Below are 57,671 nucleotides of genomic sequence, written 5' to 3' on the forward strand. Positions count from 1 at the left end.
GTTGGAACGCCGTATGCGGTGAAAGTCGCACGTACGGTGTGAACAGGGGGAAAAGGAGGCGATAACTTCAAACCCTTACCTATCTGTATTAATAAGCGAAACTTTCTAACTTTTCATCCGTATATAATGTCAGGAGGAGATTAATATTCATACAATAATAAATAGAATATCAATTGCAGTGATTGTACTAGTTGTAGTTTTGTTTTTGGTAGATAAATCTATTTTAGGAGTTAATTTTATAGGAGTTATTCCTTTAATTTGTTTATTCTTAGTTACTTCCTACATTGGTAAATTAGAGAAAAAAGCTGAAATTGATAAAAAAGTAAAAATAATAAGTTGGATTTGTTTTTTTTCAACTGCAATTATAGGATTAGTGCTAATTCTTTCGTTTCCTGATTTTTTTAATACATATGGTCTCTAGATCAACAGGAAAGCTTTTAGCTTATTCAATAAAGTGGTGCGATTCTTCAAGAACGAAGGATCGCTTTTTTGATTATTGAACTAAGTAGCAGTTTAGTTAAATAAGAACCAAGGTAAATAAACCCATAAATTAAAAAAACTTTTAGCATAATTTCTATTTTTTTGTTAAAGAATATCATTTGTACTTATTCCATGAAAAGGAGAATAGTATGAATTTATTATCGAAGGGAAGTAAAATAATTATGGGAATTTTAAGTGGAAATCCTCAAGATGAACCTTTGCATTATGGAGAAGTATTTGGTTTATGGAGCGCTTTATCAGTCACGAAAGCTGCACTAGATGGATATCAAGTCTTTATAAACCATACAGGTGATCAAGAATTAAAAGCGTTTTTAAAACAAGTAATTGAATCATCCATCAAACCTTCTATCAAAAATATAGAAGTAGTATTACTACAAAACGATATCGCAGTTCCACCTACACCAGCAGAACGACCTGAAGCTGATCTCGAACAGATTCCAGTTGGAGCAAGATTACAAGATGCTCAAATAGCTTATATGGTAGCTGCCGATATTGCAGCTGGGGTTGTAGCATGCGGACAAGGTGCCAGTCAATCAATTCGTGAAGATGTTGGATTATTATTTGGTCAAATGGGTGCAAAAAAAACAATAGATGGAGCAGCATTATTGCAAATCATGAAAGATAAAGGTTGGCTAGTTCCACCACCACTACATCATGAAACAAAACAACAATAAATAAAAACAAATGCTATAAAAACTAGAATCAAACAATTTTATTAATAGCCAAGTAAACTTTAATTAGTTTGAAAAATAAAAGGGTAGAAAAACAGATACAATATCTGCTTCTACCCTTTTTTGTTCATTTTCTTATGGAACTAACGGGTGCTTTAATTCAATAAGGAACAGGTATTTTTAATGAAGAAAACTCGCCAACTGTGAACTGCACCAAAATTGTTAGACACAAAACTAACAATGGAGGTGCAGTTTTTTATATGGCTAAATTTACATTTGAGGACAAGTTATGGGCAGTAATAGAGTATGAAAAAGGAACCCTGTCACATCGTGATATTGCTAATAAGCTAGGCACTGTTCATAAAACAATTCAAAAGTGGATAAATCTTTATAGGGAACATGGAGAGGATTCCTTAAGAAAAAGTTATACAAAATACTCTGCTGCGTTTAAAATGGAGGTACTCAAATATATGGACGACAATTGGGCATCTCTTAATGATACAGCGGCGAAATTTAAAATTCCCGATCCCTCAACCATCAGTGCTTGGAGGAGAGCTGTTGACACAGAAGGAGCGGAAGCCCTCTTACCAAAAAAGAAGGGGCGACCTCCCATGACAAAAGAAAGAAAGAAGAACGATTTGACCAACGAAACAAATGAATCCCTTATCCAAGAAGTCGAACGTTTACGAATGGAGATCGCATATCTAAAAAAGTTGAATGCCTTAGTTCAGGAACAGAAAAAATTACAACAAAAATCAAAGCGCAAGTAATTTTTGAACTAAGGAATGACTATAAAGTCGCTGAGCTGATCAAGATTGCGGGGATTAAAAGAAGTACGTATTATTATTGGACAAAACACATGGACCGCCCTGATAAATACGCTGAGGTTAAAGAGGCAATACAAGAGATCTATCACCAACATAAAGGTCGTTATGGACATCGTAACATTAAAAAAGAGCTTGATAAGAAAGGCTTGATTCTTGACCCCAAGACTGTCCTTAAGCTAATGAACCAGATGGGGATCAAGTGCCAAGTTCGAATGAAGAAATATAAGTCCTATCGTGGAAATATAGGGAAAGTTGCCCCTAACGTGCTAAATCGGGACTTTCAAGCTGATAAGCCTAACCAGAAGTGGGTAACGGATGTAACAGAATTCAACCTTTTTGGACAGAAACTCTACTTATCACCTATTCTTGATTTATTCAATAGTGAGATTATCTCCTATACAGTTAAGTTCCGACCCTCTTTTGATTTAGTGGGCGACATGCTTGAACAAGCTTTAGAGGTATTAAAACCAGAGGATAAGTTAATCCTCCACACCGATCAAGGATGGCATTACCAGATGGCAAAGTACCAAAAAACTCTGGAAGACAGGAATATTACACAAATCATGTCCCGGAAGGGAAACTGTCTCGATAATGCAGTTATTGAAAACTTCTTTGGCATTCTAAAGACAGAACTCCTCTACCTTCAGGATTTTGAAAATATAGAGCACTTTATACAGGAGTTACATGATTATATTTACTATTACAACAATATCCGCATGAAGAGTAAGTTAAAGGACCTGAGCCCAATAGAATACCGGTCTCAGATCCAACAGGTTGCTTAATATAGATATGTCTAACTTTTTTGGTTCACTTCAACTGTGGCGAGTTTCGCTTTTTTTTATAGCCATTATCAGAGTCAAAACTAATGTCATTTTGGCACGATTTTTCGATAAAGCACCTCAAAACGGAACCCTTTAATAATGAAATCCATGCGTTTTAATTTTACTTGTTTTATTTAACTAAACTGCATTGCTTTAAAAAGTGAAATTTTTCGCAATGCTTGTCTTATTCAATGGTTTATTTCTTAGAATTAAATCTTTTGCCTATTTTATCAAATTCTACACTATCAATCATTGGTGGTTCATCATCTTCCTCTTTAAATTTCCAACTGATAAGTCCAGTAATCAATGCGAATATGAGTGAACCTTGCCAAGTAATCGAAATATTATCCATAAAGTTATCGAGTAAATCAATTAACGCAAAAGTGAAACCTGTATTTAAAATAAACGATAACCAGCCCTTACTTGTTTGAAAAATACCGACAGATTTTAAAGCCTTTGGTATCGCATTTGTAATGAGAGAGAGAGGTATTTCAAGGAATATGTACATAACAAAGAAAAGTACTAAAGCACCAATTGAATTATATTGTAATCCGAGTAATCTCAAAAAGATGATTTCAAAAAAAGTAAAAGCAAGTAAAATTATTAGTACAATAGACATACAAATTACTATTGTTTTAATTTTATTTATATTTATCGCACCTCCTTACTTAACCTACACTCGTTAGTTTAAGAAAAATCCTTCACGCACCCTATATTTATATTAACATAAAAATACAATTACCCTTTAACATGCAAAATAACATAACGACAAAAGCTATTGCCATTATGTTATTTTGGATGAGATTTACCGTGTATTTGGTATGTTATAATCCACTAATCATTGATTTGATAGGAAAATAAAAACAGACCAAACTAATATGAGATTTGGTCTGCAAATTGGTATGTTATTTCGTATGTTTCTCCACCAAAACTGAACTACTTACTATGATGGCCAGGTACTATGCAGCAAACTTATACCAAAAGTTTAACTTTGCTAGCTTCTAAAACATTTTGCAGTGAAGACTTTTCATCTTCGCTTAAAGGAATTAATGGTAAGCGAACGCCTCCAACTTGAACGCCTTGCAAATTCAATGCAGCCTTTACCGGTGAAGGGTTTGGTGCAGCAAATAATGCTTTCATGATGGGGAGAAGATTGCGATGTAAAACCGCTGCTTCTTGCACACGTCCATTTTTAAATAGCGTAACCATTTCCTGCATTTCATTGCCAATGATATGAGAGGCCACTGAGACAACTCCAGCACCACCTATGGCTAAAACAGGTATCGTTAATCCATCATCACCGCTATATAAAGTGAAATCAGCAGGTGTTTGGCTAATGATTTCAGCCATGTCATCTAAATTACCGCTAGCTTCTTTTACAGCTACGATATTTCTAATTTCTGATAGGCGGACTAAGGTCTCCACTGACAAGTTTACTACACTGCGTCCAGGGATATTATAAAGCATTACTGGAAGAGAAGTGGCTTCGGCAATTGCTTTAAAGTGTTGATACATACCTTCTTGAGATGGCTTATTATAGTATGGAGTTACAAGCATAATCCCATCAACGCCCGCTTCTTCAGCCTGTTTCGTTAAGCTAATAGAAGCTCTCGTGTTATTTGAGCCAGTACCAGCAATGACTGGGACTCTGCCAGCTGCAACATCGACAACGAATTTAAATAAAGAAACTTTTTCGTCTGTTGTTAATGTAGGAGACTCGCCGGTGGTTCCTGCTACTACTAATCCATCAGTACCATTTGCAATTAAGTAATTTACTAGTGTTCTAGTTGCTTTGTAATCAATTTCTCCGTGCTGATCAAATGGTGTTACCATCGCTGTTAATACTTGGCCAAAATTCAATATACTCACCCTTTGGATAATTTTTGTTTGAAAAATTAGAGGTGGATCAGGCCAACAAAAGTTAACGCAAAAAAGCAGCAACGAGGGTTCGCTACTGCAGTAGAAACATAATAATAAACCGTTCCATTGCGTAAGATAGCCCTCCATATAGATACCTATATGACAGTTCTGTATTTCTTCAATAGCAGAACCAGCTTCAAGATAAATGAGATTCTATCAGCTTCGGCAAATTCCCCTTTCCACAATCATCCTAGGACCTCATCATCCTCAAACTGTGTACTAATGGTCTTTGCGCCTCTATCCTCACTTCATAAGGTAATGAAGTAAGAAAATATTTAATTATAAATAAATATAACAGAAAATTCATTCTAATACAAGTACAAAAGACGGTGAAAAGATGGTGAAAAGATGGTGAAAAGATGGTGCCTGTCACCGCCCGTGGACACTGTCCACCTCAGGCGGACAGTCCGAATTTTTTATTTTATCTTTTTGATGAAGACTACTTTTAGGTAGTTGGATTCTGGGTAATGTTTGTTGGTTCTGAAGTCTTCAGGGAGTGAATATTCTTCGATTATTTTATAGCGCTTGTTTGATTCCTTAAAGGCTGTATCAATGAATCCTTTAAATTTATCCATACCAAAGGAGCTGGCATTGGTTGATGCTAAGATGATTCCATTATCCTCTGTTATCGAAATAGCTTCCTTTAACAGGTTTTTATAATCTTTCTCGGCACTAAAGACAAACTTCTTTGATCTTGCGAAGCTTGGAGGATCAAGAATCACCACATCAAACAATAGCCCTTTTTTTACCGCATATTTAAAGTAGTTGAATACATCTTCAACAATGATATCTTGAGCATTGTCATCGATTTCATTCACACGAAATTGCTCGATCGTTTTACTTTTGCTTCGATTTGCCAGGTCAACACTGGTCGTTTTCACCGCGCCTCCTAAGGCAGCAAATACTGAAAACACACCAGTATAGGAAAAAGTATTTAATACCCGTTTCCCCTTAGAATATACATCACGTAAAGTTTTTCTTACATCCCTTTGATCTAGGAATACACCGACCATGGCACTTTCATTTAAATAAACGGCGATATTGACACCATTTTCTTTCACAAGAATGGGAAACTCTCCTCTATCGCCTGCGACGAAGTCATCCTCTTCAATGTATTTACCACTTTCATCAAAGCGCTTTTTCTGATAAATCCCTTTATACTCCACCAGTTCCTTCAATGAATCTATGATAAATTCCCGAAAATGATATATGCCTTTACTGTACCAGGTAATCAAGTAATAACCATCAAAGTAATCAATCGTTAAACCACCGATTCCATCACCTTCACCGTTAAACACTCGAAATGCCGTTGTTTCAGAACTCTTATAAAAAAATTCTCTCTGACTGAAGGCATCCTTTAAGGTCTTTTCAAAAAAATGATGATTGAACTGCTCCTTTTCTTTTCGGCTAAGCACCCAGCCGAGTCCTTTATTTTGCTTCCCATAATAGCCTTTGGCAAGAAAGTTATTTTGTTCATCAACAAGCTTTATGGTCATTCCTTCTTCATCTAGAACATTTGAATTAATAATGGTGTCCTTTGTAATGAGCGGGTAGCCGTTCTTAAATTTATTAACGAATTTTGATTTCACCTTTAAACTGATCTCAGTTTTCATCTTTTCATCCTATCAACTATGAAATGTATTTAGATCCTCACTAACATTGTAAACAAACTTCTTTCAAATCAATCAATCACTTTAAATCTGCAAATTGGGATAATCTCAGATTGAAATAAAGTAATCATAACACCCTAAGGCGGTGCCTGTCACCAAGGTGACACCTAAAAGGTGTTCGCCGTCCGTGGACGCTTTCCACCACAGGCGGACAGTGTCGGCTGTACCACGATTACTTTACATCATTGGTACCGGCTGTTAAGGATGTGTCTGCAGGTCTTTCTCCATTCTGCAATTCTGCAAGGGTTAAACCGAAGTTCATTTGCAGGTGAGGGTAGTCTTTAAATTGGCTCCAATCGCCGCCCCATTCAAACCCTAAAGCTTTTGCCAGTTCAACCACTTCGTTCCAATCACCTTTTCCATTTTGATTCCCATCGTATTGCATATCCCAAATGACCTCTTCGGTGGGAGTCTTTATAGCAAAATCAACAGCCAATCCAAAGTTGTGATAAGATTCTCCGCCTTTCGCATGCGTGACAATATTCCCTTCTGCAGTACGACCTTTTTCATATAGTCGATCCTGATCTTCAGAACTACGGAAATCATCCGTTATCATGATGACAATTCCTTTGGCAGCAGACTGTTGGACTAGTTGGTCCGACCGTTCTCTCACAATCGGATGGAGTTCGGTTGGCAAGGAAACATTTTGTTTCCTATTCGATCCCGTAAAAGGGTTAGTCTCCATATGATTGATGAAAATGAACAAAACAATAAGAAGCAGAAAAAATGGAATGAGTGCTCTAAATTTAATTTTCAACATAAAAATCCTTTCCTATCAATAATCTCCCTATGTACTAAGACGACAAAGATAGAATCATTGTTTCATCCTTATTTTGGTCATTTATTATTATGTCAGAAATGTGACGTTCAAGCCTATCCAATGTATCAAAATTTTGTCATACATGACAAATATAACTTGTGACAACGTATCCATTTTTATAAATTTAACGTGGTTACTAAATTACTATATTAAAATATCACCTATATATATATTTGAAGAATTTCAATGAAGGAAGAGGATAAAAGTGAACAAGCCAAAAATTGCATGGATTACTGACACAACTGCTTCTCTCAGTAAGGAATTTATTGAGCAGCATCAAATACATGTAATTCCACTGCATGTAGTAATCAATGATACATTCTACAAAGAAACAATCGATATTACCGCAGAAGATTTCTATGAACGAATGAAAAATGAAGAAGGAAAATTCCAGTCATCCCAACCGAATGTTGGTGAAATCGTCGAGCTTTATGAAAGGTTAAAAGCAGACTATGACTTTGGTATTGCCATTCACGCTTCCAGTACATTAACCGGAACCTATCAAACCTCTGTCATGGCTGCAGAAATGGCTGGATTTAAATTGTTGGCAATTGATTCACAAACAGGTTCGTATCCATTATCTTTTTTAGTGAAAAGAGGCATAGAACTAATAGAACAGGGAGTAGATATTGATGAGGTTGTTTCGCAATTAAACAACTTACGTGAGCACACCCGTTTATTTTTGGTTCCATCAAACTTAGACCAGCTTCATAAAAGCGGCAGGGTGTCAGGAGGCCAAAAAATACTTGCATCGCTATTTAATATCAAGCCAATTCTATCCATTGAGGATGGAGGGGCGGCAAAGATTAAAGATAAAGTTAGAACGGAAAAGAAGGCATTTGCTTGGCTGGTGGATAATCTAAAGGCTGACCTTGATACTAAAAAGGTTCAGAAGGTGGCCATTGTCCATGCGAACGATCGAGCAAAGGCAAACGTTCTTCAACAATTAATAAACGACACTTTTCCTGCTATAGAGACAGAATTATTAATGCTCATAACAGTAGCTGGTGTACATACAGGTGTCGGCACGCTTGGCCTTTCATGGGTTAATGAATAGATACAAAAAAAAGAGACACCAAATCCAATGGGATTGGGTGTCTCTTGTTGTTATGGAGTTAGTATATAAAAATTTCGTTGTTTTAGGCTAAATTAGATTGCTGGTTATTCATCTTCTGTATAAGCTTCGGTTGTCGTATCCCTACAATCCCAACACTCACAGCGATTTCTCTCCATGATCGACAATTCCGTTCCACAAGAAATACAGACATCCATAACGGCAGATTCCCCTTTCTGTGTGAATTTTTTGGTCTATGATATATATATATTCATGAAGCGTAAATATTAGTGCAACTAAAACTCGACAAAAAGTGTGATTCATAAAAAAAGACCCAGTTTTGCTTAACGGGTTCCATTATCTATCGCAAACATTAAAAATGTAAATTAAAATGAGTTACAATTCTCCTATAGCAAAGATGAATTAGCTGCGAACCAAAAATTTCTTTTCCGATTTGGAATTATTCACTGTGTTGCAGATTCGGGCGTGTTTGGAATGTTAGTGGAGCTTCCGGAGGATGTTAACCCTAATAATGATGAGTGGCTTACGGTAAGTGGAAAACTCGAAACCATCTACTATCAGCCCTTTAAGAAAACCATCCCGTATCTCAAAGTGACTTCATGGGAGACGATTAGTCCACCAGAGGATCCTTATGTGTATCGTCAATATTAATAGCCTTAGTTCAAAGAACTAAGGCTATTTTCTAAAGAATTTTCACACTTATCGGATAGAGATAAGGTTCCTTTGGTTCATTGATTTTTTTCCAGGTGGTAATTTTTATGATAGGAAGCTCTGTGCCATTAAAGTTCGTGGTATCCAAAACACCTTTCACTTCAATCCAAGTATTTTCTTTAAGTGATGAGGCTTCCGGTAGCTCTGATATGAATCCAATAATGCTGGCATCTGCAACGCAATGGGTAATCAAAAATCTTGATAGCACAAGTTGGTCTTGTTCAAGACCTTCTTCTTTATAAACAAATCCTTTTAACTCGATTTCTCGCCCTTTAAATTTCTCGATGTCCGTTTGAATTTCGTCATAGTAAGTAGAAAAAATATCATCATTCATCTTAATAGTCGAGCTTTGTAAAAGATGTTGTATTAATTGATTATATTCATCTTTTGTATAAACTAATTCTTCGATACGTGAAAGGTCAACAAGATCTCCATTAATAACAGGGTCTTCCTGTTGACTGTTGTTAGGTGCAGGCTTTTCTTCTTTTTCCTTCTCTGACTTCTGATTGGTTAATACAGCCAAACCACCTTTTTTATCAGCGATAGAGGCGTCGAGCACCTTCGCAGGGAGCAGGAACCCCGTGACTAACGGAAAAACAATAATAACATAAGCGATTAATTTTTTTGTATTAAAAGGAGAGACTCCATGATCGTGACTACAATTATGGTCGTGAGAATCGTGATGACAGTGGTGATGCTGGCTGTTTTCCTTAGCAGTCCATATCCTTGTCGTTTGAATAATAAACAATATTAGAAATAATACAGAAGCGGACTGGCTTAAACTCTCATATTTTGGATTAATAAATTTTGTCATTTCGCCAGTAAAATGAAGCTTGAGAAGCATGACTGAAAAAGCTAGTAAAATAAAAGCTCTAACTGCCTGCAGAAAATGGAATCGCACGACTTTCCCCCCTTAAATAAAGCTTTGCACAAGCATGATCGTAATAAAGATAATCGAAATGATTAAAGCTAACACACCGATAACAAATTTCACTCGAAATACGCTCAGCATCATAAGGGTATTTTTTAAATCCATCATCGGACCAAAGATTAAGAATCCTAGTATGGCGGAAGTTGGAAAAATATTGCTGAAGGAAGCACCAATAAACGCATCTGCTTCAGAACAAAGAGATAAGACATAAGCTAAGCCCATCATGACAGATAGAGACGATACCGTTCCGCTTCCTGCTTCTAAGAGTGCTTTTGCAGGCAAATAGGTTTGAACAAATGAAGCTAAAAAGGCTCCCATAACGAGGTACTTACCCATATCAAAAAACTCATCAATGGAATGGGTTAGCATCGACCAAAATCTTGTTGAAAGAGATTCTTTTTTAGGGAGTGCGTGTGAGGATCTTGTATGGATAGAAGTTTTTAATTGATTTCCTCTAAAAATAATGCTAACAACCAATGCAACCATCAAAGCGACAAAAAAACCTAACCCCATTCTTAATCCCGCAATCTTAAAATTGTTCCCAAATGCCATAAAAGTAGAGGCAATCACAATCGGATTAATTAGCGGACCAGTCAACATAAATCCAATGGCAGCATGAATTGGTACGCCTTTGCCAACGAGACGACGGACAATTGGAACAATACCACATTCACACGCTGGAAATAAGGCTCCGATGACACAGCTCATGATAATAGCTAAAACTTTATTTTTTGGAATCCAGCGTTGAATATGTTCTTCAGTTACAAAAATTTGGATCACACCCGCGATGAGGACTCCTATTAAAACAAATGGCAGTGCCTCTATTAAAATACTTAAAAATATCGTGTTTAGATTTAATAAAGACGGAGGTATATCATAGGAGATTTTAAAGCTAGTACTTAAAGAAAGCAGTGATAGTGCTAAAACAATGATAATAATACCTGTAAAATCTATGATATGGTTGCGAACAATGCGATACATAAAAACCTCCTGATTCTATTAAAGTATTTTGGTACATTTAATAGAGTATGAATAAAAATTAAATATATACCTATCGCTCCATCTATGTAAGGGAATCCCTGCCGTAATAAATGGCAGGGATAGTCGCATGTTGTTGTTAGTCATTTAAAACTGTTTTGATCGTTTCTAAATTCTTTCGCATAATGCTAAAGTAATCATCTTTTTGTTTAATATTTTCTTCTGTCACAGCCTCTAAATTATGGAGAGTAAGAGACTTTGCTCCTATTTCTTCTTGGATGATTTTTGCTATTTTTGGTGAAACATTCTGCTCGAAAATCACATAATGAACGTTATGTTCTGTAGACTCTTCAATGATTGCTTGCAGTTCTTTCTGAGTTGGTTCTTGTGTGGGTGATAAACCTGTTATTGCAATCGTTTCAATGCCATATCGCTTTTCCCAATATCCATAAGCAGCATGAGAGACTAATAAATTTCTCGTCTTTGAACTCTCAATGGTTGTTTTAAATTCCTGATCCAGTTTTTCCAGCTCGTTTTTTAGCTGTTTAAAATTGGTTTCAAACTCTGTTGCGTGTTCTGGCATTAACTCACTCAAAGAGTTTTTGATGTTATTGGCAAGGTCAATGGATAGTACAGGATCTAACCATACATGGGGATCTAAATCACCATGGTCATGTCCTTTTTCCTCATGGGCTTCAGATTCTGCGTGTTCCTCTTCTTCAGAATGTTCATTATCATCCTCATGATGTTCATCAGAATGACTAGATTCTATGAGATCAATTCCATCTGCGGCTTTTAAAATTTGTACTTCCTCTTTTTTCAATGCTTCCGTTGCTTTTTCTGCAAATCCTTCAATCCCTGCACCTGTATAGATAAATAAATCTGAGTTCGCTATGGTGATCATTTCTTTTGTTGAAGGCTCGTAGGTATGGGCATCTACATTTGGAGGGTAGATGCTCTTTACTTCAACAAATTCCCCGCCAATTTTTTTGGTAAAATCCTCGAGCGGATAAATGGTGGTATAGACTGTTAGAGAGCTTTTTTCATTATTTTCTCCGGTTTTTACAACTTCTTTGGATCCACAACCTGTTAACAAAAGGCTTAAAGTTAGAACAGAGGTAGACATAAGTGTAGAAAATTTCATAGAATTACTCCTTTTATATATATAAATTTTTATAGAATGTGATAAAACGAAATCGTTACGTTTTACATTCTAAAATAAATCTATGCGTTTGTAAATGAATTTAGGAATCATTTCGATTTATTTTTTTAATCAAGAAGTTATAGTTCTACCGCTTGACATTAAAATAAAATTAGGATAAAGTGCAAATCGTAATCATTTTGATTTGAAAAAGAAAAATTAAGGAGGAAAGAAATATGCGTGTAAAAATTACTTTGCAATGTACAGAAACTGGCGACAGAAATTATATTACAACAAAGAACAAGCGGAATGATCCGGAAAGACTCGAACTAAAGAAATATTCTCCTCGGTTGAAACGCTATACGATACACAGAGAAACAAAGTAAGTAAATAGCATATTTATAAATGTCCTTTACTACCCGAGTAATTTCAAGTTAATTAAGATATGTGTAAAGTATAAATCGTAATGGTTATTATTTGTGGATAACGGAAGGGAGAATGAACATGAAAGACAAAAGAATTCCGGTAACTGTTTTAAGCGGCTATTTAGGAGCAGGGAAGACCACTTTACTAAACCATATTCTTCAGAACCGAGATGGATTAAGAGTTGCAGTTATTGTAAATGACATGAGTGAAATTAATGTGGATGCAGAATTGGTAAAACAGGGAGGGGGGTTAAACAGAACGGAAGAAAAGCTTGTGGAACTAACAAATGGATGTATTTGCTGTACATTAAGAGAAGACCTTTTAAAAGAAGTGGAACGACTTGTCGAAATTGGAAATATAGATTACATTGTGATTGAATCAACAGGTATAAGTGAACCAGTACCCGTTGCACAAACTTTTTCTTACATAGATGAAGAGTTGGGGATTGATCTTACAGAACATTGTAAACTCGATACGATGGTTACAGTCGTTGATGCAAACGGGTTTTGGCATGACTTTGCCTCAGGTGATCTCCTTCTGGAAAGAAATCAGGCTGTAGGTGAAGAGGATCAAAGAAGTGTTGCAGACTTATTAATTGACCAAATTGAGTTTTGTGATGTCTTGATCCTTAATAAATGCGATTTGCTTGAAGAAGAACAATTAATTCAGCTGGAGGTTTTTTTAAGAAAGTTACAGCCTACAGCGAAATTTCATCGTTCAATTAAGGGGAAGGTTCGCCCACCAGATATTTTAAATACAGGTTTGTTTAATTTTGAAGCCGCAAGCGAATCTGCCGGTTGGCTTAAAGAACTGGAAGCGCCTGAGCATACTCCGGAAACTGAAGAGTATGGAATCAGCTCCTTCGTTTATAGAAGTTCGGTCCCATTTCATTCTGAAAGATTCAATCGCTGGGTGGAAGAAATGCCAGAAGAAATTGTGAGGGCAAAAGGAATCGTATGGTGCGCAACCAGGAATGACTTAGCTTTATTATTTTCGCAAGCAGGTCCATCGGTGCAATTAGACCCGGTATCTTATTGGATCGCATCCTTGTCCACAGAGCAACAAGCCCAATATTTCGAAGAAGACCCGACATTAAAAGAAGATTGGGATGAAAAGTTTGGAGATCGGAAAAATGAAATCGTTGTGATCGGAATCCACATGGATAAAGAAGTTGTGAAAACTTCTTTAGATCGCTGTTTATTGACAGAAGAAGAGATGATACAGAATTGGAACAAAATGGGTGATCCCTTCGTATGGAATATTACTACAGCAGTTAAATAAAATGAACGAGCCTACAATATATGAATGTAGGCTCATTCATTATATTTTGGAGCCCCCCCTTCCAATTTTATTATGGATAAATATATGCCTACATCTAGCTTTTGTATTTTAATCTAAACATTTTTAGGGAGGGATTAAATTGAATAAAGTAAAATTGAGAAAAACTGGACAATTGTACATTCCTAAAACTCTTACTAAAATATTAAATATTGAAGTAGGTGACATTATCAATATATTTATAGATGGTAAAAAAATTGTATTAACAAGTAAAGCAGGATTTGAAAAAGAAAATAAGTGTACTTATAATCAAAAAGGAACAATCCATATACCGGCAGAAATTAGAAGATTAAGTAATATCGACACAGATGCAGTTTTTACTATTATTATCGATGAAAAGGAAAAACGGGTATGCCTTATTCCTGATTTAACAGGTTGAATTATTCAGATTTTATATTGTGTCCAAGAATAGAAATCGAAAGAATAAAAGGTAATACTCGCAGACATATTGTTTATGCAAGTGCGTTAAATTATGGTTCACATCATGGTGACATTCCCTATGATAGAATTCATTTCACATTAACTGATACTCCAGAAAAGAGTGTTGAAATCAATAAAATTACAGTAGAAAAAGGAATTTCTGAAAAAGAAAGCCTTATACAATGTAGAAAAAGAAACTAAAAATCCTTATTTCACTAACGGGTGCAATACCTAAAGATGGGGGTCGCTGCGGCGCTCTCTTTTTTTGTACGAACGAAGCAGGATAGTGGAAGAAGGAAAAGCGTAGTCTGACATTGAATTACTTGGTTATTTAACATATACCAATCAACTCACATTCACGATTTGCTTCATTCAGTCCTTTTATGGATTTATATAATCCTCGATTTAAACTACGAGTATTAGTGTAAGTATAAATAATAATAGGAGAAATCACATCTTTTATAGGATGTGTAAAGGATATGTAAAAAATGAAAATAATTTGTTAAATTTGTCGAAAACCCCCCTCAAGGTTTGGAGTAAGTACGTAGCTTTTAGCTAGAAGTACATAAACAGGTGAATTTTTTTAATCCCCTGCCCACTTTAGGAGGACTGAACGATGGATAACGTAATAGCTATTAGTAAACTCGTAATTGAAAAACTTCTATCACTTAATATTTCTTCACTGTTATTAGGTGTATTGATTGGAGTTTATGTTACTTACAAATTAACGATTGATAGAAATCGTATAATGGAAGCTAACGATGCATATAAAACTGTCTATGGCTCTCTTTTTATAAAACTATCCACAATCAAAATAAATATAGAAATAAAGAAAAAGGAATTTGGGGAAAGAAATTTCAGAAAATTAAACAAACAAAACAAGAAAAATAGGAACATTACTTTAATAGCAAAGCAAATTTTAGATGTATCAGATGATATTCATAAAATGGTTAATATACATGATCAAGACAAACTTAGTATGATTGTAATTTCAAGATATTTTGCTGTAGAGAAAATTAAAGAACAGATTAGGATTTTAGAAATAAGCATGTTGGAATTAGGTGAAGAGGAACAATATAGAGAGAACAGAATAGCGCGGTTAAACTATGAATTAGCTTGTGCTAAAATCTCATTTGCTCAAGGAATTTTAGCAGACATACAGAAAATTTTAAAGGTGGCAAGGATTAACGATCGGGAAATGAAAAAAAATATTAAGTTTCTTTTAAAGACGTGCAGAGCTGCAAAGAAAAAAGAGGTGTCAAAAAGGTATGGTATTGAAAAGTCCAAGAATGTAAAAATATATGATGCAAAGAAAAAAACTGCTGGCTAAAAAGTATCGGAAAATCTTTAAATGTGAAAAATAGTAAAGGTATTATTTTTCTATTTTCCTCCATTAATTTCCCCAGTTTACACGGAAACGTTGATTAAAGGCATTCTTTAACTTAAATTGATTCTAATTTAACCCTATTTTTTGGCCTCATCATTTTTCCAAAGGCTATCCACTAAATATAAGGTTGTTTGTGAAGGATTACACTTAAACTCCCATGAAAATAAAAACTGAAAAAGGGCATGAAAAAATAGACCCAGAAAAACCAGTTTTTAAAAAAAGGCTGAGCCTCTTGAAGGATCGTATATAAGATGGCTGGTAAATCGTCTTGTGAAACCTTTCTACTTAAAATGAAATCAGTTAAAGCTGGCGCAACAACCAGAAAAAGGATTAATCTCCCATGAGTGCTACCCCTAAAGGGTGCGACAGTCGGTGGTACACCGTGGTCGTTGGAGTCAGACTAACGGATGGGCTTAAAAGCACCATAGTTCAAAGACCTTCTTCGCCAGCATTAAAACAGTATAGACGGTCTTAGCCATTTTCATTCTCTGTGGTGCAGCGCTGATTTTGCGCTGCATGGATGGCTAACGGGTGCGTTAGTTTAGTAAGAGATACCGTCTAAAGACGGTATTTTTAATGTCTCTTGTTTTTCTGCGATCATCGAGCTGATCTTCTCTTTGTATTTCTCATTTATGGAAATTTCTTCGGTAGTATTTCCATAATTTCTAGCATGTCGGGTAAAGTTTTTGTCTAACTTCCATTCTCGCAAATTGGACATGGTAACTGACCATTGATTTGAAATGGTTTCGTGGTGAATCGAACTGTATTTGATTTTCTTTTACTTTTATTCTTTTTGACTACATTATCATTCTTTGTGTATACATTTGTATTCGTTACAACTACATCATCACTCATTTGGTCATCATCTGTATTCACTTCTGCTAGTTGTATGCTTGCAACTGTTTCTGTATTGCCTTCTATCCCTGTTATTTCACCTTTTACGAGCAAACAAACTGCTTCACTGATAGATAAAGAATAAAGACCTAGTTCATCACAATACGTCTTGAAATCATCATAAACGCTTTCTTGCAGCCTTGCGGTTAATACGGTCGTATTTTCTTTTCTTCTTCGGTTTTGTGCGAACTGTTCTAAGTATCCCATGTCATCCTCTCCTTATGTTTCGTTTTGAATGATGATGAAAACATTCTGCATTCTCTTTTGATTTCCTGCTGAATGATGACGAATACAAAAAAGCCCTTGCGTAGTAGCAGGGGCTTTCCTTTTGAACTTAACGAACCATCATAGGCTAATGGTGGATAGAACTGAAACTGACCATGAAGAACATTTTCCCATTTCTATTCCCTTCTTTTCTTCTATGGAATCTATCCCATGGAAACACTGTTTAAATCATTTGCTTAAAAGAATCTGCGTCTTCTATCGAATTCAAAACGTCTTCTTCTTTCGAAGTCAAAGCCGAAAGGGAAAAATGGAAAAAAAGGGAAAAACCTTCTTCTTCTAAAGTCGTCACGAAAAAACCTGTCTCTTCGATCAAATCCAAAAAACGGCATTTGATTCCTCCTCCTTTCATTTCAGAAGTCTGTATGACAAAGGGACACTTAACCTGCCCTTTGTTCTGTACTATTTAGCAAAATGAAGCCCCTACAATGATCAGAAGAATGAACAATACAACGATTAATACAAAGCTGCTGCCGCCAAAGCCACCGCCGTATCCATAACCGCCGTCGTATCCATCGTATCCGCCGAACCAACCCATTTCTTTCACCACCAATCGGACAAAAGCTATTTCTCCTTATGTATATTTTTTAAAGACAAGGATTGATTGGACATACGTCATCGTGGTTAGGACAAAAAAATTTCTAAAAATAAAAAAGCGTCTGCAATACAATGCAAACGCCTCTTCTGAGGTGTTATGTTGGCCTGGCGGGGGCTTAATAATAACTTATGCACTCAGAATTCAGCTGAATGGGACAAGTGCTGATTAAAAGTAAATTAAGCAGTGAAAAGTACGGGATACTGTTAATGAGTTTTATCTGGGAGCAGATCGAGAGTCTGAAAGAAGACCATCAAAAGCAGATTGTTCAGCTTCAAAAGGAGAACGAAGATCTGAAACAAACAAAGAAAAATGGGAAAAAGGGAACTGCTGCGGAATAATAAGCGGCAGTTTTTTAATGATATAAGAAAGGTATAAGATTGATCGCTTCTTCAACTAACGAAGCAGGTTAATGGAAGAAGGTATTACCAAGAAATTAGAGGATAGGGTATTCATAGGGGGTGTTTGACTTGAATAATCGACAAGAAACTCCAGAAGAAAAGAGAGAGATTAAGACAAGAAGAACTTTAAAAAAATCCAACAGGTGCATTAAAAGATGGATTTAATAGAGCTGAAAATGGCAATTTGGCAGACTTAGTTGGTGGTTTGGGTTGGAAAGGAACAGGAATACTAATTATTGTATTAATAGTTGGATATGTTTTATATAAACTGTTTTTCTAAAGAATTTAAGCAAACTTAGTTCAACTAAAGGGCGCGATTGCTGAACAATGAGCAGTCGCTTTTTTACTAGGCGGATCCGAATAGTTCTATAAATAATTAGATGTAAATAATTAAGGAACGCAGCTAATCTTCCGAAGGTAGCTGGGTTTTAACGTTGGATATGCAAAATAATACTTAAAATAAGCGCAAAATATCTCCTAAAATGACAAATGGGGAAGACTTCCGCGTAGGCAACCTTATTACTTTTATTACTAGATCCTTACTTTAAAGATATCGTTGAGAACTATCAGCAGCCATTACGTCAAGTTCTTGCTGTGGCAATTGAGTGTGGAATCCCTGTTCCATCCTTTGCAAGCGCAATTGCTTATTATGACAGCTACCGTACAGAAACGCTTCCAGCGAATCTATTACAAGCACAACGTGACTATTTTGGTGCACATACGTACCAACGTATTGATAAAGAAGGTATTTTCCATACAAACTGGATGGAGTAAGATTCCTTGTTTTCTTAATATGAGACAAAACTGCCAGTAAAATGGTTGGTTTTGTCTCTTTTTTTGATGGATTTATTAATCGGAAAGCAATATCAGTCAAAATCATTAAAAATGAAAGCAGCTTCAGAAACTGTTTTTTTATGCTGCAGTGGTAAAATATATGTAAGCTTTACAACGCTTAATAAAGGCGTGAGGGCTGTGGAAGATCGAAATAATTTGTCTTTTGATGAATGGATTATTGCATCTTATCGTATGCAGAGAGTGGATTTCTATCCTTTTCAATTTCACTCACATCACGAATTTGAGATTTATTTCTTCTGTTGATTAAAACCGTTCTAGCGAATGCTTTTTGCGTCAACACGCAATAAAATTGAATTGCATCCAACCAGAGGCGTTCTGATTCTTGCGTTATCCAAAAATAATATAAGCGAGGAGTGTTTACATTACAATAGTAAATGGCGTTGCTACCATTCTTCTTGATATCATCAAAGAAACAAAATTTTATCATTTGCTTTTTAAAAACTACAATTTTTCAGAGGAGCAATTTAGAAATGAATCAAGCATTTATAAATATATTACTTATAATTGTTTTAGGTTATCTATTAAAACGTATAAACATTTTAAAGGAAAAAGATGGAGCAGTAATTTCAAAAATTATTTTTAATATCACCCTACCGGCTTTGGTCATTGTGACATTTAATTCTGTTAAAATTGAACCTTCTTTAATTTTGTTACCGGTCATCGTCATTATTTTTGGACTAATTTCTGCGTTTCTTACTTTTTTTGTATTTAAAAAAGAGGAAAAAGAACTTAAAGGCACTTTAATAATGCTTGCTCCTGGAGCTAACGTTGGATTATTTGCATATCCTATTGTTCATGTTATGTGGGGAACAGAAGGTTTAACGTATTTTGGAATGTTTGATGTAGGAACTTCAATTGTTATTTGGGTAATTGGCTATATATTAGGTAGCTATTTTTCAGAAGAGGGGCTGACCCTTAAGCCTGTTGCAATTCTAAAAAAACTCGGAAATTCCATTCCCTTAATGACTTATATCGTTGCTAGTATTCTAAATTATAGCCATATCCAATTGCCTTCAACGATAATTGATGTTGCTACTACTATATCTCAAGCAAATATGCCGTTGTCATTATTATTATTAGGACTATATTTGAATTTTACATTTGACAAAAAGTATTTTAAACCTATTATGAAATTTTTAACTTTCCGATACGGTTTAGGACTACTTTTTGGTTTAGCATTATACTTCTTCCTTCCTTTCGATCAAATGTTTCGATATACACTCTTAATCGGACTATTACTACCAGTTGGAATGTCAGCTTTAGTATTTGGAATTGAATTAAAATATAGCACCACTAATTTAATTGCCACGATCGCAAATATTACAATTTTGATTAGTATTGTCCTATTATATGTTTTTGCTATCTTTATACTTTAAATTATTGGTTTCAAGTACGGAATAATGCAGGATGACATAGAATCGTGGTATAAATCAAAGGTACGAAATTGAAAACGAATACATAAGGAAATAAGGAGGACAACTATGACAAGACTAGGCATACAGATTTCAAGCGTTCGGGAATATCTTCAAACCCCTGAGGATGTCTTGGCATCGTTCAGCAAAGTAAGTGAGATCGGTTATAAAACGATTCAGATTCAATGGATCAACCCTGAAATCCCAATGGACTTCATTCACGATGCCTTAAAGGAAACGAGGTTGGAATGCATAGGGACACAGGACCATTATGATGTGGTCATTTCTCATTTGGATGAAGTCATAGAAATCAACGACCTTTGGGGAGGTTCTTACATTACCGTCAGCGGGATTCCAGAGCGCTACCATTCTTATGAGGGCTGTCTGGAGTTTGCAAAGGAGTTGAATAAACTTTCAGAATTCCTTGAAACAAAAGGAAAGATCCTGAACTTCCATCCAAGATATATGGATGTGTTTCAATATGATGGGCAAAATTCACTTGACATCATCTTCGAAAATACCAGAAGTGACTTTCAATTTTTATTAGACATCTATCATATCATCCATGCAGGTCTAGATCCGATTGAATGGATTTATAAGGTGAAAGGACGAAATGATTTAATCCACTTCAAGGATGGGATGATCGATTCGGATGGAAATAAAGTGCTCATGCCTGTTGGGCAAGGCGCAATCCGATGGAAGAAAATCTTCGATGCCACGATCGAAACTGGCGTAAAATATGCTTTCGCCGAACAGGAGAAATGGCAGAAAGATCCATTCCAATGTTTAAAAGAAAGCTACGATTATATTATGATGAATGGAATAGAGTGAAATATATGAACGTGCGAGACCACTGGTTTTAATAAAAAAATCGCCCTCTTTTGTAAGACGAAATAGAAGAACAGCTATCGAAGACAGTAGAACAGCTAAAAGAAGAAGTTCAAACGATAGAAGCCCAAATGACTCCGCAATAGTTTGTGAACTTTCCTACTTAAAGTAACGGGTGTGTTAGTTCAACAAGTTAATAGAAATCAATAAAAGAAATGGCTCAGTTTACTATACTGAGCCATTTCTTCTATTACAAAAACAGATACAAAACACGGTACAATTAGGTTACATTTTCGGCTGCACTTTCAGGTTTTGCGATAGGAAATAGAACCTGTTAAGCCTTTATGGATCTTTTCTTTGAATTTACCAATTTTAGACCTCAACCTGGGCAACCTTCACTGTCCAGTTAAATGGGTCTTCTTTTTTTCCTAGCTGTATTCCGGTCATCTCATCATAAATATCCTGAGAGAGGTGTCCGATTTGATTATCGTTAATGACGATGGTTTTGTCGTTCCATGTTAATTCGCCAACAGGTGAAATAACGGCAGCGGTTCCTGCCCCAAAGACTTCCTCTAATTCTCCACGTTCATGTGCAGCAAATACCTCTTCAATCGAGATTCTTTCTTCACGCACAGGGATATTCCAATGCTTTAATAATTGAATAACAGAGTCACGGGTAACACCTGGCAGAATGCTGCCAGTTAATTTCGGTGTGACTACTTCGCCGTTAATCTTGAAGAAAATGTTCATACTGCCAACTTCTTCAACATATTTATTCTCTTTCGCATCCAGCCATAGAATTTGTGCATATCCCAGTCTATCTGCTTTTTCCTGTGCCTTTAGACTAGCAGCATAATTACCTGCGTTCTTCACGTGGCCCACTCCGCCAATGACCGCACGGACATACTGCTCTTCTACATATATTTTAACAGGATTTAATTGGCTGCCATAATAGGCTCCTGAAGGGGAAAGGATAACGAACAATTTATATTCTTTAGCAGGACGTACACCGAGATAGGCTTCCGTTGCAATAATAAACGGACGAATATAAAGGGATGTTCCTTCACCTTGAGGAATCCAATCCTTTTCTGTAAAAATTAATTGTTTGATCGCACTTAATAGAAAGTCCTCATCGATTTGTGGAATACACATTCTGTCACAGGTATCATTTAAACGCTTCATGTTTTTCTCTGGACGGAAGAGCTGAGCGGTGCCATCTGCGGTCCTATAAGCCTTCATGCCCTCAAAAATAGCCTGTCCATAGTGAAATACCATTGCTGACGGTTCCAGTGTTAACGCTTCGTAAGGCGTAATTCGCGGGTTGTACCATCCGTTTTCGCTGTGGTAATCCATCACAAGCATGTAATCCGTAAAATACTTACCGAAACCTAATGAATCTGTTGCAGGTTTTTCCTTTAAAGCCTCTCTTTGAATAAATGAAATTTCCTGATTCATGCTCACACCTCATTCTTATTAATAGGTTCAGTTTTAAACACAATTGAATCATTCTAAACTGACACATATCAAAATATATAATAATTATATTTTTGAAATAGTAAAAATACTTTCTTATACTATACCACTTTTTAAATTAAAACAGGATATTTTTGTTTTTGTTATGTCTAAAGCTACCGTTTTTGGAAGACTGTTATTTCATTGCGACTCTTGCAGTGAATTTAATCTGTTGAACCTACTACTGAAATAAATTAAGTATGATATCGGCTATGTAAGTTTCCAGGAATGCAGCTACGATCATGATAGGTAAAGATAAAACAACGTAAATTTTTATTGTCTCTAAAAATTTTTTATTAAGAGATATTCCTTTTTTATCTTTTTTGAATATATTTTTTATTTTGATTCTAATAGCCTTATTTAGTTCAAAAAGAATAGCTGCAAATAAGCAAAAGGAGAAAACTTCAAAAATATAATGTGGGACAGCAGAAATTATTATTTCTAAACCTTTCTTTAAATCGGCTTGCAAACCAATTCCAAAAAGAATTCCAGGCAGAGAAACAGTTAAAATTATATTTATAACATATAGAAATTGTATTGGAATCAAAGCCAAGATAAACATTTGTAAAGGTACCATAAAGCCATTATTTACGATAAATGACCACACTTTATCTAAACCAACGGATTCTCTTGCTTGGTCTGGTATACGGTTTTTCATCCCTCTCACTGTTTCTTTTAAGTCTGGATTGATGATATAGGTTATCATCGCTGCAATAATTGTTATGATTACTGCAAATATTAAAAATTTAATAGACCTTTTAAATACAATTTTATTAACTACATTTAGCACAGTAAACCTCCTCAAAAAACCCTAACCATCGATAATAGCTTTTAATTACCTAGAAACAAGATAAAATATATTCTACAATATAGCCCTGAGAGTTTATGAATATTTTTCCACAATCTACTAATTTATTTTAACATAAAAATTCTAATTCCCTTCAAAAAGTAAATTCGGTCAAACTCACGATGATCGGCAGTATCCTCATAACGGTCGGAACAGTATTGCTTATTTTATAATCCATAAGGCGGTATCTTCTTTAGAGAGGTACGGTTTTTTAAAATGATTCTTCACAAATAGTGAGTTTTAATGGTTTCTTATATTCTTTTAAAAAAATTCCTCCAAGTCTTTACATAAAAAAAGGGATTAAAGGTAATTGTAAGCTTGAACTCATATTAGGAGGAAATTATATGAAGGCTATTAAACAAATATTCGCCTGCCTATTGATAGGTACATTGGTGACCGGGTGCAATATGAAAGATGAAGGCAGAGGAACGGATCAGCACGGTAAGATAAATAACCGAAATTCTGGCGGAATAAATATAGGAAATAGTGTAGGAAATTCCAATCTTAACCTTACGAACACATCAACAAATAATACCAATACTAATCATTCAGGGTTACACATAGAAAATGAGGCAGAAGATAAAGTTGAGAATCTACCTGAAGTAAAACAAGCCAATATTATTGCATTGAATAGAAATGCATATGTAGCTGTCGTGATTGATGAAGACTTTCATGGTGAGATTAGTCCATTTGTTGAAGACCAAATTGCTCAACAGGTAAGAGAATCAGACGCAAACATCCAAAATGTATATATTTCAAGCAAGCGTGACTTTATCAGACAGATGAGCCACTATAGGGATGAAATCCAAAATGGCAGATCAACGGATGGAATAAATGATGGGTTTAATTCAATGGTTCGTAAATTCTTTTTAAATCATCAGAGGTAAAAGGGAAACTCAAGGGTTTCGTTACCCATCGCAAAAAAATGTAACTTAAAATGAGTGCCAAATTGTATGCTGATTTGTCACTCATTTTTTATGGATGTAAAGTCCCAATTTGTAAGGAGACAAGGCTGTTGTACCTCACATTTTGATATACAATTCGTTCCTACCAAATAGCAAAATGGATTGTCCTATAACCAGACAACCCATTTTTCGGTGTTATTTATTTAATTCAACCGTTTCATTAATATCTGTCGATTTAGAACTTTTCCCTGTCATGCGGTTATAGAAAAAGGCGATTCTCTTCGTAAAATTACCGGTTTCCCAATATTCAGCTGCTTCCGCTTTAACCTTTATCAAGACAACATTAGGATCATCAAAAGAAGTTTGCATAATCTTCTCATATACTTTGCTCCACAATTCCTTTTTCTTGTCTATATCCTCAATGATTTCCGCTCTTCCACGGACGGATACAAAGGATTTACCTGCATAAGCCACATTAACATCTTTATCATGTAAAATTTCTTCGTATTTATTCGTCTCTTTTTTAGTGAAAAACCATAAGTCACCATCAAACTCTACTTCTTGTGTTTTCATAGGACGAGAAACAAGCCCTTCTTCAGTCACCGTAGTTAGTCAGCATGGCCGTGTCTACGTCTTTGATTAACTCTCTTATTGTTTCCATTTCTTCTTGTTTTATATTAGACATTTCTATCACCTCATTCATGTATACAGAGGTATGCTACCCTTTACACTGACTTTTATTCAGATATGTCGGATTACGATAACGAACCCTAACAAAATGAAACCAAACTACCGGAACGAATAGAGCAGGTATAAACGAAGTGAATTTTAAATAAAAAGGAGTAGTTTTTGATACAATAAATGGTGCGTATAAAACTCAAATATTTATAGATAAAAGCAGGTGCATGATGAGTATTATTTTGGCATTATTGGCAGCTTTATTTGCTTCCTTCACAGCGATTTTAGCAAAGGTTGGGATTGAAAATGTAAATTCCAATCTAGCGACCGCAGTTCGGACAATCGTAGTATTCATCATGGCTTTTATCATGGTCATGATAACTGGTAAGCTGGATACGATTTCTCAGATTTCAACTAGCGCTTTATGGTTTATTCTGTTATCGGGGTTTGCAACAGGCTTTTCATGGTTATTTTTCTTTAAAGCCCTTGCGATTGGTGATGTGTCCAAAGTGGTACCGATAGATAAATCAAGTGTGGTCCTTACCATTATTATCTCTATCCTTTTTTTAAAAGAGCCAGCAGAACCTTTTGTGATGGCTGGTGGAGCGATCATAGCAATTGGAACGTTTATTTTGATTGGAAAAAATGAAGAAAAGAAACGATTTTCAGGATCGCAACAATATATTGTTTATGCTATTTTAGCGGCAGTATTTGCCGCGTTAACATCGATATTAGCAAAAGTAGGAATGGAAAATGTTGATTCCAATGTGGCTACTTTTCTACGAACTATTGTGATCCTCTTATTTGCTTGGGCCATTGTATTTTTCCAAGGAACCCATAAGAAATTGAAAAGGATATCGAAAAAGGGATACAGCTTTTTAATCCTATCTGGAGTAGCTACTGGTTTATCATGGTTATGCTATTTTGCAGCGCTGGCGATGGGGAAGGTTTCCATCGTCGCTCCCATAGACAAATTTAGTGTAGTCCTCACGATGGTATTGAGTTTTACTATTTTAAAAGAAAAAGCGGCCAAGCATACTATTATCGGCGGTATCGTCATAACAGCAGGAACGATACTACTTATTTTATGATAAAAAAGGCGGTAACCTTATTGATAACAAGTACGGGTTTGATATGCTTTTCTGAAATTTAAAGCCGAAATGACAAATGTTTAGACAAAGCAATGGGTATATTAAAACGCAAAAATTCGCCGCATGGTGAGTTTTCTTTATAAGGCTTAATGAAGACCAAATCACTTTAGAAAAACAGAGAAAGTGGTCTTCATAAAGGCGATGAAGACCAAATTCCTTCAGAAAAACAGAGAAAGTGGTCCTCATAAAGGCGATGAAGGCCAAATCCCTTCAGAAAAACAGAGAAAGTGGTCTTCATTAGGCAGATGAAGACCAGATCCCTTCGAAAAAATAGAGTAAATAGTCTTCATAGTAAATGCCATTTGTTCGATCAACCTGAATCGCAAAGCAATTCGAAAAACATCGTTTACTTATGGAGTTCAGATAGGTTATATTATGTGAAACTATTTGAACCGCAAAAAAGGGAGTTTAAGAAAATTATGTATTTTGAGACTGAACATCTATACACAAGAAGGTTTGAAGTAGAGGACCTAGAGGACTTCCACGAAATGCAAAGTAATAATAATGTTATGAAATATATTATTGGAAGGGGTAAAACAAAGACGGAAAATTCAAATGAATTACTTGAAATAATAAATAGTTATAGTGAAAATAATACTGATAGATTGATATTGGCTATTTCAGAGATAAATGATGAAATTCGTACATTAATTGGTGCTTGCGCAGTAGCTAAAAGTGAAAATGGAGAATTTGAAGTTGGGTACAGGTTCTCCGAAAGATATTGGGGAAAAGGGTATGGTTCTGAAATTTTGAAGGGATTACTCAAATTTTGTCTTAATGATTTAGCTATAGATAAGGTAATTTCCATTGTTGAAAAGAAAAACATTTATTCAGTAAAAATTCTTGAAAATTCCCCTATGCAGTTTATAAGAGAATATGAAGAAGAGGACACAAATAATATAGTGAGACTTTATAGGTTAGAAAAATCTGTTTAATTTTTATGATTCTATAAGAAGTTAAAAAAGGTCTCCGTATAGTTTACTATATTATAGAAACTATACGGAGACTCTTAATAGTATTTTCAGGATTGCAGATACATTATAGATAAACACTAGGAAGGGGTTAAAGATACGTTGGATTTAAAAAATTTAGAATTAGCTAAACAGCTGCGTCATGAATTGCACCAGCATCCTGAAATTTCGAATGAAGAGGTTTGGACGAAACAGCATTTACTTAATTTTCTTAAAAAGCATACACATCTGGAAATTGTAGATAGAGGCCTTTGGTTTTATGCGATTTATCGAGCGGGAGAAGATAAAAGGAACATTGCTTTTCGTGCAGATTTTGATGCACTTCCAATGCCGGAAGTGATTGACCTTCCACACGCTTCCAAGAATCCAGGGGTATCCCACAAATGTGGACATGATGGGCATGCGGCAAGCCTAGCCGGCTTTGCGTTGGAGATCGACCAAAAGGGTGCTGACAAAAACATCTTTTTCCTTTTCCAGCACGCGGAGGAAACTGGAGATGGCGCTATCCAATGTGCCACTTTTATTAAGGAACATAACATTGAAGAAATTTTTGCCTTTCATAATATGAGTGGAATGGCTTTTAACTCCATCAATGTCATCGACGGAACCGCTCATTGTGCATCCAAGGGCATGACCATCCATATGGAAGGTTCTCCTGCTCATGCCAGCCAGCCTGAGAATGGAGTCAATCCTTCATTTGCTATTGCAAAGATCATTGATGCCATTCCAGAACTAACCTCTCCTGAAAGAAATGAAGGGTTGGTACTTTGTACGGTTGTACACGTAAACATTGGGGAAAGAGCATTCGGTTTAGCAGCAAGCAAAGGGGATCTACTCCTAACAATCCGTGCCCTGTACGAAGCAGAATTGAATAATCTTCAGAAAAACCTTGAAGATCTTGCACGTGAACAAGCAGAAAAGTACGGACTGAAGGTAAGCTTCTCCTTCAACGATGAATTTCCGGAAACGGTAAACCACAAGGAAAGTTCTGACAGGATCCGTAAGGTTAGCCAGGAAAAAGGATTCCAGTTGGTTGAAATGAAGGAAGCCTTCCGTGCCTCTGAAGATTTCGGCCACTACATGAAGTTGACAAGGGGTGCGATGTGCTACATCGGAAACGGCGAAAATTACCCTCATATCCATACCTATGAGTATGACTTCCGAGATGAAATCATCGGAACCGCAGTGGAACTTTTCAAAGGACTTGCAGAAATATAGGATCCCACTAGCGAACAGTGCCTGGCACTGTTCGCACTCTTTTATATATATGCCTTCCGTATTTGTTATTGAGAAGAGCAACCGTTTAAGTGCCTGCATATGGACAGAGGGCAGGCACTATTCCAATGCAAAAGAGTGAAACCGCCGCTTAAATAGGTGCGGTGAACCTTACCATAAGTAAATGAGGTTTTTTAAAAAGGGTATAGTTTGCCTAATAGTGATCTCTAAAGCAACCTAAAGCTTTGAATAGTTAAAAATAAGAAATAATAGGAAACTAGAATATCCTTTTGAAAAAGAAGTATGGAAATGAAAAAGATTAACACAAAAAACTAGATGCCATAAATGGAGGCATCTAGTTTATTTTGAATACCTTATTTTGTGTAATTATCAAAATAACCTTGGATAAAGATAATAGGTGTACCCTTATCTCCACTTCCTGAAGTTAAATCTGATAGAGAACCGATAAGGTCGGTAAGTTTTCTAGGTGTAGTCCCTTGTGATTCCATTGATCCTACAAGGTCAGATTCTTTATTATTAATAAATTGAGAAATCGCTTGTTTAAGTTCTTCACCCTTTAAATTAGCAAAGTTATTATCAGCGAGATATTTTAATTTTACTTCATTAGGTGTGCCATCAAGACCTGATGTGTAAGCAGGTGAAACAACTGGATCAGCTAGTTCCCATATTTTACCTACAGGATCTTTGAACGCTCCATCTCCGTAAATCATCACTTCAACATTTTTTCCAGTCTTTTCTTTAAGCATATGCTGTATTTTATCAACTATAGGTTGGCAATTACGCGGGAAAAGTTTAACACTATCCTCTGTTGCTTTATTTGATCCTAGTAGACCATAAGCTTCATTACATCCGCTGCCATCAACAGACTCCGATAATATGTTATCAAGGCTGTAAATCTTTTTTCCACCATTTTCTTTTAATATTCTCTTCGTTCTAAATCGTGTATGTATATCGCAAGTTAGAACATTTTTTGTGTAATCCAAAATGGTTTTTGGATTATTTGAGAAGATAATATCACATTTAACACCGTATTCTTCAACTAATGATTTATAATAATCAATATAATCAACACCAGTAAAAGTATGTTTATTATATCCAAAATAATCACGGAATTGTTTTTCCGTTAATACATCTGTCCAAGGATTAACTCCCTTTTCATCAAGCATGTCAATATCCACTAATTGATTACCAACTTCATCAGATGGATAGCTAAGCATTAAAATAATTTTTTTAGCTCCTTTTGCAATTCCACGGAGACAGTTTGCAAAACGATTACGACTTAAAATAGGGAATATGACTCCAATCGTATCTTCCCCAAATTTTGTATGAATATCTTTTGCAATATGATCGATCGTCGCATAATTACCTTGAGCCCGAGCAACGATTGATTCTGTTACCGTAACAATATCTTTATCATTAATATTAAAGCCTTCAACTTCTGAAGCTTTTAACACACTATCCACAACGATCTCTTCTATTTTGTCCCCTTGATTTATGATTGGGCAACGAAGACCTCTTACAACAGTTCCAACTACTCTTTCCAATATAATCGCTCCTTATAACTACTTACGTTAATATAAATTATATCTACTTGTAATATACATTAGCTTAATGGTATAAGTAAAATTAATATCTCTAATGGTGGATATAAGGAGTGGTTATGTGATAAGTAAATTAGATTTATATAAAGTATTTTGTATGGTAGGAAAAAGTGGAAGTTTTTCTAAGACAGCAAAAGATCTTTACATGACACAACCAGCAGTTAGTCAAGCGATTATGCAATTAGAAAAAGAATTAGATACACGTCTTTTTAATAGAACACCTAAAGGGGTATCATTAACAAATGAGGGTAGTCATCTATTTGAATATGTAAATTCGGCGATTAATTTAATTGATGCTGGGGAAGAAAAGATATTAGAATTTAAGAATCTAACGGCAGGGGAACTAAAGATAGGTGTGGGTGATACGATTTCTAGATATTTTTTGCTTCCTTATTTAGAAGCTTTTCATAATAAATATCCGAATATTAAATTTAAGATTGAAAATGGTACAACATTAGAAATCTGTTCTTTATTAAAATCAGGCGAGGTTGATATTACAATTTGTAATTTTCCGATTGATGATCCTACATTAGAACTAAGACCATGTATTGATATTCATGATACTTTTGTTTGCGGGGAGAAATATAAGAATATAGTATCTAAACCATTAAGCCTTCATGAATTAGTAAAACTGCCACTAATCTTTCTTGAACCAAAATCAAATTCAAGACAGTATGTAGAGGATTATATACTATCTAGAGGTATAAAGATGTCGCCGGAATTTGAATTAGGCTCACATGATTTATTATTAGAATTTGCTAAAATAAATTTAGGGATAGCATGTGTGACTAAAGAATTTTCACAAGACTATTTAAATAAAGGATTATTGTATGAAGTACAACTAATAGAAGAAATACCAAAGAGAAATATAGGCGTATGTTTTTTAAAAAGTGTTCCACTATCACCATCTTCAACAAAATTTGTAGAGATTATAGAAAAAAGGCTGGCATGAAAAACAGCTTCTATCATTAACTTTGGATTTTTATCTATTGCTGCAGTTCATATTTCAACTTCTTAGGAAAACTAGAATCTAATTATGTAACTGCATAAATAAAACAAGACAGACTCTCCAATGGCTTTATGATGGTCTTCACAATAAATGGGAATCAAACCAACAATACTATGTGCGTCTCTAAAAGCAACTCCTTTGCTAACTAAATAGTCAGCAACCTCTGTTGCATTGAGGAAGCCATCTTTCACGGCTTTTTTCATATTTTCACTATTCATTTTCATAGTAGAAATCATATGAGACATTATTTGTAGGCAAGATAACACCGTATCCAAGGAATCAAAAAACGGTTCTTTGTCTTCCTGCATATCTTTATTGTATGTCAAAGGTAAGCCTTTCATCGTTGTTAATAAGGAAGTAAGTGATCCATATACTTGTCCTGTTTTTCCTCTAATAAGCTCAGCAGCATCAGGGTTTTTCTTTTGAGGCATGATACTGCTGCCTGTAGAGTACGCGTCATCGATCGTAATAAATTTAAACTCTTGACTACTCCATAATATTAGTTCTTCACTTAATCTGCTTAAGTGCATCATGATAATTGAAAAGTCTGACATTAACTCTAAAAGATAATCTCAATCACTAACTCCGTCGAGGAAATTGGCCAGTTTATTGAATACAAACCTGATTTTATTTTAATATAGTTTTTTCCTACACCAATAATCTATAATGACAAATTGTATGAAATTGCAACAATCCAACCCGTAAAGTATAGGTCGATTGCAACCAATGACTAATAGACTGACTGTTTACCATTTCAAACTTTCTCGATAGTTTAATATGTTATAGTTGTTATATAAATTTGATTGCCTTTTAATAAGATTAATCTTCTATAAAGGGATCTTGTTTATGGAAGATTGATGTAAAAATAAAAAAGCGATGAGGAGGATTCAATGATGATAAGTGATTCAGATTTGAACCACCTGCGACGTTGTGTTGAATTAGCAAAAACTGCATTGGAGAAAGGTGACGAGCCATTTGGTTCAGTACTTGTCTCAGCCAACGGAGAGGTGCTTGCAGAAGACCATAACCACGTTGCGGGTGGTGACCATACACAACACCCAGAATTTGCTTTGGCGCGATGGGCAGCCGCGAACATGACACCTGAAGAAAGAAGTAAGGCGACAGTATATACCTCTGGCGAACATTGCCCTATGTGCGCTGCGTCCCACGGTTGGGTTGGTTTAGGTAGAATCGTTTATGCAAGTTCTTCTGAACAGTTGGTACAATGGTTGAATGAAATGGGAGTTACTCCATCACGCGTTCGGAATCTGCCCATTCAAGATGTTATTCGTGATACCATAGTAGATGGACCTGTTCCTGAACTAACAGAACAAATTCGTCAACTCCATCGTCAGTTTTACGCAAGGAAACGTTAAACATACCACGCTCTCGACATATTAAAACTGTTATAAGGTCATTCCCCTACTGCACTAAATTGATAGAGGGGTGGGGGATTGACGGCTTAGCAAAAGTGAGCATTGAGAATAATAGTTCCCAATGCTCATTTTTTTGCCTCTTCAATCACCACGGTGAACCGTACCATAAATAAATGAGGTTTTTAGGCAAATGCTTCTCCTTAAGGTTGGGGAGGCTAGAACATCAAAAGTTAAGAATCTAAATAGACGGAAAAATTTCGCTTGATTAGCATTCGAGAGATATTCGTATCAAACTGAGTGAGTAAATAGCATTGTTAAAGCCAATGTTGAAAACATTGGCCTTTTTGTTATGGTATCTTAAGCAATTTCCTGCTGAAAGCAAGGATCATTGAAGTATACAACTTCAGAAAGAATTTTATAGCCCTTCATGTCTTTGAGTTTCTCTCTTGCTTCTTGTTCTGTACCAAATTCAAACATAGAAATATTTGAACCTAAATAACAAGTTAAAATCCACATAAAAAATTCCTCTCCCTATCTTTAAGTAGTTCTGTCTTACAGACTAGACTTCTATCATTAATCCCCGTTAAACCTTGCTTTAAGATCTGAGGAGAAATTATCAATTGCTACAGACCAATCATAATGCAATAATGGAATAAAATAAAATGCAAAAAAAATATACTATGATATAAAAAAATATTATATCGAATATTTTTGGAGGTTAATAGTGGATTACCGTGATTGGGAAATACTGAAGGTCCTCAATAGTCAGAAGAACATATCAAAAGCAGCACGGCTATTGTTTATTACCCAGCCGGCATTAACGAACCGTTTAAAAAACATGCAGGAAGAATTGGGTGTCAAAATCGTAACACGAGAAAGCAGAGGGATTCATTTTACTCCAGAGGGAGAATATCTTGTTCATTGTGCCGATGATATCCTTGCTCAATTTAATAATATAAAAGAGCATGTCCGGAATATGAGTAAAACGTCCGGTAATGAAGTTGCAGGAACATTGAAATTGGGTGTATCCAATTTTTTCGCAAACTATGAACTGCCTCATATATTAAAATTATTTAAAGACCAATATCCTCATGTAGAATTTAAAGTGATAACTGGCTGGAGTAAAGATGTAGCACATTTTATACACAATAGGGATGTTCATATCGGCTTTGTTCGGGGCGACTATAGCGATAGAGGACTAAAGAAACATCTATTATTTGAAGAAACCATTTCTGTTATGTCAAGAGAGGAAATTGATATGCAGGATCTGCCTAATCTCCCCAGAATTGACTATAGCGGCGATTATTTATTAAATTCATTAATTGATAATTGGTGGACCGAAAACTATACCCAGCCGCCACTAATCAGCATAGAAGTGGATCAGGTGGATACTTGTAAGGAAATGGTGATTAATGGGTTAGGCTATGGAATTATGTCTAGTAGAATGCTTAAGGATATAAAAGAATTTTATAAAGTAGATTTGACTGACCAAAACGGAAATCCTATTTTACGAAGAACATGGATGTACTACCATCAGGAATCCATGGATTGGAATGTCGTCAAGGTCTTTGTGAATTTTATTGAGACTTTGGGGTTACAGAAGCACCTTGAAAAATAGGAAGGGGGCCTTGTTTATTGTTAAGGTCCCCTTCCCTTTTTGTCAGGAAATACTTCTCCGTGAAACGTTTTTATTGAATTTGGCAAAAAAGAAAGCCACTATTCTGCCAATAAGCAGTACAGCGGCTTTTAATAAAGTGGAGTTACATTTAGTGTAAACGGGTGTAAATGCGTTCGCCCTTTTATTTGATAAATGATTAAGATGCCGTATCGTTAATTGAATCTGGTTTGATATCGATAACAACTTTATTTGAGTATGCATTTTTAACAGGCACAATTGCTAGTGCAGCGGCTGCGAACAATCCTGGTATGGCAAATGCAATGAAATTTAAGTGGATTGGCAAAGATACAGATAAAAGGAAACCACCTAATAGCGGACCAAGCATACCTCCAATTCTCCCGATACCCGATGCCATTCCTAATGCCGTAGATCTGACGGATGGCGGATAGTACTGGGAAACATAAGCCTGTACAATATTTTGTGCCCCTATTGTAGCTGCACCGGCAATGGCTACCAAAAGATAGATCATAAAGGAATTCCCGCCAAAGCCAAGTAAGGTTAAAGCAATGGCACCTGATGCATACATCGGAACGAGCATCCTTTTGGAACCGTATCTATCACAAAGTCGTCCGATGATTAGCGTTCCGATAATGGCACCGCCTTGAAGGGTGATAAGGAAGGCTAAACTTGAATTCAGCCCATATCCTGCATCAATCATCAGCTTAGGAAGCCATGTATTTAAACCGTAAACCATCAATAAGCAGCTGAAAAAGGCAATCCAAAACATAACCGTACTTAAAGCCCGTTTATCTTGAAATAATCCCATAATCGGAACCTTTGTCTCTTTTCCCCTTAGCTCTACGAACTCATCATTTTGTTGGAAGCTTACCCCAGGACTCACCTTGGAAAGAGTTGCAATCAACTGATCCTTTTTTCCAGTCCTTATAAGATGGCTTGCTGTTTCTGGCAATTGTTTATACATAATTGGAAGTATAACTAGAGGAAGACCTGCAAACCAAAAGATAGATTCCCAGCCAAACTTAGGCATTAAAAAGATTCCAAATAAAGGTGCAAGGATTCCGCCGACCGAATAGCCGCATAGAACAATGGATACAATCATGCTTCGCATTGTTTTAGGGGCATAATCTGTTAATAAGGCAATAACATTGGGCATAATTCCTCCAAGCCCCAAGCCAGCTAAAAATCGAAAGGTTGAAAACATAGTTGGAGTTTCGGCAAAGCCGCATAGTAATGTAAATAAACTAAAGAATAAAAATGTAATAGCAATAACATTCTTTCTTCCAATCCGGTCAGCAAGTGTTCCGAAAAGGATAGCGCCAAACATCATTCCAAATAAGCCATAAGTTCCTATTGCCCCTGCTTCGACCGAAGTAAGATTCCATTTTTCAATTAAAACTGGCAAAACAGTTCCATAAACAACAAGATCATATCCATCGAACAAAATAATGAAAAAACTCCAAATGAGCAGGCCTAAATGGAAGCGGTTAAATTTACTATTAGCAATAATCTCTGCGGAATTAATAGTTTTCACATTTTCTCCCCCTTTTTAAAATTTAAAATCATTGTTAACGCTTACTAAATAATCACTAATGGTGAATACTGTTCCCTACTTAGAGATTATATACGGCAAATAATCTGTTTTCAATAAAAAAGATACAATTTTTAAAGTTTTCTGAAATATAAGACAACATGCACCTTATGGTTACCATGCCTCATACCTTTTTACTCGGATAAAAATTTAATTAGATTAATAGATTATTTTTAGTTCAAAAAATTATTTATCTCGAAAAATGAACTTTTTATCCCTGCCATGACTCTTATTAGGTAGAGAGGTGAAAGCATGAATGTAATTCGGTTAGTGAATAAGGCGAAAAAGGGAAGTAAAGAAGCATTGCTCCAATTAATCATGGCTGAAAAAGATGATTATTATAGACTTGCTCTCACCTATTTGGAAAATTCGCATGATGCTATGGATGCAATGGCGGAAATGATTGTAAAGGTATATGAAAATATTGATCAACTAAAGAAAGAAGAAGCTTTCTACAGTTGGAGTAAGACCATTTTGGTGAATTGCTGTAAATCCATGCTTCGTAAGCAAAAGAGGCTTGTGTTAATCGATGATTGGCATACGTCTAATCCAAGTCAGGAGCAGACTAGTAATCCTTATTTGAGTAGTGATAGACAATTGGATATCAAAGAGTTATTGATTCATTTAAATGAGCAACAAAAAGAAGCGATTCAATTAAAATATTTTCATGATCTCGATTATCAAACAATAGCAGATATGACTTCTGTTTCGATTGGAACGGTTAAATCAAGGATTTTCCAAGGATTGAAAAAGCTAAGAGATCATTATAGGGGTGATGTTAGTGGATAATCTTGAGAAACGATTAGCAGAAGAGAAGGAGCTTAACGACTCTATACAAGCACCAGATGAATTAGAGATGAGATTAAGGAGCGCACTTCATAATGCTCCAAAAAAAACAAAACGCTTTGCACTTAGCTGGAAGATAGTAGCAGTCACTTTATTTTTTATCATCTTAATGGAATCTCAATACAATGCATTTGCATTTTATGGTAAAAAACTGTTTGGTTTCGATGAAATGATTAATGGTACTTTAAAAGAACTAAATGAAAAAGGCATGGGACAAATGGTGGGAAAAAAGACCGAGCTTGAAGATGGAACAGAGCTTAGGATTAACGGATTGATTTCAGATTCTAATCAATTAGTAGTGTACTACACATTATCGAATCCAAAAGGAATCGACGATACTTTGAGTGACAATTTTCGGCTTTCGAGAATTTCGGGTTTCTTAACAAACTCAAATGCAGAGGGAGGAACGTCCTTAATGAATGATGACCATACGGAGATTAAAGGAACGCTGTCTTTTGAACCCGTAAGTCCATTTTCAAAAAAGTTGAATTTACACTTTTGGCAGCCTCTTCAGAACGACCAGATGACCGAAGGAAGTATTGCCATTCCATATAATCCAAACAAAGCAATGGCCGCCGAATTTAAGCAGTCGCTAAAAAAGACATCTAAAGTCGATAAAGGCACCATCACATTTCATTCCATTACAGCATCACCAACCATGACAATGATCAAAGGAACGTTAAATGTAGAAAACTTTGATCGAGTCGATACCTCGTTTGGTGGAATTGAATTAATGGCGAACGGAAAGCCGGTTGAAATAATGGGCAGCAGCAATTTATCTTCAATAAAAGGTAGAAAGTTTGATATTCGCTATAATGCATTGCCGAAGCAGCTGAATTCACTTGAACTAGTCATAAAAGAGTTTGCCGGCTATCAAAGGCTAGAAGAGAAGATTTCCCTTTCATCCATTAACAATGGGCCGATATCGCTTGATGGGAAAGAACTTTGGATCAAAAATGTGTCAACCACATCACAAGGAGTGGAAATAACGATTGCTACAGATGATGATGTGATGCTTGATGGTGTATCATTAAAAACACAAAAGGAAGTCATCCCTTTAAAAACAACCGTAAATCAAACCTATACAAAACAAGAAGACGGCAAGGAAGTAAAGGAACGCACCTTGCAATTTGATTCAACGGCAAGGCCAGAATATCTTTTAATAGAGGGCATGCATTATATGAAGGTATACAACAAGAAAATGGAGATTCCAGTTGATTAGGAAGTTATTGGATAATAATTAGAAATAAAATAATTCCATTAGGATACAGTACGGTGAACCGTATCATAAGTAAATGAGTTTTTCATTTTAAGTAACGATATGTCTATAAAATGAAATAAATAGTTTAAAAATCAACAGTCAGACTGATTCAGTCCGACTGTTTTGGGGGTCAACCACTGTCACTCCTCGATATTTGTCGATGATTGATAGATTGTTAGATAGATAAACAGTGATAGAATGTAGTTGAGTTGAATATTGTTGGGGTGGTCGGGTTGTTGATCTTCTTTTCCTTCGTTAGAAGAGGATAAAAGGTAGAAGGGGATGTAGGATGTTCATTAAACTTTCAGGGTAGGGTAGTTTCAAATTTCTTGAATTGAGGTATGAGCGGGGGGAGTTTAATGAAAATACTAAACAAATTGCCAAAAAGTAACCCAGGTTTACATTTGGACTTAATTAAAAGTGGATGGGTTCCAATGAAAGAACCTAAGAATTTAATAAGTGCTATTTTGTTTTCGATTCCTTTAATGGTCGTCGCTGCAATCATCTCTATTGGGATCATAAGTATCATTTCCTCTATTTCTTTAAGTGAGTTTGGATTTACATCAAATTCAATATCAATATCCATTAACTTAGGTATTATTTTTTGGCTAGTCTTACTTGTAATCCTTCATGAATTACTTCATTTGATTTTCATTCCTCAATTTATTCAATCAGAAAAAACATATGTAGGTCTTACTCTTTTCGGGGGCTTTGTCGTAACGGAGGAGGAGATTCCAAAATCAAGATATCTCTTCATTACCATTGCTCCGTTCATGATTCTTTCAATCATTTTGCCATTATTATTAGGTGTATTTGGACTATTAACACCGACATTAAAATTTTTGATCGTTCTAAACTCTATGGCATCATCTGTTGATATCCTTAATCTCCTTCTTATAATTAAACAGGTCCCGAATCATGCAATTCTAAAAAATAATGGAACAAATACTTATTGGAAACACACATAAATGTAAAAAACTATAGATAGAAAGTCCTGATTTAAGTGAGTTTTTCTACCATACCTATAAGCGATCTTCCGTGCAAGGGCGCAATTGCTGAAGATTAAAAGCCTAATTCCTCGCTAAAATACTGAGGGATTAGGTTTTTTTTAATTCTTTATGGTGTTCTAACTAGTGCAGAATAATTGAGATGAAATACTTTCTCCTCGACAAAAATTTTACCAAATAACAGCTCACTTTTCTTTTTTCACAAGGGTTTACGGCACTTTTAATCAATCGTTTGTTTAATAGAATTAATATTAACTAATCAATTGATTAAAATCGCTGTACATGCTGTCAACGCTATGTTTTCTCATACATAGAGGGCTGAGAATTGTCGAAAAGTTGGCAGACCAAGGGACGGTTCTGCTTCCTTTTTATTGGTGGTTTTTGAAGCAGAAGGGGACACCTACCTAGTAAGTGGCCCAATGAGTATAAATGAAACTAGAATATAGATAAGCATAGTTACATATAGTGAGAAGCAATTTTACTATACCTTTGAAGTTTCGCGGAAAATAAATTTATTAGCCAATTGTAGCCATCACAAAATGTAAGTCGGTATTAATCATGGAACCATTTTAGGATTTATGGAGGGACCTAACCATAATTGAACCATGAGAACCGTCCCGGTGGCCCGCGTGAATTGGATGAGCCTGTAAAGGATGGAGTTTAAAAGTTTATATAAAGTTAACGAAAGTATACTTGTTAATTTGTTATAATGGAAGAGATAATACATTTATTTCCATTTCAGTATTCAATGAAAGGGGTGATGAGTAATGCTGAAGTTAGGTTTAAAATGTTCGTCCGACCCGGAACAATTGTATGATCGATTACGATATAAGCCAGATATTATTGAACTGCATTTACAGGAAGACGATTTGTTTAAAGACAAAAGAAAACAATTAGAAAATACCATTTCCATGCTTTTAAGCCTAGGTTATGATGTCTATTTGCATCACCCGATAAAATACAATGGGAGATATTTAAATATTATCCACGAACAGAAAGAAGATTATCTTTTCTATCATTTATCTACTCGGATTCTTGCTGAAATTTGTTTAACCCATTCGATAAAATGCGTCATTCACCCTCACTATTTACCAACTGCCACCTCAGCCATCAATAATGAAAATAATGAAAATAATGAAAATAATGAAAAAATGGCCAATGAAATTAAACAAATTTTAACATACGGAAAAGATGTTTTTTTATGGGAGAATTCCATCCATGGACTATTTACTGCCGAAAACACGAATTGGTTCGAGGAAATCGTCAAGCCATTACATTTGCCATTAGCCTATGATATTAGCCACGCCTTTATCTCCTTTAAGGGTGATAACTCACTTTTGCTAGAGCAGATAAAAAAATTAGCTTCCTATATTCATTATTTACATGTTGTCGATAGTGAAGGTCAGAAACATGATGGATTGCAACTGGGAACGGGCTTGATTCAATGGGAACCCATTCTTCCGTTTTTAATGAACAGACCATATATCTACGAAATTACTCTTAAAGATAAAACAAATGCAGTCGAAATGTATGAAAGCCATCTTTATTTAGTTCGTTTATCAAAGAATCATTCGTGTACGAATTAAAAAATTTCTCCCATTGCCTCCAATAAAAAGAGACCGGAGTGTGGGACTTTCAGGTAAACTGTTTACAGCGAACCCTAAAAGATAAAAAAGATTGACTTATGAAGCTCTACTCGACTATTATTGTTTTATACTTAACTGCGTAAAAGCGTAAAAGCGTAAAAGCGTAAAAGCGTAAAAGCGTAAAAGCGTAAAAGCGTAAAAGCATAAAAGCATAAAAGCATAAAAGCGTTGAATTATTAAAGTAGCTGTTACCATCTTTGAAATCAGAGACCTGTTGGGTGCTGCAAAACAGGCAAGAGGTAAGGTGAATTACAGATAAGGAGCTGTTTTCCGGTTTCGGCCGTTATCTAACAAGCGAGCAGAATTTAATCTGCTAACTAGGGTGGTACCGCGGAGAGCTTCCGTCCCTTTTTGGGATGGGGGCTTTTTTTATTTAATTTTTTAAAGGAGTAGATGTAAATGAAAAAGGAACTTTCTATCGGGATGTCGTTAATCCCCATTTTGGCATTAATTGGAGCTGCCGCCTTATCGATTTTCATATGGAAAGCGGGGATGCATGTTCCGTTAATGATTGGTGTCATTGCAGCCGCAGTCGTTTCCATTGCTGCCGGCTGGAGCTGGGATGAGGTCCAGCAGATGATGGTGAAAGGGGTGGAGCGTGCTTTACCTGCCGTTTTTATCTTACTTATTATCGGAATCATTGTAGGAACGTGGATTGCAAGCGGTGTGATCCCAACCATGATTTACTATGGACTTTCCATTATTGAACCCTCTATGTTTGTACCTATTGTGGCATTGGTAACTGGAATTATTTCGATCACATTAGGAAGCTCGTTTACGTCGATTGCGACAATTGGGCTTGCTTTTATGGCAATCGGTGAAGGACTCGGTTTCCCTCCGGGGCTTGTAGCAGGAGCAGTCATTTCCGGTGCCTACTTTGGTGATAAATTATCTCCCCTTTCAGATACGACAAACATTGCTCCGGCGATGGCCGAAACAGATTTATTTAGTCATGTGAAGCACATGCTTTGGGACACGATTCCGGCATTCATAATTTCCATCATTTTATATTGGTTCGTTAGTCAAGCATCCGCTTCCAATAGCGGTGCAGATACCAAGGTTATTGAAGCAATGAAAACAGGTTTGAATGATGTATTTGTCATCCATCCTTTATTATTATTGATGCCTGTCTTAACGATCATTTTAATGATTAAACGTACACCTGCAATCCCGGCATTAATGAGCGTTAGTATTTTAGGCGGATTGCTGGCCATTTTCGTACAGGGAGCAACCGTGACTTCTATTATTCAAGTGATGACCAATGGATTCCATGTCGAGTCTGGCGTAAAAGCATTGGATTCATTGTTAAATAACGGGGGACTCATGTCCATGCTCGGGACGATTGGATTGTTGATTCTAGCAACGGCACTCGGGGGAATTCTAGAGGAGACGGGATCGTTTGAGGTATTAACGAAAAAAATGTTGTCCAAAGTTCGGTCGGCTGGAACCTTAATCAGCACTACGATCCTGTCTACCTTTGTTGTAGCATTTGCCAGTGGTGCACAATTTTTAGCGATTATTTTACCAGCAAGAACATTTGTGAAAAATTATAAACAAATGGGCATTGACACAAAGAACCTTTCAAGATGTGTAGAAGCAGCGGGAACGGTTGGAATCAATCTCGTTCCTTGGAGCGTCCCTGCTGTATTTGCTGCGGGTATTCTTGGTGTCAGTCCAGGTGAATTTATTCCGTATGCCTTCTTTGCCTTCCTCGTTCCGCTCATGAATATCTTATTCGGTTTTACGGGCTGGACGATTACAAAGAAAAATTATAGTCATGAATCTAAAGATAAGGATGATAAAGGAAGTGTTGCAATATGAGTGAGGTTATCTTACGTATATTAGGAACGGCGCAAGATGCAGGGCTGCCCCATCCAAATTGCTTTTGCAAAAATTGTACGGAAGCCATCAACTATCCACAGTTTAGGCGCCTCGCTGCATCATTAGCAGTTATCCTGCCTGATGAAAAGATGTGGCATTTGATTGATGCAACTCCTGATTTGAAAGAGCAAATGGCAAGGCTGCAAATGCAGTACGATCTGAAAGGAAAGCTGATGGAGAGCATCTTTCTAACACATGCCCATTTGGGACATTATCCAGGCCTTTTATTTTTGGGGCGAGAAGCCATCGGTGCAAGCGGAATCCCCGTAATGGCGGGGAGAAAAATGAAACAGCTATTAGAAGAACAAGCTCCCTGGAGCCAATTAACGAAGCTTGGCAATATCAATATACAAGAAATCCGGGATGGACAAGACATACGTATATCTCCCCTTGTCACCGTTACGCCTGTCGATGTACCACATCGCAATGAATTTTCTGAGACCTTTGCTTTTTGGATTAAGGGACCGAATAAGAAAGTTCTCTATGTTCCGGATATTGATCGCTGGCATGAGTGGAATTATGACATTCATCGCGTTTGCGAGGAAGCAGACATCTGTTTGCTGGATGGGACTTTTCATTCTGCGAAAGATCTTGAGCATATTGGCCGTGATATTCGTGAAATTCCCCATCCGCTCATGACGGAGACGATGGAACGGCTGCAAGATTTAACGAAACAGACTGAGATTTATTTTACCCATCTTAATCATTCCAATCCGGCCATTGACAATGATCAAATCATTCGCCAAGAAATCGAGGCAAAAGGATTTAAAATTGCGGAAGAAGAAATGGAAATTAGGTTATAAACTGTGACCATGGGGACGGTTCTGGTGGCTTTTTATTGGTGGTAGGGTGACCATGAGCACAACTTCATTCTTTTCGGGAAATCAAAAATTTTGCTCCTATCCGAAAAGAAATCACAATTAGCAAAAACTCTAGGAGTAGGCGCTTTTCTTAAGATATTATCAGACGTACTACAAGATATTACAAATAATCAAAAGGAATCATTAAATAATTTAGATACAGAAGTCCTTTATAAAATTTTTAAAGATAAATTTAACAAATTAAAAGGTAATGTCCTATGGAACGAGCAGGACTATATTAGATGTAGAAGAGAGTTTGAAAATGGGGAATTAATTAAAATGCCTCTTTATGTAACTGGTACTAATAAGGTTGCAATCGGTAATTTGGCTAATAATCTTAAAGATATACTTCAAATGAATTAAAGAACTTAGCCCTTGAGTGGAAAATAATAATATGTAGTTATTGTCTTGAAATATAAAAAAGCTCGCTTGATTGTGAGCGGGCTTCATTGAGGGGGATTTTCTCAACAATCAAAATAAATAGGTTCTGCAAGAATTAATTTTTTCTTTATTAGTCTAAAAAACTGCCGCTTTAATAGGTGCGGTGAACCTTACCACAAATAGAGGCGGTTTTTATGTTTTTTTTATAACCAAGATTTAAGCAGGGATATAATCAGGTATTCCTATATATATTCCGTAGGAGGATTTAGTTTAAAACTATAAAATAACTATTAAAAGAATTAATAGTGAGAACTAAAGGCTTAGATAAATTGTATTAGTTTAAGCATTTCCCGAATATTATTTTAATGTTGATTAGATTTATCAACTAAAAACTAGTTAAGGGGATGTTGTAGTTGGCACAAATTGATGAAATAGCACCGGATATTTATCGCATTTCTATTTTTGCTCAACAGGTGGGTATGCAATTCAATCATTTTCTAGTAAAAGATGAAGAACCACTGTTATACCATACGGGGTTAAAAGCGATGTTTCCTGAAATGAAAGAAGCCCTGTCTCGTATAATCGACCCAACTACACTGCGTTGGATTGGCTTTAGTCATTTTGAATCAGATGAATGCGGGGCGTTGAATGAATGGTTGACAATCGCACCGAATGCGACAGCAGTAACTGGATTGGTTGGTGCTCTCGTCAATATAAATGATTTTGCCCTACGTCCTGCACGTATACTTCAAGAAAATGAATTGCTAATCACAGGAAAAAAAGAATTTAGGCATATCCGAACTCCTCATGTTCCTCATGGTTGGGATGCGGGATTATTATTCGAGGGGAAGGATAAAACATTGTTTACGTCTGATCTTTTTCATCAAAATGGAGATGTTGAGGCTTTGACAGAATCTAGTTTATCCGATCGCTGTCGGGAATTATTACGAAACTACCAACAAAGTCCTTTTTCAGAATATATCCCTTATAGTTCATCAACCGAAAAGATTCTCCAAAATCTAGCAGAACTTAATCCTTCAACCCTTGCTACTATGCATGGGTCATCTTTTAGAGGGGATGGAAAAAAGGCAATAAAAGAACTAGGAGAGATCTGGAAGGAGGAATTAGGCGAGCGTTAATAATACACAGTGTTAGAAATTACCGCTGATTAATATGGTACGTTTAACCGTATCACAAGTAAATGAGGGTTTTTGAAGAGTAGTCGAAAAAGTCTACTCTGTTTTTATAGTATTGGTATAACGAACAAACATTTTGTCTTCATTTCCTTTCAGCAGTGAATTTTAGCCGCCAAGGAATTTTATTGGTGCTTCCACTAATACCCCGTCTGTAAAGGTATCACCTAAACCCTTGGCGGATTCGTACTAACGCTTATGTATTGGAAAAAGTATAATTATGACTTTGAAAATATATCATCTCTCAGAGCAAAAAGGGTCTGTCAGCTACTTGTTGGGTAGCTTACAGACCCTATTAAATATACAATTTCCCTTTTTATCTTATATTAAAGTACCTTAGAGATTCATACGGCTCCATTCCTTAATTTCATTATAAGTCCCAAGATCTTTATACAGTCCCTCGTCAAAACATGCTGCCTGAACAAGCCTCTTTTTAATAAGAGGATCTAAAGCATCAGACAAAATGAGCTCCTTTTCAGTCCTATCCTTGTTGTACTCAATAAAATGACGGAGATCTTCAATAAAAGCTGGGTTCCATATCATAGCGCCCCACATCCAATTTAATTCAGTTTGAACTGGCTTGTCTTCGATCCGGATGACTTTTTCGTTCCTTAATTCGACCATGCCGAATTTATCAGGGTGATTCGTCTGGAAACATGCTAGCGTCACTTCTCGTTGATCGGCTGAGTTTTCATGAGATTGACGTAACTTTAGTAAAAAATCATATGGCTGAACAAATGTATCCGGCATAGCAAATAAGACTGTTTTCTCCTTTAATAGATGGTAAGATTCATGAATTGACTCTGGAAGTGAACGAGGAATCGGGTGAATACAGTAAGTAAATTCCATACCAAATTTTTCACCATTCCCAAGAAATCGTAATAAATCTGCTTTTTCAGGATTAATTGTAAATATAATATGAGATATCTCAGCTTTCTTCATTGCTTCAATTGTATAAAAAATAATTGGATTATATCGATCACTATGAACGTTGGGAAATAGTTCTTTGGAGAATGGCAGTCCCAGTCGGGTTCCTTTACCAGCGCAGGGTATTAATCCAATTGTTTGATCATGGCCACTAGTTTTCATTAGGGATTCCTCCAAAAATTTTGATTTTATCTACCTCATTTCTAACTGCATAGATTTCACAGACATGGTTCATTTCGTCAAATGGGTTAACATTTATGGAACTGTAAAGGTCCCCACTCACTCTGGTATGGGATATAGGTGTAGCATCAATAACGGCAATTCTATCTGAAGGATATTCTAAAAGCTTAGGCCAAACAAAATCAAGTCCCCAACCAGAGGTGCTTTTTTCAAACGTTCTCCAGCACTTTTGGAGAGCTGACTTGGAAAAAATAGGCGCCATTGCTTCAATAAAATTTGTATATCGGAGTGTATATTGAGGGTCTTGAAATAAAGTTGGGAATGAGAGATTGGAATGTTTTGTTAAAGCGGGTTGGGCTAGCCATAAATGATGTAAATGAAACAGTTCAAACATGGACGAAATGGTGTCAGCACTTATACTTATATCATCATCTACAATCCACACTGCATCGAAATCGTTTAGAAGACTTTGGTTTTGACTGATGATATCAAAAAAGCGGGGAAATTTTGTTCCTGTTTGATTATGACTATAATAATCGGCATCTTCGCGATAACGTTTAGGATGTTCCCCATAATATTCGATATATAACTCGAAAGTTTTAGCATTTTTCGGTTCAATCCACTCCTTATGCAGGGATTTGTCGCTTGCTCGAACGAATACTAGATTCTTGATATAGATCACCTCATCTAATTTAATACTTATTAACAAGATAAAACATTCAAAATAGGATATGATGGTGTTGGGTGTTTGGTGTACCACAAGTTTATATTGGGCGGGGAACCTTATCATAAAATAGGCAGCAAATACACAAAGATATGGTTGCGGGGGGATATTCGACTACCTACAACAGCTATACAAAAATTTTTCGACAATTAAAACTAGAAGGGTAATTTAAGGACTTGTAGTAATGAATATCTAGTTCAAGAAATAGATGAATTACCTAATTTGGAATTAATAATAGCATGTGGAATGCCTGCACTAAATGCTCTAAGGTAAATGTGTGACATACCTCCACAGGCAATGCGGTTATATCCAAGAAGCCATTAGCATCCTTTAAATATTAATCATTACAAGGATTTGCTCCTGGTGATGTATATCAATTTGAATTTAGGAAAAGTAAGAAGTGGATTAAAGTAATACACTTTGCACATCCTAGTTATATTTACAGGGAAGAGCGTTCAAAAATCCCCCCAATAGTAATAGTAAGGGAACACGATTTTTGTTAAAAATGTAAATTTGCGTTTGAAAATTTTAGAGATATATTGGTTAGACCATGAAGCTGGTGAAGGAGATATTGATAAGGCTGTTACATCAGCAAAGGCAGCGTTCAAGGGTCCATGGTCACAGTTTTCCCCTGCTGAACGTTCTAGGTTAATTAATAAGCTCGCGGATTTAATTGAAGAGCATCAAGATGAATTAACATATCTTGAGACAATTGATTTTGGCAGTATTGAAAGTCTCTCTCGTTATGGCTGGGTATTAGGTGCCGCGGAACATTTCCGTTATTATGCAGGCTGGGCAACCAAATTAAATGGTGAAACGATGACATTAACTACAGGCGGGAATAAACACGCGTACAGCATTAGACAGACAATTGGCGTTTGTGGTCAAATTGCCTCATGGAATTTCCCAATCCTAGGACCAGCTTGGAAATTAGCTCCAGCGTTAGCAGCTGGGAATACATCGGTCTTAAAACCATCCCAATTTACTTCATTAAGTACATTATATTTAGGTGAACTCATTAAAGAAGCAGGCTTCCCTGACGGAGTTGCCAATATTGTTACTGGCCCTGGAAGTACAACAGGTGAAGCAATTACAGGCCATCCTGATGTCGATAAAGTCATCGAGCGCGGCAATTTAACAGAGTACGGCTTGGCTTCTGGCGTCCATACTAGAGATATCAATAAAGCTCATAAAGTGATCAATGCCCTTGAAGCTGGTACAGTTTGGGTAAACGGTTACTATAATAGTAACTCAGCGGTTCCACTAGCAGGCTTTAAGCAAAGCGGGATTGGTGCTGAAATGGGCTACCCAGGCATTGAAATCTTTACGAAGGCAAAGAGTGTCGTCATTGATTTAGATTGATATTTGTGAATAAGTAAAACAAGTAGAGAAGCAATTTACTCTACTTGTTTTTTTTCTACCGGCAACTGGCTAAGCTCAAGGACAAGGTTAATTACTTCTTCCTGCTTTCTTTGGCGAACAGTGCCAATGGCACTGTTCGCTATTCTTATGCCATTTTCTATACTAGGTACTTTTTCCTTTGGACTCTAATAACCTTTCATTCCTATGTTTAACTGAGCAAACGTTGTGAAAACATTATTGTAAGGTGCTAATTTTTCGAATAAGCTAAAATAAACTTTATCATAGAAAGGATTTCTTAAACATGGAGGAAAAGATTAAGGAGCTTACTCTGTTATTGATGTATTTAACATCATGGAAGGAAAATGACCTTCCTGGAGAAATGAGGAGAAGCTGGAAGGGATACTCGTTTGAGGTATTAAACGAATTTACTGAAAAGGATTTGATTCGAGGAAGTGTCAAATCTAAATCCGTTTATTTAACCGAAGATGGGATAAAAGAGGCTCAAGTGCTGCTTAGAAAATATCTAGGGAATGTGGAAGATGGATCATAAATCGATTTTGGAATGGGCGAGGCACTAAAGATGAACATTAATAATTTTGAATACGGTATAAACAAAACAATAGTAGACAGAGGGTATAGCTATTACATTGAAGGAAATGTCGTAGAAGCCTTTGAACAAGGGGATAACGAATATATTTTTCAGATTGAAGGTAGCGATGAATACGAAGTGTTAGTTAAGATTGGGGATAATGGGGATATTTTAAACTCCGAGTGTGATTGTCCCTATGATTTTGGACCTGTATGTAAACACGAAGTGGCAGCCTATTTTCAACTATATGAAATGTTAAATCAAAAGAAAAAGACCAGCAAGAGAACGACAATTCAAGAGGTTTTAAATAATCTATCAAAAGAAGAATTGATAAATATCATTACAAATATCGCAAAAAGTGACACTACGTTAGAAAACAGTCTCATTGTTAAGTACTCAACCAGTGACACTCAAAATGAGCTTGAGACATGTCAGGAGTTAATCGACTCGATTGTGCGGAAGTATACAGGCAGAGAAGGTTTTATCAAATATCGAGATACCGGTGCTTTTGTAAGAGAGCTGGATGGTGTAGTAGAAAAGGCTAGAAATACTGAAAATGTACTACTAGCATTGGATATTGCACTACTATTACTTGAGGAAGCAATTGGTGCATTTCAATATGCGGATGATTCCAGCGGCGATATTGGTTTTCTTGTAACGGAAACACTTGAAGTAATAGAGGAAATTGCCACGAGCTGGAATGATATAAGCAATCAAAGAACAGAAGTATTTGAGAAACTATTAGCTCAGACCGATCATGAGGTTTTTGAGGGCTGGTTAGATTACAAGATTGATTTACTAAGGATTTGTTTAGAATTTGCGGATGATGAAATGCTTAGGGAGCAGCTAAGAAATAAAGTTGAGTCCATGCTTGATAAAAAGTCAAGCAACCGCTACATGCATTATAGCAACGAAAGTATGCTCCAGCTATTGTTTCAGCTAATTGAGCAATATGGTTCTCAGGATGAAGCGGAACAATTTATTCACGAGCATATTGAGTTTTCATCTTTCAGAGAGCAGTTATTGAATAAATACCTTCAGGAAAAAAACTTCCACAAAGTTATTGAAGTGGCTGAAAAAGGAGAAACGCAGGATCACCAATATCCAGGATTACTTTCGAATTGGAAAAAATATCGGTACAGAGCATATCAATTCCTTTCACTAAAAGAAGAACAGCAAGTATTAGCCAAGGAGCTTTTGTTTGCTGGTGATTTTGAATATTACCATGACTTAAAAGAACTAGGCAACGAAAATCAAGGCGAATTTTACACAAACATAAAGCAAGAACTGAAAACGAAGAAAGGTTGGAACACTCGTATATTCCTTAGGATGATAGAGGAAGAAAATGATCTGGAAGAAATCTTGGCATTTGTAAGAGACAATCCTAGATATATTGAAGATTATGCTGAGAAGCTGGTCAAACTTTTTAAAGAAGATGTTATTGAAATTTATAAGACATTTATCCATTCTGCAGCAAGAACTTCATCCAATCGAAGAGATTATCAAGGGGTATGTCAAATAATCAAAAGATATAAAAAGATAGCTGGTAAGCCAAAACAAGTGGAAGCAATAAACGAACTAATGGGCCTATATAAAAAAAGACCTGCTTTTATAGACGAATTGGAGAAAATTAAATAAATGAAACCCAACAGAAACTCATGTGTTTAAATTAGCAAACAGTGACAGGCAATGTTTGCTACCCGGGCATGGCTTTAGTTTGGCCAAAAGCAAAACGCAATTCGTCTATTATAAAAACTTTATTTTATTCGATTTATTTACAGTAATGCGCGGCTAGTGCAAAAAGAGATTACTAAATTAGTGTATTAACGTTTTAGTGTATTAACGTATAGTCGACTGTATTATAATAAAACATGAGTATGATATAATCAATTAGATTTTTTTATGAGCTTGTTGAAGTACAGATCAAATACCATCCCTTTCCATTTGTGAGAGTAAAAATGGAAGAAGAGCTATTGGAAAAGGATAATATGGAAGTCTACTTTATTAAAAAGGGTGAAAAGAATGATAGATGAAATGGATTCTACTGCTTGTGAAATTCCTGGGACTGATTGGCATTTTCGAGTGGAACCATCTCCTAGATGGGTAAGGGTTAAATTCGGAGGGGAAACCATTGTGAATAGCAAACGGGCAGTGTTGGCCTTTGAAGCTGGGAGGCTTCCTGTTTATTATTTTCCACGAGAGGATGTTCGAATGGATTTGTTGGTACCATCTGATCATCAAACGGTTTGTACCCATAAAGGTACGGCCTCCTATTGGTCTATAAAAGTAGGGGATAAGATTTCCAAACATGCAGCATGGAGTTATTTAACACCTAAGCCTGTGGCGCATGATATTGAAGGATACATCTCTTTTTACTGGAGTAAAACAGATGCTTGGTTTGAAGAAGAGACAGAAATCTTTGTCCATGCCCGTGATCCTTATAGACGAGTGGATGCGATCCCAAGCTCCCGTCATGTACAAGCTCTTGTAGGTGGTGAAGTGGTCGCAGATAGTCACCGTCCTGTACTTGTTTTTGAAACCGGCTTGGTCTCACGTTACTACCTTCCTATTGAAGATATAAATCAAGATGTGTTACTACCATCTGATACGGAAACACGCTGTCCTTATAAGGGAATTGCCAATTATTATTCTGTGAAAATTGGTGACAAGCTATATGAAGATATCATTTGGACTTATAAAGACCCACTTCCAGCGGTTCAAGAAATCAAAGGTCTTTTATGTTTTTACAGTGAGCGAATAGATGCCTTATACATTGATGGGGAAAAATGGGAGCTACCTAAAAATGAAAGCTTACCTTATAAAAAGAGCGAATAATTAAAGTTAGCCTATAATTCCTTAAAACTGCTTCGGCAGTTTTTTTTGTACTGTTTATCCCGCCATAACGGTCAGATGGAAGTGTCATACCCGAATAAGGTACAAGAGGAAGGCATAGATATCTAAAAAATAGATAGAAATTTGTCGATTAAATAGATAGATTGAATGTAACAATAGATAAGATTAATGTTAAAATTTACGATGTGTTTAATAAATCTAGAATTAGAGGTATTTTGATCCTTTGCCAACAATGGCAATAGTTAGATCATATGAGAGGATATTATGTAAATATGAAGAATACTGCAGCGGTAGAGTTTGTTAATATCAGTAAAGTTTTTGAATCTAGGTATGCGATAAAGCATTTAAATTTAACTCTGCCAAAAGAAAAAATTACAACCATTGTTGGACCATCCGGATGCGGGAAATCAACGGCTCTCAAAATGATTAATAAATTAATCGTACCCGATGAGGGAAATATTTTTATTGATGGACAAGATATCGGTCTAATGGATTCAGTTAATCTGCGGAGAAATATCGGATATGTGATTCAACAAATTGGTCTATTTCCTCTTATGACGATTGAAGAAAATATATCGATTGTTCCTCGATTAAAAGGTGCAAAGAAGGAAGACATAAAGGATAGAGTAACGGAACTTTTAAACCTAATTGGCCTTGACCCGGAACAATATCGTTATCGCTATCCAAGTGAGATTAGCGGCGGCCAGCAACAAAGGATCGGAGTAGCAAGAGCTCTCTGTGCAGACCCAACCATTATCTTAATGGACGAACCCTTTAGTGCTCTTGATCCAATTAGCCGCGTTCAATTACAAGATGAGCTTATTTCTTTACAAAAAAAACTGAAAAAGACGATTATCTTTGTGACTCACGATATGGACGAAGCATTAAAGATATCAGATCAGATGGTATTACTTAAAGATGGAGAATTAGTTCAAAGTAGTCATCCTATTGATCTACTACGTCAACCCAAAAATGAATTTGTTCGTGAATTTATTGGGGATAGATACTTTCAAGATTCATTTATTCAACACATGTATTCGATGCATGATTACGAAGGTGCAAAAAGATGAATTGGATAGAAATTTTAACAAAAACATTAGAACATATCTATTTATCCTTTATCCCCCTCTTATTTGCTTGCTTGATTGCCATCCCATTAGGAATTTTTCTTGCTAATCATGAAAGTCTTTCGAATAAGTTTATTGGATTGGTTTCTGCTATTCAAACGATACCGAGTCTGGCTTTATTAGGATTTATGGTTCCATTTTTCGGGATTGGAACACTTCCAGCTATGATTGCTTTAACACTTTACTCCATATTTCCAGTTCTACAAAATACGTATACAGGCATTCGAGACGTAGATGAATCGCTCATTGAAATTGGGTATGGAATGGGAATGACAAGGAAACAAATTCTTTGGATGGTTCAAATCCCTATGGGTCGTAATGTTATTATGGCAGGTGTTCGAATGGCTGCCGTTCATACATTAGGAATTGCCACGATTGCAACCTATATTGGAGCTGGGGGATTAGGGGATTTAATTGTGAGAGGGATAGGCATGATCGATCCTGTCATTATTGCTTCTGGTGCCGTTCCGACTGCTTTACTTGCCATTATTGTGAATCGATTATTAATTTCTCTTGAGTATAAATTAACACCTAAGAGATTACGAATCATACAAAAAAATAATAAAAAATCAGGAGGATTTAAATGAAGACAATTAATAAAACAAAAATAGTTCGTAAATTTATGCTAGCAGTAGCTAGTTTCGCGTTTCTTTTTGGAGTGGTTGGATGTTCTCAATCATCGGATACCATTACAATTGGTGGAAAACAGTTTGCAGAGCAAGAAGTTCTAGCTAACATGATGAAACTATTGATTGAAGATCAAACAGATTTAAATGCGGAGTTAAAAACGGGAATGAGCGCCAACATCACTTGGAATGCTTTAAAAGAAGGGGATATTGATGTATACGTTGAATACACTGGAACTGGATTGATTAATATATTAAAACATGAACCGGTTAAAACTCCTGAAGAAGCCTATAAAATAGTAGCAGAAGAGTTTCCTAAAGAATATGGCGTTACATGGTTAGATCAACTAGGGTACAATAATACCTACGTTGTCGTTATGCGTGCAGAGCAAGCAAAAGAATTAGGGGTTAAAACGATTTCTGATTTAGCAGCTGTATCCAATCAATTAACACTTGGAACCGGACAAGAATGGCTTAACCGTTCAGATGCCTATCCAGTTATGCAAGATCTTTATGGTGTAGATTTTAAAGTAGCAACGCTGGACTATGGATTATGGTATCAATCGCTTATAAACAAAGAAATCGATGTGATTGTTCCCTATTCGACTGACGGTAAACTTGCAGCCTATGATTTAGTTCTTCTTGAAGACGACAAACAATTATTCCCGCCTTACTACGCAGCACCCATCATTAGGGATGAAGTCCTTAAGGAACATCCTGAATTGAAAGATGCATTAAATAAGTTATCTAACCAAATTGATGAGGCAGAAATGCAAAAATTGAATGCAAGAGTTGAACTCGACAAAGAAGATTCAGCAAAAGTTGCAGAAGAATGGTTAAAAGAAAACGGGCTTATTAAATAAGTAGATTAAAAAGAAGATGAGCATTTGCTTATCTTCTTTTTACTACTCTAACATTGAAGTAGCTTGAGTTATTTAATCTGATTGACTCCACTCCATCCATCCGCCATCATAAACACTAATATTTTGCCATCCCAATAAATGGGCAATAAAAAACGCTTCACTCGCCCTCCAGCCAGTACCACAATAAAAAGTAACTTTTTTATTTGAGGTAATTCCTGCTTTTTTCCATAATTGTTCTATTTCTTCAAGGTTTTTGAGGACTCCATCTTTGTTCTCGTAATCTTCCATGTGATGGGGGTCAGAACCAGCATAGCCCCATACAGCATTAGGGATTCGACCCTTTTCTTTCATATACTCATAACCAGTGGTTTGACCAGAATATTCAATCCAGCTGCGAACATCAACCACTACGGAGTCTTTATCGTGGATATCTTTTTCAACTTCATTCCTTGTGGAAAGATAGTTTGGTTTTGGCTGTAAAAGATGAAAAGTACCTGTGCTTTCTTGTCCATCAGAAGGATGTTCTTCAATGCTATATCCATGTGCCCTCCATGCATCGATTCCTCCATTCAGTAAACGAACATCATCAGTCCCTGCATACATGAATGCCCATGCCGCTCGAGCAGCAGCCATTATTTTCTTTCCGTAAACAATAACGGTGGTTTCATGACGAATCCCTAATTCATTTATAACCTTTTCTAATTGTTTGTTGGAAACAAGATTCCATAAAGGCCCATCTTCTATCGAATTTGTATCTAAATACAGGGAACCTGGAATAAATCCATCCTTATATTCAGACTGTTTACCAAACCCAACAAAGACCATCATCAATTTTTGGTTAGATTGATTTTTAGGATCATGGATAAGCTTCTTAAGCTCCACGGGTGAAAGTAACTTATGTTGATTTTTAAATGGCATGTAAAACTCACCTCTCGGACACGGGACAAGGGGACTGGAACCTTATCCCACTTCTCCTATAATATTTACATTTTAATAAAAATTATCTGTCACTCCCCGAGTTATTCAATCCGGTTTAACAGAAAATTAGTCGACTTCCCTTTCATTTAATATTCAGTGGTTAGATTATATGTAGGAGTGAAGTATACAATAAAATATTTCAAGGACATTCCCCCAGTACTATGTATTTGTAAATACTTATTTGCAAACCTATTATGGAATTATGCCTTGGGCTGCTTCTTTTTCGCTGGCTTATTATCAGGATTTTTGCATATAATCTCATCTTTGATGTTCTTAAGAAATTCCCAGCGAAAAGTGCCTGGCACTGTTCGTAAGCAATTTTTCCAGATAAAAAGTCCAATTTCCAAAGAGCATATAAAAGAAATTAGACTTTTTAAATGTATAAGTAAACTATATTTTATATGAAGAGTTTCTCAAAAGTGAAAAAGCCGCACAACAATTGGTCCTAAAAAGGTACCGATGATTGCACATAATGCCATTGAAACCGAGCTCATTGAAAAAGTGAGTTCACTGTATTCGGCAGCTTTAGAAGTTCCCATGGAATGTGAGGCACTGCCAAGAGCGATACCTCTGCCAATAGGGCTGTGCACCCGCATAAATTTAAAGATAGTAGGAGCTGCTATTGCACCAAGTATTCCTGCAATCACAACACTAAAAATGGCTATAGAGGCATTACCTCCTAATCCTTTAGCTACTTCCATCGCAACAGGAGTAGTAAGAGATTTAGGAATAATGGAAAGAATTAATGTATGATTTATCCCGAATATCTTAGCTAGGAGGCCAATACTAACCATTCCTGAAATAGTAGCGATTAAAACTCCTCCTACTATTGTGAATAAATTATTCATTAAAAAATGACGTTGTTTATACAAAGGATAAGCAAGTGCTGCAACCGCTGGACCTAAAAGGGAATTAATCCATTGCCCGCCCATCATATAATTTTTATATGGAATATTAAGTAGCAAAAGGATGATGATGATTAGGACCGATGTTGTTAGAATGGGTAGTAAATAAGAATAGGAATACCTCTTATACAATTTGGTCATTGCAAAATAAACAACAACGGTTAATAAAATCATGAAGAATGCGAGAAGGACTTGTGGCATTCTTTATCATCCTTTCTTTTTTGTGCTTTTTTCTCAAAAAATTGACTTGCTGTTCCTGAAATTGCAATTGAAATGATGGTACTTAATAGTATGGCTACAACGAGCAATACACCATGAATAGATAGTAACGAAGGATAGTTCATGATACCAACTGTTGTTGGAATAAATAATAACATTAATATACTTAGCAAAAAAATTGCTCCATTTTCAATCCACTTTACTGGAACTATTTTTAAACATAGACAAACAAAAAGTAATAAGAGTGCTATGATACTACCCGGAATGACCAGGTGGAAAAGGTTTTGAATAAAAGTCCCAATGAAAGAAAAGATATATAAAATACAAATTTGTAATACAATGGTGAGAATTTTCATGTTGTGTTGTCCTCTTCCTTTCTTTCTTAATAAATGAATAGTATCGTACATCGGAAGAAGATGTAGTTTATGGATGATTCTTTTCACTCCCCAAGATTTGCTACTATTGTGCGATGTGAGTGAACAAGATGGTTCAAAACAGCATCCGTTGTTTGGTCTAAATTTCTTGCTTTTAGCCCCTCAATAATTAATTTATGTTCGGAATAAACCTCGTCTAAGCTTATTCCGGACTTTAATGCAACGAGTCCATACCAATTAACATGGTCTGTGAGGTTTTGGATTAATTGATTCAGCCGATGGTTTTGACTTAACTCTGCAAGGAACAAGTGAAAGGATGAATCAGCATTCATAAATTGTATAGGGTCTTCCTTGATGTCCAATAGTTGTTTATTTACCTTCTCAATTTTTTCGATTGTTTCGTCATCAAGAAGAGGAATTAATAGTTCGATGGCCAAAACTTCATTTGCCTTTCGCAGTTGAAAAACTTCATCTACATCGTGTCTATTAATGCTTTGGACCACAATTCCTTTTCGTGGTAAAGACTGAATCCACCCTTCTAGTTCTAGCTGTTGCAAAGCTAATTTTAATGGTGTTCGACTAATTCCAAGGCTTTCACTAAGTGAACGTTCATATAGCATGGATCCAGGTTCGACTTTGTGTTGAATAATTCCTTTCTTAATTTCTTTATAGGCATGATCTTTAAATAATTGGGGTTGTTCTGCCTTTGAGAAGCTCATCAATTTTCATCCTTTATCATAATAGTAGTTAAATCTTAAGAAATTATCAGTATTGTTAATATCTACGTAAAGAACATTTGGTATCTGGTATTCCAGATGCCAATATAGCATATCATTGATTTCGTCTTTTTACAACCTTTGATAAAGGTTAGAAAATCACGGGGTGGGGGTACTTTTTCATGAAAAAATATGGACAAATTGAGCTTAGTGAAAAAGAATACAATCCTCCAAAAAATAATGCCTTAAGATAGTGGTCTAATCCTCGACAAAAAAACTCTTGAAAAACAGCCCAAAGTTCGTTTATTAAAAGGGTTTAAGCCTGTTCTAATCAAACGATTGATTGAAAGAATGGTTAGCAGACCTTGTCGATAAATAGGTTAATGTGACCTAAATGGAGAAAGGCTCTGTAGTTTGTATATAAAATAGCCACGATGAAATAGAAAAGACAGAGGCAGAGCCATTTCAATTATGGAGTATAAAACCTTCTATCATTTTCAACTCCCATTAAGCGTGCAGCCAATCATAGTACATGACTTCGCCTGTTTCGAGCACATAGCGTAACGGCGTACTCTCATTTCTGTTTTTTGGCAATTGCTCGAGATAGAGTTCTTTCAATTTGTTGGTTAAAATTCCATAAAAGAAGGCAATCGGTTTTACTACCTGCTTGGTAGATTTCAGTTTACGGATAAGTTGCTTAAAGGACTGAATCGCTATGCTGAGAACGTCTTCTGTG

Annotated in this window: 55 protein-coding genes, 6 pseudogenes, 1 riboswitch and 1 other annotated feature (1 of these 63 running past the window's edge); of the genes and pseudogenes, 38 read left to right on the top strand and 23 right to left on the bottom strand. The window is 36.0% G+C overall.

Going from position 1 to position 57,671, the window contains the following annotated elements; translation table 11 throughout:
• Positions 1 to 205: 205 nt before the first annotated feature.
• From J2Y03_RS24030 to J2Y03_RS24040, 3 genes are all read left to right on the top strand, one after another.
• Entirely contained in the window at positions 206 to 421 is a 216-nt protein-coding gene (locus tag J2Y03_RS24030; RefSeq protein ID WP_310199221.1) for a hypothetical protein, read from the top strand.
• Positions 422 to 662: 241 nt separating this feature from the next.
• Positions 663 to 1,175 (top strand): DUF3231 family protein, encoded by a 513-nt coding sequence (locus tag J2Y03_RS24035; protein ID WP_310199431.1) that lies wholly within the window; start codon positions 663 to 665, stop codon positions 1,173 to 1,175.
• Positions 1,176 to 1,432: 257 nt separating this feature from the next.
• Positions 1,433 to 2,781, top strand: a protein-coding gene (locus tag J2Y03_RS24040; RefSeq protein ID WP_310199223.1) for an IS3 family transposase whose coding sequence is annotated in 2 segments (ribosomal slippage) — positions 1,433 to 1,877 and positions 1,877 to 2,781 — 1,350 coding nt in all. Because the reading frame shifts where the segments join, the coding sequence is not laid out codon by codon here.
• A gap of 235 nt (positions 2,782 to 3,016) precedes the next feature.
• Here J2Y03_RS24040 and J2Y03_RS24045 read toward each other — a convergent pair.
• The 4 genes from J2Y03_RS24045 to J2Y03_RS24060 form a co-directional block, all read right to left on the bottom strand.
• Positions 3,017 to 3,475, bottom strand: coding sequence for a YrvL family regulatory protein (locus tag J2Y03_RS24045; protein ID WP_310199433.1), 459 nt, complete (start codon positions 3,473 to 3,475; stop codon positions 3,017 to 3,019).
• 317 nt (positions 3,476 to 3,792) lie between these two features.
• Positions 3,793 to 4,680, bottom strand: a complete 888-nt coding sequence (dapA, locus tag J2Y03_RS24050; protein WP_310199225.1) for a 4-hydroxy-tetrahydrodipicolinate synthase — start codon at positions 4,678 to 4,680, stop codon at positions 3,793 to 3,795.
• Between the two features lie 128 nt (positions 4,681 to 4,808).
• A riboswitch (Lysine riboswitch) is annotated at positions 4,809 to 4,988 on the bottom strand.
• A 168-nt stretch (positions 4,989 to 5,156) separates the two neighbouring features.
• Complete coding sequence (locus J2Y03_RS24055; RefSeq protein WP_310199227.1) at positions 5,157 to 6,353, bottom strand: class I SAM-dependent rRNA methyltransferase; 1,197 nt, start codon at positions 6,351 to 6,353, stop codon at positions 5,157 to 5,159.
• 229 nt (positions 6,354 to 6,582) lie between these two features.
• On the bottom strand, positions 6,583 to 7,170 hold the full coding sequence (locus tag J2Y03_RS24060; RefSeq protein ID WP_310199229.1) for a M15 family metallopeptidase: 588 nt from the start codon (positions 7,168 to 7,170) through the stop codon (positions 6,583 to 6,585).
• A gap of 265 nt (positions 7,171 to 7,435) precedes the next feature.
• Here J2Y03_RS24060 and J2Y03_RS24065 point away from each other — a divergent pair, with 265 nt between their 5' ends.
• Together J2Y03_RS24065 and J2Y03_RS24070 are read left to right on the top strand one after the other, a co-directional pair.
• The gene (locus J2Y03_RS24065) at positions 7,436 to 8,287 is read left to right on the top strand and encodes a DegV family protein (protein WP_310199231.1); all 852 of its coding nucleotides are present in this window, start codon (positions 7,436 to 7,438) and stop codon (positions 8,285 to 8,287) included.
• 411 nt (positions 8,288 to 8,698) lie between these two features.
• A pseudogene (locus J2Y03_RS24070) lies at positions 8,699 to 8,956 on the top strand (TIGR03943 family putative permease subunit); the annotation flags it as partial.
• A gap of 31 nt (positions 8,957 to 8,987) precedes the next feature.
• Here the strand turns inward: J2Y03_RS24070 and J2Y03_RS24075 are convergent.
• From J2Y03_RS24075 to J2Y03_RS24085, 3 genes are all read right to left on the bottom strand, one after another.
• On the bottom strand, positions 8,988 to 9,917 hold the full coding sequence (locus J2Y03_RS24075; protein WP_310199233.1) for a TIGR03943 family putative permease subunit: 930 nt from the start codon (positions 9,915 to 9,917) through the stop codon (positions 8,988 to 8,990).
• A gap of 12 nt (positions 9,918 to 9,929) precedes the next feature.
• Positions 9,930 to 10,928: a permease gene (locus tag J2Y03_RS24080; protein ID WP_132095399.1), complete on the bottom strand. Its 999-nt coding sequence runs from the start codon at positions 10,926 to 10,928 to the stop codon at positions 9,930 to 9,932.
• Between the two features lie 136 nt (positions 10,929 to 11,064).
• Positions 11,065 to 12,069 (bottom strand): metal ABC transporter solute-binding protein, Zn/Mn family, encoded by a 1,005-nt coding sequence (locus J2Y03_RS24085; RefSeq protein ID WP_132095401.1) that lies wholly within the window; start codon positions 12,067 to 12,069, stop codon positions 11,065 to 11,067.
• Positions 12,070 to 12,302: 233 nt separating this feature from the next.
• On the opposite strand from J2Y03_RS24085, the gene rpmG reads away from it, so the two are divergent.
• The 5 genes from rpmG to J2Y03_RS24110 all read left to right on the top strand — a co-directional run bounded on the left by rpmG (position 12,303) and on the right by J2Y03_RS24110 (position 15,580).
• Positions 12,303 to 12,452 (top strand): 50S ribosomal protein L33, encoded by a 150-nt coding sequence (gene rpmG, locus J2Y03_RS24090; protein ID WP_034674496.1) that lies wholly within the window; start codon positions 12,303 to 12,305, stop codon positions 12,450 to 12,452.
• A 118-nt stretch (positions 12,453 to 12,570) separates the two neighbouring features.
• Positions 12,571 to 13,773: a GTP-binding protein gene (locus tag J2Y03_RS24095; RefSeq protein ID WP_132095403.1), complete on the top strand. Its 1,203-nt coding sequence runs from the start codon at positions 12,571 to 12,573 to the stop codon at positions 13,771 to 13,773.
• 139 nt (positions 13,774 to 13,912) lie between these two features.
• Entirely contained in the window at positions 13,913 to 14,209 is a 297-nt protein-coding gene (locus J2Y03_RS24100) for an AbrB/MazE/SpoVT family DNA-binding domain-containing protein (RefSeq protein WP_132095405.1), read from the top strand.
• Positions 14,206 to 14,451 carry a hypothetical protein gene (locus J2Y03_RS24105; RefSeq protein ID WP_310199237.1) on the top strand — a complete coding sequence of 82 codons (246 nt, stop codon included), beginning with the start codon at positions 14,206 to 14,208 and terminating at the stop codon, positions 14,449 to 14,451. Before J2Y03_RS24100 ends, J2Y03_RS24105 begins: the two co-directional genes overlap by 4 nt.
• Positions 14,452 to 14,866: 415 nt before the next feature.
• Entirely contained in the window at positions 14,867 to 15,580 is a 714-nt protein-coding gene (locus J2Y03_RS24110; RefSeq protein WP_310199239.1) for a hypothetical protein, read from the top strand.
• A 747-nt stretch (positions 15,581 to 16,327) separates the two neighbouring features.
• Here J2Y03_RS24110 and J2Y03_RS24115 read toward each other — a convergent pair.
• Together J2Y03_RS24115 and J2Y03_RS29050 are read right to left on the bottom strand one after the other, a co-directional pair.
• Positions 16,328 to 16,738, bottom strand: a complete 411-nt coding sequence (locus J2Y03_RS24115; protein ID WP_310199241.1) for a hypothetical protein — start codon at positions 16,736 to 16,738, stop codon at positions 16,328 to 16,330.
• A gap of 481 nt (positions 16,739 to 17,219) precedes the next feature.
• Positions 17,220 to 17,288: pseudogene (locus J2Y03_RS29050) on the bottom strand (YjcZ family sporulation protein); the annotation flags it as partial.
• 272 nt (positions 17,289 to 17,560) lie between these two features.
• On the opposite strand from J2Y03_RS29050, the gene J2Y03_RS24125 reads away from it, so the two are divergent.
• The 6 genes and pseudogenes from J2Y03_RS24125 to J2Y03_RS24150 all read left to right on the top strand — a co-directional run bounded on the left by J2Y03_RS24125 (position 17,561) and on the right by J2Y03_RS24150 (position 20,907).
• The gene (locus J2Y03_RS24125; protein WP_310199245.1) at positions 17,561 to 17,749 is read left to right on the top strand and encodes a hypothetical protein; all 189 of its coding nucleotides are present in this window, start codon (positions 17,561 to 17,563) and stop codon (positions 17,747 to 17,749) included.
• A gap of 244 nt (positions 17,750 to 17,993) precedes the next feature.
• On the top strand, positions 17,994 to 18,089 hold the full coding sequence (locus J2Y03_RS24130; protein WP_310199247.1) for a DUF6366 family protein: 96 nt from the start codon (positions 17,994 to 17,996) through the stop codon (positions 18,087 to 18,089).
• Positions 18,090 to 18,334: 245 nt separating this feature from the next.
• Positions 18,335 to 18,583, top strand: a pseudogene (locus tag J2Y03_RS24135) (NADP-dependent phosphogluconate dehydrogenase); the annotation flags it as partial.
• Between the two features lie 66 nt (positions 18,584 to 18,649).
• A complete protein-coding gene (locus J2Y03_RS24140; RefSeq protein WP_310199249.1) occupies positions 18,650 to 18,907 on the top strand; it encodes a hypothetical protein in 258 nt (85 codons plus the stop codon).
• 227 nt (positions 18,908 to 19,134) lie between these two features.
• Positions 19,135 to 20,040: an AEC family transporter gene (locus J2Y03_RS24145; RefSeq protein ID WP_310199251.1), complete on the top strand. Its 906-nt coding sequence runs from the start codon at positions 19,135 to 19,137 to the stop codon at positions 20,038 to 20,040.
• 105 nt (positions 20,041 to 20,145) lie between these two features.
• Complete coding sequence (locus J2Y03_RS24150; RefSeq protein WP_310199253.1) at positions 20,146 to 20,907, top strand: sugar phosphate isomerase/epimerase family protein; 762 nt, start codon at positions 20,146 to 20,148, stop codon at positions 20,905 to 20,907.
• 369 nt (positions 20,908 to 21,276) lie between these two features.
• Here the strand turns inward: J2Y03_RS24150 and J2Y03_RS24155 are convergent, their stop codons facing one another.
• Positions 21,277 to 22,359 carry a branched-chain amino acid aminotransferase gene (locus tag J2Y03_RS24155; protein ID WP_310199254.1) on the bottom strand — a complete coding sequence of 361 codons (1,083 nt, stop codon included), beginning with the start codon at positions 22,357 to 22,359 and terminating at the stop codon, positions 21,277 to 21,279.
• A 238-nt stretch (positions 22,360 to 22,597) separates the two neighbouring features.
• Complete coding sequence (locus J2Y03_RS24160) at positions 22,598 to 23,206, bottom strand: stage II sporulation protein M (RefSeq protein ID WP_310199256.1); 609 nt, start codon at positions 23,204 to 23,206, stop codon at positions 22,598 to 22,600.
• Between the two features lie 401 nt (positions 23,207 to 23,607).
• Here J2Y03_RS24160 and J2Y03_RS24165 point away from each other — a divergent pair, with 401 nt between their 5' ends.
• A complete protein-coding gene (locus tag J2Y03_RS24165; protein ID WP_310199258.1) occupies positions 23,608 to 24,150 on the top strand; it encodes a YhcN/YlaJ family sporulation lipoprotein in 543 nt (180 codons plus the stop codon).
• A 213-nt stretch (positions 24,151 to 24,363) separates the two neighbouring features.
• On the opposite strand, the pseudogene J2Y03_RS24170 reads toward J2Y03_RS24165, so the two are convergent.
• Positions 24,364 to 24,853 (bottom strand): annotated as a pseudogene (locus J2Y03_RS24170) (pyridoxamine 5'-phosphate oxidase family protein).
• 223 nt (positions 24,854 to 25,076) lie between these two features.
• Between J2Y03_RS24170 and J2Y03_RS24175 the strand changes: the two are divergent.
• The 3 genes from J2Y03_RS24175 to J2Y03_RS24185 all read left to right on the top strand — a co-directional run bounded on the left by J2Y03_RS24175 (position 25,077) and on the right by J2Y03_RS24185 (position 28,186).
• The gene (locus tag J2Y03_RS24175; RefSeq protein ID WP_310199260.1) at positions 25,077 to 25,937 is read left to right on the top strand and encodes an EamA family transporter; all 861 of its coding nucleotides are present in this window, start codon (positions 25,077 to 25,079) and stop codon (positions 25,935 to 25,937) included.
• A gap of 479 nt (positions 25,938 to 26,416) precedes the next feature.
• Positions 26,417 to 26,932, top strand: a complete 516-nt coding sequence (locus J2Y03_RS24180) for a GNAT family N-acetyltransferase (RefSeq protein ID WP_310199436.1) — start codon at positions 26,417 to 26,419, stop codon at positions 26,930 to 26,932.
• A 138-nt stretch (positions 26,933 to 27,070) separates the two neighbouring features.
• Positions 27,071 to 28,186: a M20 metallopeptidase family protein gene (locus J2Y03_RS24185; RefSeq protein WP_310199263.1), complete on the top strand. Its 1,116-nt coding sequence runs from the start codon at positions 27,071 to 27,073 to the stop codon at positions 28,184 to 28,186.
• Between the two features lie 371 nt (positions 28,187 to 28,557).
• Here J2Y03_RS24185 and J2Y03_RS24190 read toward each other — a convergent pair whose 3' ends face one another.
• Entirely contained in the window at positions 28,558 to 29,748 is a 1,191-nt protein-coding gene (locus J2Y03_RS24190; protein ID WP_310199265.1) for a coenzyme F420-0:L-glutamate ligase, read from the bottom strand.
• Between the two features lie 118 nt (positions 29,749 to 29,866).
• On the opposite strand from J2Y03_RS24190, the gene J2Y03_RS24195 reads away from it, so the two are divergent.
• On the top strand, positions 29,867 to 30,757 hold the full coding sequence (locus J2Y03_RS24195; RefSeq protein ID WP_310199267.1) for a LysR family transcriptional regulator: 891 nt from the start codon (positions 29,867 to 29,869) through the stop codon (positions 30,755 to 30,757).
• Between the two features lie 104 nt (positions 30,758 to 30,861).
• Here the strand turns inward: J2Y03_RS24195 and J2Y03_RS24200 are convergent.
• A pseudogene (locus tag J2Y03_RS24200) lies at positions 30,862 to 31,413 on the bottom strand (lyase family protein); the annotation flags it as partial.
• A gap of 294 nt (positions 31,414 to 31,707) precedes the next feature.
• On the opposite strand from J2Y03_RS24200, the gene J2Y03_RS24205 reads away from it, so the two are divergent.
• Positions 31,708 to 32,190, top strand: a complete 483-nt coding sequence (locus tag J2Y03_RS24205) for a nucleoside deaminase (protein WP_310199269.1) — start codon at positions 31,708 to 31,710, stop codon at positions 32,188 to 32,190.
• A gap of 357 nt (positions 32,191 to 32,547) precedes the next feature.
• Here J2Y03_RS24205 and J2Y03_RS24210 read toward each other — a convergent pair whose 3' ends face one another.
• A complete protein-coding gene (locus J2Y03_RS24210) occupies positions 32,548 to 32,706 on the bottom strand; it encodes a hypothetical protein (RefSeq protein ID WP_165903212.1) in 159 nt (52 codons plus the stop codon).
• Positions 32,707 to 32,914: 208 nt separating this feature from the next.
• Between J2Y03_RS24210 and J2Y03_RS24215 the strand changes: the two genes are divergently transcribed.
• The gene (locus tag J2Y03_RS24215) at positions 32,915 to 33,808 is read left to right on the top strand and encodes a LysR family transcriptional regulator (RefSeq protein ID WP_310199271.1); all 894 of its coding nucleotides are present in this window, start codon (positions 32,915 to 32,917) and stop codon (positions 33,806 to 33,808) included.
• A 196-nt stretch (positions 33,809 to 34,004) separates the two neighbouring features.
• On the opposite strand, the gene J2Y03_RS24220 is transcribed toward J2Y03_RS24215, so the two are convergent.
• Positions 34,005 to 35,360, bottom strand: coding sequence for an MFS transporter (locus tag J2Y03_RS24220; protein ID WP_310199273.1), 1,356 nt, complete (start codon positions 35,358 to 35,360; stop codon positions 34,005 to 34,007).
• 309 nt (positions 35,361 to 35,669) lie between these two features.
• On the opposite strand from J2Y03_RS24220, the gene J2Y03_RS24225 reads away from it, so the two are divergent.
• The 8 genes from J2Y03_RS24225 (at position 35,670) to J2Y03_RS24260 (ending at position 44,438) form a co-directional block, all read left to right on the top strand.
• Entirely contained in the window at positions 35,670 to 36,206 is a 537-nt protein-coding gene (locus J2Y03_RS24225; protein WP_132095451.1) for a sigma-70 family RNA polymerase sigma factor, read from the top strand.
• Positions 36,193 to 37,485: a DUF4179 domain-containing protein gene (locus tag J2Y03_RS24230; protein WP_310199438.1), complete on the top strand. Its 1,293-nt coding sequence runs from the start codon at positions 36,193 to 36,195 to the stop codon at positions 37,483 to 37,485. The genes J2Y03_RS24225 and J2Y03_RS24230 overlap by 14 nt, the downstream gene beginning before the upstream one ends.
• A gap of 398 nt (positions 37,486 to 37,883) precedes the next feature.
• Positions 37,884 to 38,492: a DUF3267 domain-containing protein gene (locus J2Y03_RS24235; RefSeq protein WP_310199275.1), complete on the top strand. Its 609-nt coding sequence runs from the start codon at positions 37,884 to 37,886 to the stop codon at positions 38,490 to 38,492.
• Positions 38,493 to 39,298: 806 nt separating this feature from the next.
• The gene (locus J2Y03_RS24240; protein WP_310199277.1) at positions 39,299 to 40,117 is read left to right on the top strand and encodes a TIM barrel protein; all 819 of its coding nucleotides are present in this window, start codon (positions 39,299 to 39,301) and stop codon (positions 40,115 to 40,117) included.
• Positions 40,118 to 40,336: 219 nt separating this feature from the next.
• Positions 40,337 to 40,529, top strand: a binding site (T-box leader).
• Positions 40,530 to 40,576: 47 nt separating this feature from the next.
• Entirely contained in the window at positions 40,577 to 41,998 is a 1,422-nt protein-coding gene (nhaC, locus tag J2Y03_RS24245) for a Na+/H+ antiporter NhaC (RefSeq protein ID WP_310199279.1), read from the top strand.
• Entirely contained in the window at positions 41,995 to 42,861 is an 867-nt protein-coding gene (locus J2Y03_RS24250; RefSeq protein ID WP_310199281.1) for an MBL fold metallo-hydrolase, read from the top strand. The genes nhaC and J2Y03_RS24250 overlap by 4 nt, the downstream gene beginning before the upstream one ends.
• A 90-nt stretch (positions 42,862 to 42,951) precedes the next feature.
• Positions 42,952 to 43,281: a hypothetical protein gene (locus J2Y03_RS24255; RefSeq protein WP_310199283.1), complete on the top strand. Its 330-nt coding sequence runs from the start codon at positions 42,952 to 42,954 to the stop codon at positions 43,279 to 43,281.
• A gap of 431 nt (positions 43,282 to 43,712) precedes the next feature.
• Positions 43,713 to 44,438: an oxygen-binding di-iron domain-containing protein gene (locus tag J2Y03_RS24260; RefSeq protein ID WP_310199285.1), complete on the top strand. Its 726-nt coding sequence runs from the start codon at positions 43,713 to 43,715 to the stop codon at positions 44,436 to 44,438.
• Between the two features lie 390 nt (positions 44,439 to 44,828).
• Here J2Y03_RS24260 and J2Y03_RS24265 read toward each other — a convergent pair whose 3' ends face one another.
• Together J2Y03_RS24265 and J2Y03_RS24270 are read right to left on the bottom strand one after the other, a co-directional pair.
• Positions 44,829 to 45,581 (bottom strand): sugar phosphate nucleotidyltransferase, encoded by a 753-nt coding sequence (locus J2Y03_RS24265; protein ID WP_132095487.1) that lies wholly within the window; start codon positions 45,579 to 45,581, stop codon positions 44,829 to 44,831.
• Positions 45,571 to 46,308, bottom strand: coding sequence for a DUF707 domain-containing protein (locus J2Y03_RS24270; RefSeq protein WP_310199289.1), 738 nt, complete (start codon positions 46,306 to 46,308; stop codon positions 45,571 to 45,573). Before J2Y03_RS24270 ends, J2Y03_RS24265 begins: the two co-directional genes overlap by 11 nt.
• A gap of 534 nt (positions 46,309 to 46,842) precedes the next feature.
• On the opposite strand from J2Y03_RS24270, the gene J2Y03_RS24275 reads away from it, so the two are divergent.
• The 7 genes and pseudogenes from J2Y03_RS24275 to J2Y03_RS24305 all read left to right on the top strand — a co-directional run bounded on the left by J2Y03_RS24275 (position 46,843) and on the right by J2Y03_RS24305 (position 53,743).
• Entirely contained in the window at positions 46,843 to 47,685 is an 843-nt protein-coding gene (locus J2Y03_RS24275; RefSeq protein WP_310199291.1) for an aldehyde dehydrogenase family protein, read from the top strand.
• A 301-nt stretch (positions 47,686 to 47,986) separates the two neighbouring features.
• A complete protein-coding gene (locus J2Y03_RS24280) occupies positions 47,987 to 48,235 on the top strand; it encodes a DUF6429 family protein (protein WP_132095489.1) in 249 nt (82 codons plus the stop codon).
• 12 nt (positions 48,236 to 48,247) lie between these two features.
• Positions 48,248 to 49,912 carry an SWIM zinc finger family protein gene (locus J2Y03_RS24285; RefSeq protein WP_310199293.1) on the top strand — a complete coding sequence of 555 codons (1,665 nt, stop codon included), beginning with the start codon at positions 48,248 to 48,250 and terminating at the stop codon, positions 49,910 to 49,912.
• A gap of 384 nt (positions 49,913 to 50,296) precedes the next feature.
• Positions 50,297 to 51,109, top strand: coding sequence for a DUF427 domain-containing protein (locus J2Y03_RS24290; protein ID WP_310199440.1), 813 nt, complete (start codon positions 50,297 to 50,299; stop codon positions 51,107 to 51,109).
• Between the two features lie 290 nt (positions 51,110 to 51,399).
• Positions 51,400 to 52,131: pseudogene (locus J2Y03_RS24295) on the top strand (ABC transporter ATP-binding protein); the annotation flags it as partial.
• A gap of 62 nt (positions 52,132 to 52,193) precedes the next feature.
• Positions 52,194 to 52,841: an ABC transporter permease gene (locus J2Y03_RS24300; RefSeq protein ID WP_310199295.1), complete on the top strand. Its 648-nt coding sequence runs from the start codon at positions 52,194 to 52,196 to the stop codon at positions 52,839 to 52,841.
• Entirely contained in the window at positions 52,838 to 53,743 is a 906-nt protein-coding gene (locus J2Y03_RS24305; protein ID WP_310199296.1) for an ABC transporter substrate-binding protein, read from the top strand. The genes J2Y03_RS24300 and J2Y03_RS24305 overlap by 4 nt, the downstream gene beginning before the upstream one ends.
• A gap of 72 nt (positions 53,744 to 53,815) precedes the next feature.
• Here the strand turns inward: J2Y03_RS24305 and J2Y03_RS24310 are convergent, their stop codons facing one another.
• The 5 genes from J2Y03_RS24310 to J2Y03_RS24330 form a co-directional block, all read right to left on the bottom strand.
• Positions 53,816 to 54,661: a sulfurtransferase gene (locus tag J2Y03_RS24310; RefSeq protein WP_310199298.1), complete on the bottom strand. Its 846-nt coding sequence runs from the start codon at positions 54,659 to 54,661 to the stop codon at positions 53,816 to 53,818.
• A gap of 473 nt (positions 54,662 to 55,134) precedes the next feature.
• Complete coding sequence (locus J2Y03_RS24315; protein WP_310199300.1) at positions 55,135 to 55,827, bottom strand: LrgB family protein; 693 nt, start codon at positions 55,825 to 55,827, stop codon at positions 55,135 to 55,137.
• A complete protein-coding gene (locus J2Y03_RS24320; protein ID WP_310199301.1) occupies positions 55,797 to 56,201 on the bottom strand; it encodes a CidA/LrgA family protein in 405 nt (134 codons plus the stop codon). The genes J2Y03_RS24315 and J2Y03_RS24320 overlap by 31 nt, the downstream gene beginning before the upstream one ends.
• Positions 56,202 to 56,284: 83 nt before the next feature.
• Complete coding sequence (locus tag J2Y03_RS24325; RefSeq protein ID WP_310199303.1) at positions 56,285 to 56,938, bottom strand: GntR family transcriptional regulator; 654 nt, start codon at positions 56,936 to 56,938, stop codon at positions 56,285 to 56,287.
• Positions 56,939 to 57,442: 504 nt separating this feature from the next.
• Positions 57,443 to 57,671, bottom strand: partial view of a hypothetical protein gene (locus tag J2Y03_RS24330; protein ID WP_310199305.1) — the final stretch only. 611 nt of this gene lie beyond the right edge of the window; 229 of the gene's 840 nt are visible here — the last part of the coding sequence; its start codon lies off the right edge, out of view; its stop codon occupies positions 57,443 to 57,445.

Source organism: Neobacillus niacini (assembly GCF_031457145.1).
In the GTDB taxonomy this organism is placed as follows: domain Bacteria; phylum Bacillota; class Bacilli; order Bacillales; family Cytobacillaceae; genus Neobacillus; species Neobacillus niacini_J.

Coding starts and splice junctions, on each gene's coding strand:
- J2Y03_RS24225 (WP_132095451.1), top strand. CDS start 35,670: ATGAATGTAATTCGGTTAGTGAATAAGGCGAAAAAGGGAAGTAAAGAA.
- J2Y03_RS24060 (WP_310199229.1), bottom strand. CDS start 7,170: ATGTTGAAAATTAAATTTAGAGCACTCATTCCATTTTTTCTGCTTCTT.
- J2Y03_RS24300 (WP_310199295.1), top strand. CDS start 52,194: ATGAATTGGATAGAAATTTTAACAAAAACATTAGAACATATCTATTTA.
- J2Y03_RS24325 (WP_310199303.1), bottom strand. CDS start 56,938: ATGAGCTTCTCAAAGGCAGAACAACCCCAATTATTTAAAGATCATGCC.
- J2Y03_RS24320 (WP_310199301.1), bottom strand. CDS start 56,201: ATGAAAATTCTCACCATTGTATTACAAATTTGTATTTTATATATCTTT.
- J2Y03_RS24035 (WP_310199431.1), top strand. CDS start 663: ATGGGAATTTTAAGTGGAAATCCTCAAGATGAACCTTTGCATTATGGA.
- J2Y03_RS24305 (WP_310199296.1), top strand. CDS start 52,838: ATGAAGACAATTAATAAAACAAAAATAGTTCGTAAATTTATGCTAGCA.
- J2Y03_RS24150 (WP_310199253.1), top strand. CDS start 20,146: ATGACAAGACTAGGCATACAGATTTCAAGCGTTCGGGAATATCTTCAA.
- J2Y03_RS24085 (WP_132095401.1), bottom strand. CDS start 12,069: ATGAAATTTTCTACACTTATGTCTACCTCTGTTCTAACTTTAAGCCTT.
- J2Y03_RS24235 (WP_310199275.1), top strand. CDS start 37,884: ATGAAAATACTAAACAAATTGCCAAAAAGTAACCCAGGTTTACATTTG.
- J2Y03_RS24180 (WP_310199436.1), top strand. CDS start 26,417: ATGTATTTTGAGACTGAACATCTATACACAAGAAGGTTTGAAGTAGAG.
- J2Y03_RS24210 (WP_165903212.1), bottom strand. CDS start 32,706: ATGTGGATTTTAACTTGTTATTTAGGTTCAAATATTTCTATGTTTGAA.
- J2Y03_RS24175 (WP_310199260.1), top strand. CDS start 25,077: ATGAGTATTATTTTGGCATTATTGGCAGCTTTATTTGCTTCCTTCACA.
- J2Y03_RS24145 (WP_310199251.1), top strand. CDS start 19,135: ATGAATCAAGCATTTATAAATATATTACTTATAATTGTTTTAGGTTAT.
- nhaC (WP_310199279.1), top strand. CDS start 40,577: ATGAAAAAGGAACTTTCTATCGGGATGTCGTTAATCCCCATTTTGGCA.
- J2Y03_RS24265 (WP_132095487.1), bottom strand. CDS start 45,581: ATGAAAACTAGTGGCCATGATCAAACAATTGGATTAATACCCTGCGCT.
- J2Y03_RS24285 (WP_310199293.1), top strand. CDS start 48,248: ATGGGCGAGGCACTAAAGATGAACATTAATAATTTTGAATACGGTATA.
- J2Y03_RS24055 (WP_310199227.1), bottom strand. CDS start 6,353: ATGAAAACTGAGATCAGTTTAAAGGTGAAATCAAAATTCGTTAATAAA.
- J2Y03_RS24250 (WP_310199281.1), top strand. CDS start 41,995: ATGAGTGAGGTTATCTTACGTATATTAGGAACGGCGCAAGATGCAGGG.
- J2Y03_RS24280 (WP_132095489.1), top strand. CDS start 47,987: ATGGAGGAAAAGATTAAGGAGCTTACTCTGTTATTGATGTATTTAACA.
- J2Y03_RS24155 (WP_310199254.1), bottom strand. CDS start 22,359: ATGAATCAGGAAATTTCATTTATTCAAAGAGAGGCTTTAAAGGAAAAA.
- J2Y03_RS24230 (WP_310199438.1), top strand. CDS start 36,193: ATGTTAGTGGATAATCTTGAGAAACGATTAGCAGAAGAGAAGGAGCTT.
- J2Y03_RS24095 (WP_132095403.1), top strand. CDS start 12,571: ATGAAAGACAAAAGAATTCCGGTAACTGTTTTAAGCGGCTATTTAGGA.
- J2Y03_RS24115 (WP_310199241.1), bottom strand. CDS start 16,738: ATGGGATACTTAGAACAGTTCGCACAAAACCGAAGAAGAAAAGAAAAT.
- J2Y03_RS24240 (WP_310199277.1), top strand. CDS start 39,299: ATGCTGAAGTTAGGTTTAAAATGTTCGTCCGACCCGGAACAATTGTAT.
- J2Y03_RS24140 (WP_310199249.1), top strand. CDS start 18,650: ATGGATTTATTAATCGGAAAGCAATATCAGTCAAAATCATTAAAAATG.
- rpmG (WP_034674496.1), top strand. CDS start 12,303: ATGCGTGTAAAAATTACTTTGCAATGTACAGAAACTGGCGACAGAAAT.
- J2Y03_RS24110 (WP_310199239.1), top strand. CDS start 14,867: ATGGATAACGTAATAGCTATTAGTAAACTCGTAATTGAAAAACTTCTA.
- J2Y03_RS24165 (WP_310199258.1), top strand. CDS start 23,608: ATGAAGGCTATTAAACAAATATTCGCCTGCCTATTGATAGGTACATTG.
- J2Y03_RS24290 (WP_310199440.1), top strand. CDS start 50,297: ATGATAGATGAAATGGATTCTACTGCTTGTGAAATTCCTGGGACTGAT.
- J2Y03_RS24125 (WP_310199245.1), top strand. CDS start 17,561: ATGGGACAAGTGCTGATTAAAAGTAAATTAAGCAGTGAAAAGTACGGG.
- J2Y03_RS24310 (WP_310199298.1), bottom strand. CDS start 54,661: ATGCCATTTAAAAATCAACATAAGTTACTTTCACCCGTGGAGCTTAAG.
- J2Y03_RS24080 (WP_132095399.1), bottom strand. CDS start 10,928: ATGTATCGCATTGTTCGCAACCATATCATAGATTTTACAGGTATTATT.
- J2Y03_RS24315 (WP_310199300.1), bottom strand. CDS start 55,827: ATGCCACAAGTCCTTCTCGCATTCTTCATGATTTTATTAACCGTTGTT.
- J2Y03_RS24205 (WP_310199269.1), top strand. CDS start 31,708: ATGATAAGTGATTCAGATTTGAACCACCTGCGACGTTGTGTTGAATTA.